Source organism: Jeotgalibacillus sp. ET6 (assembly GCF_029667115.1).
Classification (GTDB): domain Bacteria; phylum Bacillota; class Bacilli; order Bacillales; family Jeotgalibacillaceae; genus Jeotgalibacillus.
Genome location: NZ_JARUIU010000006.1, coordinates 1 through 57,671 on the forward strand (window position 1 = coordinate 1; position 57,671 = coordinate 57,671).

A 57,671-nucleotide genomic window follows, 5' to 3' on the forward strand; every position below is an offset into this window, starting at 1 on the left:
GTCGACACCTTCCGCTCCGCTCACCTACTATTTATTGATCAATATATCCTCATTTTTTTAACTTTTTTGAGTTTTGTCCCAGCCTCGTGAATATATTGTGGAAAGAGTGTTCATTGCTGCATAGGCTTATCTTTCATTCATTTTTTTAATCGCTTTATAGCCAATCATATTAACCGGGTCCTTTGGAGAGGAAAATGGAGGAGCATAGGCTATTTCAATATCCTGCAAGTCTGTTACTGTCAGGCCTCCGGCGATTGCAGCAGCGATCACATCTATTCGTTTATCCACTCCATCCTTTCCGACAGCCTGAGCTCCGTATATTGTTCCATCCTCAGGTGAAAAATGCACCTTCAGCTTTAAGGGAGCGGCGCCTGGAAAATAACCTGCGTGCTGCTTTGAATCCTGAGTCACTGTTTTAAATGATAATCCGCTTTCATTCAAATGCTCTTCATTCAATCCAAGAGAGGCGGCATGAAGGGTAAATACCTTGCAGATCGCTGTTCCAAGAGATCCTTTATAAGGAACGGGATTTCCTGTAATATGACGAGCTGCTAAATAGGCTTGTCTATGAGCAGGCCATGCGAGTGGGACTCTTTTAGGCTGTTTAGTAATAAAATCAAAGGTTTCAATAACATCTCCAACCGCATAAATAGAAGGGTCACTTGTCTGCATGAATTCGTTTACTTTCACGCCTCCCGTATTACCAATTTCAAGGCCGGCATGTTTTGCAAGCTGATTGTTAGGTTTAACCCCGACAGAAAGAATTAAAAAGTCAGCGGTAATGATTCGCCCGTCTGTTAAATGAAGGGTGCAGCCATCTTCTTCAATAGTTTGTATCGTTAAGTCCGTATATAGATCGATTCCCTGCTTGACTAATTCCGCTTCAATTAATTCGGACATATCCCTGTCTAAAACACTGAGCACATGTTCTGAACGTTGAATCAGATGCACGGTCATGCCCCGCTTTTTTAAGTTATCTGCCATTTCTAGTCCAATGAATCCGCCGCCAACGATGCATACACTTTTAAACTGCTTTGATTCAATCTGCTGTTCTATTTTAAGCATGTCCTCAAACGCACGCAGCGTATAGCAGTTGGCATGAGAAAGTCCTTCTATCTTGGGGATAACGGGAATGGCACCAGGCGACAAAACAAGAGAATCATAGGATTCGGAATACTCCGTATTGCCGATATGGTCAAGGATCGCCACTTCTTTTTTACTGGAGTCTATCCGGACAGCTTCATGTCTTACTCTTACTTCAATATTCCGCTCCTTTTTAAAGGACTCCGGCGTAGCAGCAATCAAGTGTTCCCGCTCCTGCACATAGCCTCCAAGATAATAAGGCATTCCGCAATTGGCAAATGACATGGTGCCGGACTTTTCGAGTACGATAATTTCCACATCTTCATCAAGCATACGAAGCTGGGAGGAAAATGTTGCTCCTCCTGCGACTCCGCCAATAACAATAATTTTTTTCATTGTATTCCTCCTTACTGTTTGGCAGGAGATTCCGGCAATTTATTTAAAAAGAAGATGGCAAGTGTTCCGGGTCCTGCATGTGCGCCGACAGCTGATCCGATTAATCCGGTATAAAAAGAGCTTGCACCAAACTCTTCTTCAATCATGGTCTTCATTTCATTCGCCAGTGCTTCATCATCCCCGTGACTGATTCCAATCACCTGCTGATCCAATCCTTCACCACGGTCTTTCATAACCTCTACAATCCGCTTCAGCAATTTTTTTCTTCCTCTTAATTTTTCAAGAGGCACGAGTTTTCCACCCTCTACATGAAGCAAAGGTTTAATATTAAGCAGCCCGCCTATAAATGCTGAGGCTTTTGTAACGCGTCCGCCTTTTGCAAGGTAATCAAGATCTTCCACTGTAAAAAGGTGCTCCATATGTTCACAATGAAATTCTGTATTTTTGACAATTTCATCTCTTTGAAGACCTTGAGCAGCAAGTTCAACTGCCCGCTGTACGCATAAACCATAGCCAAGAGAGGCAGACTTAGAGTCTATAATAACCAAATCGAGTGAGGGATATTCTTCTTTAATTTGGTCTCTTACCATCACGGCAGTCTGATATGTACCAGACAATTCAGAAGAAAAAGCAACGTAAAGCCCTTGATTTCCTGACTGAGCCAGTTCAGTAAAAACTTCTTCCATATACTTTGGGCTTGCCTGTGAGGTTTTAGGATGCTTGCCATTTCGTATTTCATCAAACACCTGTTTTGAATTAATCGTTACAAGATCATCGTACTCCTCGTCTCCAATGTGTACACGAAGTGGAAGAAGTGTTACATTATGTTCCTTGAAATATTCCATAGGAAGATCTGATGCACTATCAGCAAATAATTGTAAACTCATATTCATCATCCTTTTTATCTTTTATAGCTTTAGTTTATCGATACCGCCCTCATTTTACAATGATAGGTGTAGGATGATGTAAAATAGGCTATGAGTATAAAGGAATAAAAAAAGGAGGGAGCAGATTGGAGAATTCAAAAGAATCCTTTCAATTGTCAAAAGTACCAAATGAAACTCTTTGGCTAGAAATAAGAAAAATAATCGTTGTCATTATAGGTGCAGCCTTAAATGCTGCAGCTTTAAACCTCTTTCTTATACCAGCTAATGTTTTTGCAAGCGGCTTTACAGGACTGGCCCAGCTGATTTCCAATATACTAGCCGACTTTACACCTATTTTTATCTCAACAGGAATTTTACTTTTACTATTAAACATTCCGGCCATTATACTGGGGTGGCTCAGAGTCGGCAAAATGTTTACAATTTACAGTCTGGTTTCAGTTGGATTTACAACCATTTTTCTCGCGATCATACCGGTGGTGGAAGTTTCAACCGATATTTTATTAAATGCGGTATTTGGGGGAGTCATTGCAGGGATCGGCGTAGGCTTTACTCTTAAGTGGGGAGCTTCTACAGGGGGAATGGATATCATTGCTATGATTCTTTCCCGTTTAAATGATAAACCGGTCGGCATTTACTTTTTCACAATGAATGCAGTGATCATATTAGCCGCCAGTACAATATTCGGTTTGGAAGAAGGGCTTTACACACTGGTTACTCTTTACGTATCTACACGTATGATTGACGCCATTCATACAAGGCACGAAAAACTGACCGTTATGATTGTGACCAAGAAAACAAGTGAAGTGAAGCAGGCAATTCATGAAAATCTGGTGAGAGGAATCACCATATTACCTGCAAGAGGAGCATTTACGGATGAGCAAAAAGAAATGCTGATTATTGTCATCACCCGGTATGAACTTTTTGAACTGGAGCGTATTATTCATTCAGTGGATCCGCATGCTTTTACAAATGTTATGCAGACTACCGGGGTTTTTGGTTTTTTCAGAAAAGAAGAATAGGAAATAGAAGAAATGCTTATAGAAGAGCCTGGTGCAAAAGTGTCTCAAGCCCTACGACCGCTTCACTGCGCTTCAGGCGGACGCTTCCGCAGGTACGGCGCTGAGCCCTCCTCAAGGCTTTGCCTTGAGGGGTCTCAAGCAACCGACATATCCTGCAGGAGTCGCCACTTTCCGCTCCGTTCACCTATTACTATTAATAAATATATCCTCATTTTATAAACTTTTTTGAGTTTTGTCCCAGCTTCCTCTCTGTTCCTATATAGGGGGAACTTAAGCAGGGATGTGAACGTTTAGTGTTTCCTTCATATCAGTAAACAAGATTAGCTGAAGCTTGTAACCGGGCTGTTACAGCCACAAGTGGATAATCTTCATGCCAGCTTGAGTTTTTGTTCTAAAAATAACGCGATGCCGTCATCGTTATTCGAAGCGGTTACTTCGTTCGCAATGGTTTGAATAGAATGTATGCCATTTTCCATTGCTACTCCCGTACCTGCATATTCAAGCATTTCCAGATCATTATCTTCATCGCCAAACGCAATAATTCTGCTTCTTGGAATGTGCAGAGAGTCAGATACCTTCTTTATTCCGACCGCTTTATTTAACCCTTTTTTCACTATTTCAATTACATGCCATGGTGCTCCCCATCTGCGGTGGTCAATCACTTCAGCGTGTACGTCGCTCAAATGGCTGCGAATATCCTGGACATCCTTTTCTGCAGCATGGATGAGAAGGCTTGTAGGACTGGCGGGGAGATACGTTCTTAGATCGCCTGTTTGAATAGACGGGTTGCCGAAACCAAAGATATCGAGCAGTTTTTCATCATGATAATGGAGATAAACATCATCCAGAATTTCTGCAATAATATTATGAAAGGAAAAATCCTGACATGCTTCAATGATGTTTTTGACGACGTCTAAATCCATCGGATCATGGTGAAACCCCCATTTTTCATTTAATGGATGGTGAACAAAAGCGCCATTAAAGTTTACAATCGGAGAAGAGAGTTCAAGCTCTTTATAATAGGATTCGCTTGCTCTGTAAGGCCTGCCGGTGGCAATCATGATCTCATGGCCCTGTTCTTTCGCTTTAAACAACGTTCTTTTCGTTTTTTCAGAAATAATCTTGTCATCCGTAAGCAGTGTTCCGTCAAGGTCTAATACGATTAAATGTTTTTCCATCGCGGTTGAGCTCCTTTATCTAAAAAGTGGTAATTCTGAACATAGCTTGCCCAAAATAGTGTACCATGTATGGGCCGAATTTCGAATTATTCCATACGGTTGAGCAAAATACATGTCATATATTGGCTCTCATGGTAGGATAGCTGAAGAAGATTGAATTGCAGGAGGATTTTTATTTTATGATTACCATACAAAAGGATTGGGTGAATGATATTCCATTATTGCATGTTGCAAAGCAATCGGAATTCTCACAGCCGCTGCCTACTATATTTTTTATTCATGGTTTTACAAGTGCAAAAGAACATAATCTGCATTTTGCTTATTTACTAGCAGAAAAGGGTTACAGGGTCCTTCTGCCAGATGTTATGCTGCACGGCGAGCGTCACGAAGGACTCGATGAAATGGTGTTGAGCACCCGTTTTTGGCATATGGTGATTCACACAATAGAAGAGCTTCAGGACCTTAAAGATTATTACTCAACTAATGGATTGATAGCAGAAGGCAGGATTGGGCTGACCGGCTCATCAATGGGCGGGATTGTCACGCTTGGTGCTTTAACGCAATACAACTGGATCACGACAGCAGTCAGTCTTATGGGTTCACCAACCTATGTTGGTTTTGCAAATGCCCAGATTAATCAATTCAAAAGAAGAGGCTTGACGCTGCCGATGACGGATGAAGAAATAGAAGAACAGTTAAATGTACTGACACGCTATGATTTAAGTCTTCATCCTGACAAAGTGAATAATCGTCCGTTAATGTTTTGGCATGGAAAGCAGGATACGGTAGTCCCTTATGAACCTACCTTTACGTTCTTTAAAACCATCTATCCAGCCTATAAAGACAACCCTGACGATCTTCGATTTATATCGGAAGAAGAGGCAGGACATAAAGTCTCGAGAAAAGCACTTCTTGAAACAACAAAATGGTTTCAGCGCCACCTTTAAACGAAATATTTTTACTGTGTGCAAGAGTCTGCTATGATAAGAGTAGATTATATGGTATGAGGAGTGAGAGAAATGGATCAGGATCTTAAAGACAGCATTATGGGAGCCTTGGAAGAAGTCATTGACCCGGAGCTTGGTATTGATATTGTCAACCTTGGCTTAGTATACGATGTATCACAGGAAGAAGAGGGGAAAACAGAGGTTAAAATGACACTAACCTCAATGGGATGCCCTTTGGCTCCAGTGATTGTGGATCAGGTGAAAGCTGCACTGGCAGACATTCCGGAAGTAGGAGAAGTAGATGTTAATATCGTCTGGAGTCCTGCTTGGAGCAAAGACAATATGTCACGCTATGCGAAAATCGCATTAGGTATTACGTGAGGATATCATAATAAAAGGAGGGTGCGCAAAATAATGCGCATCCTCCTTTTTTATTGCAAATAAAGGACAAGAAAAATAATTGGTCCTACGACGATACAGTAAACGGCAAAATAAATGAGATTTCCTTTGGCCATAATATTCATAAACCATTTTAACGAGAAATAAGAAGCGACAAGGGAGCCTGCAAATGCCAATGAATAAGGGATCCAAAGGTCAGCAAAAGCATCATTGCTAACTAAATCGGAAACACTTAAAATCATACCGCCGAGACTTACAGGGATAAAAAGCAAGAAGGAATAGCGTAATGCCGTTTCCTGATGAATGCCTCTTGCCATTGCCGCCACAATTGTCGCGCCGCTCCGGCTGATGCCTGGTATTAAAGCCACTGCCTGGGCAAGACCGATAATAATCGCATCCTTGATCGTCATGCCGCCTTCTCCCCGGTTCCCTCTAAGGTTGCGGATCATAAAGAGGGCAATACCTGTTATCATCAGTGTTCCCGCAACAATTGCGACACTTGCTTCTGCGATATAATCTCCGAGCAGAACGCCGATAACACCCGCTGGAATTGTTCCGATCAGCAGATAGATGATAAAATCAAACTCTTTTTTATCTTCAGGATTTTTAGTTTTTATGTAGCCGAGGCCTCTCACTGCCAAACGCATGATATCTTCTTTATAGATCAGGAGAACTGCAATTAAAGAAGCGGAGTTAACAAGCAGTTCAAATGTAAATGCGCCGCCTTCTCCTCCCTCTAATTCGACCCCTAAAAAATGCTGAGCAAGCAGTAAGTGTCCGCTTGAAGATATAGGAATGGGTTCAGTGAAACCTTGAAACAACCCTAAGAATAAATATTTTAATAGTAAATAAACCTGTTCTAATTCCATAGTGACCTCCATTTATGTTCGTTCCTACAAAACACTCTTGTTCATTTAACCATCTAAACAATTCCATGTAAAGGCAATTTTCTTTACAATTTAATGAATAGAATGATACGATTGAGTAAAAGGTCAAATAAGGTCAAAGGGGTGGGAAGATGAAGAGTGGAAAATTAACTTTTAAAGTTCAGGATGCTCTTGTTCAAGCGAAGGAAAAGGCTGTAGATTTCCGCCATTCCACTATAGAGCCTGAACACATACTCGAAGCAATGCTTAGAGATCCAGAAGGCGTGGCAGTGCACATTCTATCAAAAGCAGGAGCAGCAGTAGAGGTCATTATGAAAAGTATGGAGAGAAAACTGCATACTTTTCCAACTTTGCAGGGCGATCCGAATCAATTGGGAAGCCATTTGTCTAAAGAAGTCACCCTCTGGTTCGATTTAGCTGAAAAAGAACAGACTGCTTATCAGGATGACTTTTTAGCGGTTGAGCACCTTATCTTGTCTTTTATGAAACTTAGCTCGAATTTAACCGTAAACTTGTTAGTATCTCAAAATATCACGTATGATCAGATAAAACGAGCAGTAGATGCCATTAGAGGAGGACGAAGAGTGACGTCACAAAACCCTGAAACAACTTACGATGCTCTTAAAAAATACGGTAGAGATCTTGTCGAAGAAGTCCGCAAAGGGACAATGGATCCAGTGATAGGCAGGGATGCTGAAATCCGCCATGTAATCAGGATTTTATCCCGTAAAACAAAAAACAATCCTGTGCTTATAGGGGAGCCTGGTGTAGGGAAAACAGCCATTGTGGAAGGCCTTGCCCAAAGAATTGTGCGAAAAGATGTGCCTGAAGGGCTGAAAGACAAAACCGTATTCGAACTTGATATGAGCGCACTTGTAGCGGGAGCCAAATTCAGAGGGGAATTCGAAGAGAGATTAAAAGCGGTTTTGGCTGAAGTGAAGAAAAGTGAAGGAAGAATCCTTCTATTTATAGATGAGCTTCATACCATTGTTGGAGCCGGAAAAACAGAAGGAGCTATGGATGCAGGCAATATTTTAAAGCCAATGTTAGCAAGAGGAGAAATCCACTGTATAGGGGCAACGACTTTGAATGAACATCGTCTCTATATAGAAAAAGATCCTGCTCTTGAACGGCGTTTTCAGCAAGTGCTCGTTCAGGAACCGAATGAAGAAGATACCATCTCTATTTTGCGTGGATTAAAGGAAAGATTTGAGATACACCACGGAGTGAATATTCATGACCGGGCTCTTGTGTCAGCAGTCAACTTGTCAAACAGGTATATCACTGACCGTTTTCTGCCTGATAAAGCCATCGACTTGATGGATGAAGCGTGCGCCATGATTCGCACAGAAATAGATTCAATGCCCTCAGAGCTGGACGAAGCAACGAGGCGTGTTATGCAGCTTGAAATTGAAGAAGCGGCTTTGTCAAAAGAAAACGACAGAGTGAGCAATGAAAGACTTGAGATCCTGAGGGAAGAGCTTGCAAATTTAAAAGAGCAAAGTGACACCATGCGCTCTAAATGGGAGACTGAAAAACAATCCTTGCTCACCATCCAGCTTAAGCGTGAAGAACTGGATAAGCTGCGCAGAGAACTTGATGAGGCGGAAGGCGAATACAACCTCTCACTTGCAGCTGAGCTGAAGCACGGAAAAATTCCTATGGTGGAAAAAGAGCTTTTAGATTTAGAGCAGGAAGTGTCCAGTCATGAAGAAGAGGACAGACTGTTAAGAGAAGAAGTAACAGAAGAAGAAATTGCTGATATTGTTGCCAGATGGACTGGTATTCCAGTAGACCGCTTAATGGAAGGGGAAAGACAGAAACTTCTTAGGCTTGAAGAGATTTTAAGTGAGCGGGTGGTCGGTCAAAATGAGGCTGTTTTAGCTGTGAGTGAAGCAGTGCTTCGGGCAAGAGCAGGGATAAAGGACCCAAACAGACCAATTGGATCATTTATCTTTATGGGTCCAACAGGAGTCGGAAAAACGGAGCTTGCTAAAACGCTGGCACAAACCTTGTTTGACAGTGAAAACCAAATGATTCGAATCGATATGTCTGAGTACATGGAAAAACATGCCGTAGCCCGTTTGATCGGCGCACCTCCAGGATATGTGGGATATGAAGAAGGCGGTCAGCTGACTGAAGCTGTAAGAAGAAAACCATACTCGGTCATTTTACTGGATGAAATTGAAAAAGCGCATCCTGAAGTTTTTAATATTTTACTTCAAATGCTTGATGATGGACGAATCACAGATTCAAAGGGAAGAACGGTTGATTTTAGAAACACGATCATCATTATGACTTCTAATATAGGCTCATCTCACATGATCAATAAATCACCTAATGAAGATGAAGAAGTAAAAAATAAAGTCCTGACTGAACTAAGAAAGCATTTCCGGCCGGAGCTGCTGAATCGGATTGACGATATTGTCCTGTTTAATCCATTAGGTCAAAGTCAGATGATCAGCATCGTTAAAAAGCTGGTGCAGGAAGTAAGCAGCCGTCTCTCCCAGCAGCATATCGACCTTGCTGTTTCAGAAAATGTAGCATCATTTATTGCGGATACCGCTTATGATCCTTCATTTGGAGCCCGTCCGTTAAAAAGGTATATCCAAAAAGAAATCGAAACCTTGCTTGCTAAAGAGTTGATAAAGGGAACGATCAAGCCGCATCAAAAAGTCAGGCTTGAGCTTGAAGGCAACAGGATAATTATAGAGTAAAAAGACCGGGAGTCTCCAGTAGCCGTCATCTCCTGCTGGAGTCGGCCCCCTCCGTTTTGCCAGCCTAAACAAATGCGGGTTATTTTGACACTATTTTGAGTTTGTTATACCAACCTCAAAATAAATTAAAAAAAGATCCCTCAATAGGGATCTTTTTTTAATGCTGCTCAGTATGAGGCTTCGGAATAATCGTTCCAATCACAAAAAGTGCAGCTGTTGTAACAACAGCCAGAATAGTCGCCGTCATAAATTCATACTCGGCGCCATTCATTGAACTTACTACATACGTTGCCATGTGGATTAAAAGAAATGTCCAGATAAAGGTCCATAGATATGACATAAACGTCACCTCATTTCGTCAATATGTATCGCTTTCATTTAAATATAAGCTTTCTCTTAATAGTACCATAATACACAGTGAAATAAATGACAATCTGGTGAAAAAGCAGGTTATAAATGCTTAGATGGAAAAATCCTTCATTTTGCGATAAAATAAATCTGGAACGAGTAAGAGTATGGATTATAATGATCATGAAGGAGTGGAGAACATGTCGAATGATAAAACGATGGAATTTATGCAGATTGCAATGAAGTATCTTCCTGAAGCAAAAGAAAGAATGGAACAGGCAGGAATCGAAGTGTCTGTTGAATCTTTGCAGCCTTTCATGGGATTATTCGCAAAAGCAATGAATGATGCTTATGAACTTGGAAAAAACGAAGCTAAACAGAATAAATAAATGAAAAGCCAGCTGCAACTTGAAGTCCTGTTAGATCGGTAATGGACAACTTCATTTGCAGCTGGCTTTTTTAATTTAAGCAAACAAGATTAAACTTCATTTAAATCTAATTGGAGATGCAGGGTTCTTGAAAAAATTCAGAAAGTGATATATTATTAGGACCAAGTCATAATAATAGATAATATACATGAAATTAATGAGCGAATCCAATAGAAAGAAGGAATGAAAATGCGTGCAGGTGCTTGGGGAGTAGGCAGATACGTACCAGATCGTGTAGTGACCAATTTTGATTTAGAAAAAAAGATGGATACATCAGATGAATGGATACGTACAAGAACCGGAATTGAGGAAAGAAGATTTGCAGATGATGACGTAGATACATCTCATATGGCATACTTGGCATCGGTTAAAGCATTGGAAAATGCAAATGTTAAGGGTGAGGACCTGGATATGATTTTAGTCGCGACGGTAACACCTGATCAGCCATTTCCATCAGTAGCATGCATGCTTCAGGAACAGCTCGGAGCAAAAAAAGCGGCGGCTATGGATCTTTCAGCTGCTTGCGCCGGCTTTATGTATGGGATGGTTACCGCCAAGCAATTCATTGAAAACGGCGGGTATAAGCATGTCCTGGTCGTGGGAGTTGAAAAGTTAACCAAAATCACGAACTGGGATGATCGCAACACAGCTGTTTTGTTTGGAGATGGCGCCGGTGCTATGGTACTGGGTCCAGTAGATCCGGACAAGGGAATTCTCTCCTTTGAGCTCGGAGCAGACGGTTCAGGTGGAGATCACCTTTACCAGGGTGCGGACGGTCTTGTCATGAACGGCCGGGAAGTATTTAAATTCGCTGTTCGTCAAATGGGAGAATCCTCTATAAATGTGTTGGATAAAGCAGGCCTTTCTAAGGAAGACGTAGATTATTTAATTCCTCATCAGGCGAATATACGTATTATGGAAGCTGCCAGACAGCGTTTGGAGCTGCCTGTTGAAAAAATGTCTAAAACAGTTAATAAGTATGGAAATACATCAGCAGCATCCATTCCAATCTCTCTTGTTGAAGATCTTGAAAACGGAAAGATCAAAGATAACGATCTTCTTGTCATGGTAGGATTCGGAGGCGGTCTGACTTGGGGAGCAATTGCGATCCGCTGGGGAAAATAATACAATTAGAATATAAAAAAACATAAAAGATTGATTGAGGAGTTGACAATATATGTCTAAGCGTCGAGTGGTAGTCACTGGATTGGGAATGGTTTCTCCTGTTGGAAACAACGTTGAAACATCATGGAATAATATTAAAAATGGTCAATCAGGCATAGGAGAACTAACAAGATTAAACAAAGACGATTTTCCTGCTACAGCTGTTGGAGAATTAAAAGACTTTAATATTGAAGACTACATGGAGAAAAAAGAAGCCCGTAAAATGGATCGATTTACTCATTACGCGGTCGTGTCTTCGCAGATGGCCGTAAAGGATGCTAATCTGGAGATTAATGATTCAAATGCAAACCGTATTGGTGTATGGATCGGATCCGGAATAGGCGGAATGGAAACATTTGAAAAACAATTCGAAACATTTTTAAACAGAGGGTATAGAAGAGTAAGTCCGTTTTTTGTTCCTATGATGATTCCTGATATGGCAGCGGGGCAGGTGTCCATTGCACTTGGAGCAAAAGGGATGAACTCGTGTACAGTTACTGCCTGTGCAAGCGGAACGAACTCCATTGGGGATGCTTTTAAAGTAATCCAGCGTGGTGATGCAGATGCAATGATTACGGGAGGAGCAGAAGCACCGATATCCCAGATGGCGATGGCCGGTTTTGTCGCTAATACAGCGCTGACGCTGAACAAAGACGTAACGAAAGCCAGCCGCCCATTTGATAAAGAACGGGACGGATTTGTAATGGGTGAAGGCGCCGGTATTTTAGTGCTTGAAGAATTAGAGCATGCACTTGCCCGCAACGCACCTATTTATGCTGAAATTGTCGGCTACGGCTCCACGGGGGATGCATATCATATTACAGCACCATCACCAGGAGGAGAAGGCGGCGTCCGGGCAATGCAGCAGGCGCTGGATGATGCAGGGCTTAAACCGGGTGAAATCGGTTATATTAATGCTCATGGTACAAGCACTCCGTACAACGACAAATATGAAACCATGGCCATTAAAGAAGTGTTTTCAGATCATGCGAAAAAACTTGCCGTCAGCTCAACTAAATCCATGACAGGCCATTTACTGGGAGCAGCTGGAGGAGTGGAAGCCATTTTTACCGTTCTAGCGCTTAAAGACAAAATACTTCCTCCTACCATAAATTTAGAAAATCCTGATCCGGAATGCGATCTGGATTATGTAGCAAATGCCTCCCGAAAAGCAGATGTTAAGGCAGCTATCAGTAATTCACTGGGCTTTGGCGGACATAATGCCACAATCGTTTTTAAATCGTACGAGCAAGTTTAAGTTGGTGTAACTAAGAAAATATTTTGATCATGCTCGTTTATACAGAAGACAAAGAGAAGGCTGCCAAGCCGCAATGGGTCTCGGATTACAAAACAGCACCGTGCGCCTTTCTCAATTCAGGAATCTTTAAAACAAAAATCTATATTATGCATAAGTAACAGGTAATAATAGTCTGTCAACAAAATTTTGAAAATGACTATTTATTAATCAATAGTATGATGACGGTTTGAGTATTTTCAGGGTAAGAACCTGGAAATGTCTAGTCCACACTGCGTAAAGCATCTGCTTAAACGCAGTTCTCAGTTGAAATAGGCTGAGACGTAATTGAATAAATTTAAGAAATGACCAAGTATCTACTGTGAAGTAAGAGGTGAGAGGAGCGGAAGGTGGCGACTCCTGCAGGATATGACGGCAAGCTGAGAAGGGATCAGCGCCGTTCCTGCGGAAAGCGTCCGCCTGAAGCGCAGCGAACCGGTCAAAGAGGCTGAGACACTTTTTTGTCCCAGCCTCTTTTTTCTTTTGGAGATTTATTGTTTTCCCACAATTATGCATTTAAGTAAAAGACATCGTCAAAATCACTCATCGCAATGGTTCTTTCAATCATTATTTTGATATTTCCCAAGTTGTTGTTGTATATTAATTCACTTTATCGTAATATAATACAATCCTATTAATATATGCTTGATTAAATAGTAATATACCTTACTAAAACTTAACGATTAGAAGATTAATATTTTTTTTATAAATTTTCGACACGTGTAAAACCAGGTATATCAAGGGAATTTGGGAAAATTAGAAATTAATTTTTAGAAAATTTGAAAAAATAAGTTGAAAATGTAATCTATTTGTAATAGTATTTTATACAAATAATATAAATTGATTGAAAATAAGAAATATTAGAGGTGTTCAGATGGCTAGACAATTATCAGGACAAAAGGAAACACCACTTCTTGAAGTAAAGGACCTTCAAACAGGGTTTAAAATCGGCAAAGATTATTACAATGCTGTTGAAAAGGTTTCTTTCAAAGTCGACAGAAGTAAAATTGTCGGAATAGTCGGTGAGTCAGGCTGTGGTAAAAGTGTCATGTCCTTGTCCATAATGCAGCTTTTGCCGCAGGGAATTGGAAAAGTCCGTGGCGGCGAAATAACATTTGAAGGCAGAAATATTGAAAAGCTTTCAGAACGGGAAATGAATAAAATTCGGGGAAAAGATATATCAATGATCTTCCAGGAACCGATGACTGCTTTAAATCCGGTTTTCACAATTGGATATCAACTAAACGAAGTCCTGTTAAATCACGAAAACATAAATAAAAAAGAAGCCAGACAAAAAAGTATTGCCCTACTGAAAAGTGTCGGGATTCCACGTCCCGAAAAAATAGTTGATGAGTATCCACACCAGTTGTCCGGCGGAATGCGGCAAAGAGTCATGATATCCATGGCGATAGCCTGCCAGCCAAAACTATTGATAGCTGATGAGCCTACAACCGCACTCGATGTAACCGTTCAGGCTCAAATACTGGAACTCTTGAAAGACATACAAAAAGTAAATGATATGTCCATCATCATGATTACGCATGATTTGGGAGTCGTTTCAGAGATTTGCGACGAAGTAATCGTTATGTATGCAGGAAAAATCGTAGAACGTACAGATGTCGTTAAACTATTTGAAGAGCCGAAGCATCCATATACCCAGCTATTAATGGGAGCCATTCCTAAAATGGACGAAAAGAAAGATGTGCTGGACACAATCGAAGGTCTGGTGCCATCTATAAAAGACATGCCTCAGGTAGGCTGCCGGTTTGCTAATCGGTGCCCAAAAGCCATGCCGGAATGCATTACTGTAACGCCGCAGCTTCTCGAAGACGATGTTGATCATGAAGTAGCCTGCTTGCTTTATGAAAACAGCAAGCCTTTGGAAAGGGTAGGTGGAAGATGAACAAGGTAGAGACAAAAAAGGGGTCAGTTCAGGAAAAGGGATTAGAGAAAGAAACCTTGCTTGATATACAAAACCTGAAAACCTATTATCCGGTTAAAGGCGGGTTTTTAAAACGGACGGTCGCTCATGTAAAGGCTGTAGATGATTTATCCTTTCAGATAAAAAAGGGAGAAACACTCGGTTTAGTTGGAGAGTCCGGCTGCGGAAAATCCACTACAGGAAGAACCATCCTTCGTCTATTAAAGCCTACTGAAGGAAAAATTTTATTTGAAGGCAAAGATATTACGAATATAAGTGGCTCTCAGCTGCGAAAAGCGCGAAAGGATTTTCAAATGGTCTTCCAGGATCCTTATGCTTCCCTGAATCCCACACAAAGTGTCGGTGACATCGTTTCTGAGCCCCTGAAAAATTTTAAAAAAATGAGTAAAAATGAATTAAAAGAAGAAGTGCTCGATCTTCTTTCCAGAGTGGGTCTTCCACCAGAGGCCTATCATAAATACGGTCACGAATTCTCTGGCGGTCAAAGACAGCGGATCGGCATTGCAAGGGCACTTGCATTAAAACCAAAGCTGATTATCGCAGATGAACCGGTTTCTGCACTAGATGTGTCGGTACAGTCTCAAGTTTTAAATCTCTTAAAAGAATTGCAGGGAGAATTTGACCTTACTTACTTATTTATTGCCCATGATTTAAGTGTTGTTAAACATATGAGTGACAGAATAGGCGTCATGTATCTGGGAAATCTGGTTGAAATTGCGACGAACGAAAGTCTATATGCAGAACCTTTGCATCCATATACTCAAGCGCTAATTTCTGCTATTCCTGAAACAGATCCAAGCAAAAGAAAGAATCGAATTGTTCTTCAAGGGGATGTACCGAGTCCCCAAAACCCGCCAAGCGGCTGTCCTTTTCATACCAGGTGTCCTATGGCGAAAGAAGAGTGCTCGAAAATCAAGCCTGCTTTAAAGGAGGTGAAACCTGGTCACCACGTAGCGTGTATTCTCTATTAAACTTGAAAACAATTTGGGGGGAACAGAATGAAAAAGAAGTCATTACAATTATTGATGATTATGCTATTGATCCTATCTGCTTTTCTGGCAGCGTGCAGCTCTGACAGCTCATCGGAAAACGAAAATGAAACAGGCGGAGAAACATCAGACGGGGAAGAGGGATCTGAAGAAGGTGCTTCTGGCGGTACGTTAACATACGGTTTTGAATCAGCTCCGGAGGGATTATTCAATCCTGCGTTTTACGGAATTGTAACAGATGCAGATGTTATCGATCTTTTCGATGAAGCTCTATTCACATACGATGAAAATCTTCAGCCTGAGCCGGGGATTGCTTCATGGGAAACGGAAGATAACAAAGTATTCACGTTTACATTTGAGCAGGGAGTAATGTGGCACGATGGTGTTGAACTAACAGTAGAAGACTGGGTGTTCGCACTTGAAACGATTGCTCACCCTGACTACGATGGATCACGCTATGCCAACGTACAGACAATTGAAGGAGCACCTGCATTCCGCGAAGGCGAAGCAGACAGCATTTCAGGTCTTAATGTTGTAGATGAATATACGCTTGAAATCACATTTGACGAAGCGCGTGTTAATAACCTTGTAAACGTATGGTCTTATCCAATGTCACGTGCTCAGTTCGAAGGAATTGAAGTAGCGGATATGTCAGCTTCAGAGCAAGTGCGTCAAAATCCGGTAGGACTTGGTGCTTTCAAGGTTGATAACATTGTACCAGGTGAATCAATTGAACTTGTAAAATTTGAAGATTACTGGAGAGGCGAGCCTAAGCTTGACGGCATTAACATCCGCGTCCTTGACAGTTCAACTGTTGTTGGTGCTCTAGGTCAGGGAGACATCGATATGATTTCACTTGCACCGGTTAATGGTGAAGAAGTGGAAGCATTGGATAATGTAGAAGTTATTACATATCCTGGTCTTTCTTATTACTATGTTGGATTCAAACTAGGAACATTTAATTCTGAAACAAATGAAATTACGGAAGACAAAGAGAAATATGCTGATTTAAATCTTCGTAAAGCAATGGCACATGCTATTAACCGTCAGGAATGGATTGATGCATTCTTCTTCGGTTATGGATCACCTGTAGATGGACCAGTGCCATCAAGTCACTGGATCGCTGCTGATTCAGCAGATCTTTCTACTTATGAATATGATCCTGAAAAAGCAAAAGAGCTTCTTGCTGAAGCAGGTTATGAAGATGTTAATGGAGACGGTTTTGTAGAGGATCCAAATGGTGATGAGTTTATTGCGAAGTTCTCTCACTATCAAACAACAAACCCGACTTTCGAAACGCGTGCACAGGCTATCGTTCAGTACTGGCAGGAAGTTGGTATCCAGGCAGAAGTTGAAATGACAGAAGTTAACCTTTATTACGATATGGTAGAAAAAGATGATCCTGCAATTGAAACATTCTTTGGCGGATGGTCTACTGGTGCTGATCCGGATCCAACAGGACTTTGGGGATCTGACCAGATCTGGAACTACCCTCGTTACAAAAATGAAGAATCAGACAAGCTACTTGCAGATGCTCTAAATATTGAGGTTGTAGGTGATGATGAAGAAGCTCGTGCGGAGATCTATAAAGAGTGGCAGCAGCTTATCTCTGAAGATGTTCCAATGATTTTTATTGCTGAACTTCAGGAAATTGCAGCACTAAGCAGCCGCGTAGACAATGTAACGTATGATGTATCAGGACCAAACCTTCCTTACGAATGGTCTGTAACGGAATAATAAAGCAGTATATGTTAGATAAGGAGAATATTTATGCTAAAGTATACAATTCGCCGTATCATCGGTATGATTCCAATGCTTCTCCTTATCTCCATTGTAGTGTTTCTCCTGGCGAAAGCGATGCCGGGAGATTCTCTCTCTGGAGAAATTGATCCAAACAATACAAATCCAGAGTACATAGCAGAAATGCGAGAAAGATTAGGGTATAATGATCCGCTTCCTGTTCAGTACTTTGATTGGATCAAGGGGTTTGTACAAGGTGATTTTGGGAAATCAACACGATATAAAATGCCAGTATCTGATTTGATTATGGAAAGAATACCTAATACCGTATTCTTAGGGGTTTCTTCTCTGTTAATAACGTATATCTTAGCTTTTTCAATGGGGATTTTTGCTGGTCGAAAGCCTTATACAATTGGAGATCATGTAATTGGAGGTTTAAACTATCTCGGATTAGCTATTCCCTCCTTTATTGCTGGTGTATTTGCAATCTATATTTTCTCTTTTAATTTAGGGTGGACTCCTTATGCAGGCTCTGTAGAAGTTGGGCTTCAGGAGGGTACCTTAGAATATTGGATCAGCAGAATTCATCATGTGATTATGCCTGCATTTGTTCTTGGGGCGCTGGCTACTGCAAGCTATACGCAATTTTTGCGTAATGATATTATAGAAAACAGCCGAAAAGACTTTGTACGGACTGCGCGTGCGAAAGGTACTGCAACGACTAAAATCTATAACGTTCATATATTGCGTAACTCGATCATTCCATTAATCACATTTCTTGGCTTTGATATAGCAACCATCATTAGTGGAGCAATTATTACAGAAACCATTTTTACCTATCCTGGTATAGGGCAGCTGTTCTTAAACTCTGTAACGACTAATGATTATCCTACTATGATGGCGATCACGATGCTGTTATCTTTATTGACATTAGTCGGAAATTTAATTGCCGATATTTTATATGGTGTTGTTGATCCAAGAATTCGTCTAGATTAATGAAGGAGGAGTACCAATGGTGAACGTAACCACAAATGCAGTAAAGCAACAGGAAAAGCCCATTAATATGTCTCCTTTTGCGATTGCCAGACGAAAGTTTCTTCGCAATAAACTGGCAATGGTGAGTAGTTTCTTCCTCTTGGCAGTTGTTATCGTATCCGTTCTTGCACCATATATTACAACACAGGATATAACGAAGGTTAATATAGGATCGATGTCATTAGAACCAGGCGGAGAACATGTTTTAGGAACTGACAAGTCAGGAAGGGATGTTTTTACACGATTATTGTACGGTGGCAGAATATCGCTTCTCGTAGGGGTAACGTGCACATTTTTAGTTATTCTTTTTGGTACCGTCGTCGGCTCTATCGCAGGCTTCTACGGAGGTTTTGTGGACGGGTTATTAATGAGATTCACTGACTTTGTTTTGAATTTTCCTTTTTTGGTTTTTGTTATTGTACTAAACACAATTTTATTCGGGCTCGTAAATGGTCTGTGGGTATTAATAGGTGTCATCAGCCTGCTTAGCTGGGGTGGTGTCGCCAGGATTGTTAGAAGTAAGATTCTGGCCGAAAAAGAAAATGAGTATATACTGGCTGCAATTTCAATTGGCTGTAAGCCTTCAAAAGTAATTGTTAAGCATTTGCTGCCCAATGTACTTTCAACAATTATTGTGCAAGCTACTGTAACATTTGCCACCTTAATTGTTGCAGAATCTGCACTTGGATTCTTAGGCTTTGGTGTACCGCAGTCGATCCCGAGCTGGGGTAATATGTTGTCAGCATCCCAGGAAGCGGATGTCTTAAGAGATAAGCCATGGATCTGGATGCCGCCTGCTATTATATTGACGATTACGATCTTATCAATTAATTTCATCGGTGAAGGATTAAAAGATGCATTTAATCCAAAGTCGAATCGTTAAAAAAATCACTGTCCAAAAGGACAGTGATTTTTAAAGTTAATTATTTACAAAATATTGAAAAAAATTTCATATTGAAATCTGAAAATAGTTTTTGAAACCTCATCCTTGCATAACTGCGACGCTTTAACGGGATAAAATGTAAGTAATTGTAAACATATAAATTATGACTTATTCATGAAACTTAAACAAGTTTACTATTTAAAGATAATAAAATAATAATCCTATTCCCATGCTTCCAATCAAAATTAAACCACTTTGTAATATAGGTGCCGCGGGAACGATCGAAATAGCATCCGAAAGGCTTCTCATTTCTTCTGCTTCCTCTTTTGACATTGGTTTTGAAAAAGAAAAAATTCTTCGAAAGCTGTTAGATACAATATCAAACAGCCCAGAGCTTAGTACATAGACACTTAAGGAAACAAATAAATACATCCCGCCTACAAAAAATGTTGCATTTATGAAGGTTTCCAGATTTAATTCTCTATAATATAGCAGGATAATCAACAGGCTGATCGCGTAGCCGATTAACAGGTACACAGGTATTATTTTCTTCAATTGCCAACACTCCTTTAACGTCTTGCTCCTGTTTATTCTAATCGCTATGAACGGAGTATACAAATAAAATTAATAACTGAATCTTCACCAATATCTAATTAAACATTAAAATCTTTACAAAACGATTAATACACCCTATTAATATAGTAAAACAGTATTAAAATTAAAAAATTCTTAACTTTTTTTACAAAACGTATGTACAAATATAAAAAAAAAAGTATAATTAACCTTGTAACTATTTTCTGATAATTTAAGGGAGGTCACGAAAGAATGAAAAAGTATTCACTGCTTTTAGTACTTATGCTTGCACTCAGCGTGTTCTTGACAGCATGTTATGGGGGAGATAACGCTGACGAGGGCTCTGACGACGCTGCTGGCGACGACAATGCTGCAGAAGAAACTGAATCAGATGCACCACAGGAGCTTCGAGTTATTGAAACATCTGCGATTCCTGCAATGGACACGATGCTTGCATCAGATACGATCAGTTTCACAACGATGAACAATGTTATGGAAGGTCTTTTCCGCTTAAATGCAGATCAGGAAGCTGTTCCTGCACTTGCTGATGGAGAGCCTGAAGTAAGCGAAGATGGTACTGTTTATACTTTTACTATTAAAGAAGATGCAGTCTGGTCAAATGGAGAGCCTGTAACAGCAGATGATTTCGTATTTGCATGGCAGCGCGCACTTGATCCGGATGGCGGGTCAAGCTATGGTCCTTACTTAATGGAAGGCAAAATTTCAGGAGCTTCTGCAGTATTCAACGACGGTGCTGATCCAAGTGAGCTTGGAGCGGTTGCGGTAGATGAAAAAACATTGGAAGTAACACTTGAAAAGCCAATTTCATATTTTACGTCACTAATGGCATTCCCTACATTCTACCCTCAAAATCAAGCATTCGTTGAAGAGCAGGGTGAAGATTTCGCTACAAATGCAGCGACACTTCTTTACAACGGTCCTTTCGTTCTAGATAACTGGGATGGAAGCACAGACGGAGAATGGACATACGCGAAAAACGAAGAGTACTGGGATGCTGAAAATGTATCTCTAGAAAAAGTTACATTTAATGAAGTAAAAGATCCTCAGACAGCTGTAAACTCTTATGAGTCAGGTGAAGTTGATATTACAAGTAAACTTTCATCCGCTCTAGTTCCACAATATGAAGGAGATCCTAATCTTGTAACATGGTTAGAGCCTACAATCTTCTGGGTGAAAATGAACCAGACGAATGAAGCACTTCAAAATGTAAACATCCGTAAAGCACTTGCAATGTCAATAGACAAGCAGGCTTTAACAGATAATATCTTAAATAACGGATCAATCCCGGCTAATTATGCTGTACCTAAAGAATTCGTTACAAACCCTGATACAGATGCAGACTTCCGTGAAGCCAATGGAGATATGCTTGAGTATGATGTTGAAGCTGCGAAGGAATTCTGGGCTACTGGTCTAGAAGAGCTTGGTACGGACACTGTAGAACTTCGCTACCTTGGTGGAGACACTGATACAGCGAAACTTACAGATGAGTATATTGCAGAACAGCTTGAATCAAATCTTGAAGGATTAACGATCAACCTTGAAAGTGTACCTTTCAGCGTCCGTCTTGAGCGTGACGAAAGCCTTGATTATGACCTTCAGTTTGCAGGCTGGGGACCAGATTATCTTGACCCGATTTCTTTCTCAGATCTATGGATTACAGATGGTGGAAATAATAATATGGCATTCTCAAGCGAAGAATATGACAAACTTCTAAAAGATGCTGAGTCAACTTTCGCTAATGAGCCAGCCAAGCGTTTTGAAGCATTGCAGCAAGCGGAAAAAGTACTTCTTGAAGAAGAAGCTGCGATTATCCCAATCTATCAGCGTCAAGCTAACATTCTTGTTAACGAAAAAGTAAGTGATTTCACTTATCACTTCGTTGGACCAGAGTACAGCTTTTTCCCAATCTCAATTAGTGAATAATAGAACTGAATAGTTTTAGATTTGCTAACTTTAAAGAGTTAAAAGAGAGTATATTTTATATACTCTCTTTTACTCTGTACAAGAGATGTCAGAAGATGTCGAATTGTTTAAATTCTTAAATGGAGGTGTCCCTAGTGGGGAAATATCTTTTACAGCGTATCTTGTTTATGCTGCTTACTCTGTTCATTATTATTTCACTGACTTTTTTCTTAATGAAGCTGATTCCAGGATCGCCGTTTGCAGCGGCTGCTAAGCTTACAGAATCGCAGCGGGCAATCATGGAAGCGAAGTACGGTCTGGATCAGCCTTTGCCTGTTCAGTATTTCAGGTATATGGCAAATGTTATTCAAGGTGATTTAGGTGTTTCGTTTCAATTCAGCAATACACCTGTAACGGATTTAATCGCCGGAAGAATCGGTCCATCAGCAGTATTAGGACTGCAGGCTATGATTTTTGGAACCATTTTCGGTATATTCCTTGGAGTAATTGGAGCTCTAAGACAAAATACTTGGATAGACACTGGATCTACACTTGTTGCAGTTGTGGGTAAATCTATACCCTCGTTCGTTTTTGCAGCTCTATTACAATATTTTATCGCTGTAAAACTTGGATGGCTGCCTGTAGCATTCTGGAGAGGCTGGGAATATTCAATATTACCAACTATTGCCCTCTCGATCTTTCCAATTTCCATTGCTGCGAGGTTTATGAGAACAGAAATGATCGAAGTATTAAGTTCTGATTATATTGTTCTTGCAAGAGCCAAGGGGGCTAATTCATTTGAGGTAGCATTTAAACATGCATTAAGAAATGCGCTGATACCAGTCGTCACAGTACTTGGACCTTTAGCAGTAAGTTTAATGACAGGATCGCTGGTTGTTGAGAAGATATTTGCAGTGCCGGGTCTTGGTGAGCAATTTGTTACTTCAATTAACGTGCTGGATTATCCTGTCATTATGGGTACGACTATATTATTTGCAGCATTATTTATCTTTGTCGTTTTAGTTGTAGACGTTCTTTACAGTATAATTGATCCTCGTATCCGACTATCAGGAGGTGAAAACTGATGGCGAACCAATCAAACAAAAAGTTTCCGAAAGAAATGTTTGAAAAAGCACATTATGATGAATCATTGTCCGAGAAAATTGAAAAACCAAGCCTCAGTTTTTGGCAGGATGCCTGGCTTCGGGTTAAAAAGAATAAAGCTGCAATTGTAAGTATGGTTATATTGACATTGCTGCTCATTATGGCGCTTATTGGTCCATACTTAAGCGGACACCCAACCGGTCAAAATGTTAGTCACGCAAATTTACCGCCAAAAATTGAAGCCGTTTCAGATATTAGCTGGCTTCCATTTGATGGTACATTGACAAACCGGAATGGTGAGACACTTACTCCTTATGAGGATCGTCAGATTGAAGAATCCTATTGGTTTGGAACTGACAGTTTAGGACGCGATCTTTTTACCCGCCTTTGGGAGGGTGTACGGATTTCCTTATTAATTGCTTTTCTTGCAACTGCGATTGATATGGTAATCGGTGTATCGTATGGTGCGATTTCCGGCTACTTCGGAGGACGCGTAGATAACATCATGCAGCGTATTATTGAAATTCTGTCAGGTATACCAAACCTGGTTATCGTAATTTTATTAATCTTGATTTTAGAACCCGGAATATTATCCATTACACTTGCATTAGCTATAACCGGGTGGGTGACCATGGCGAGGGTTGTCAGAGGTCAGGTTTTGAAATTAAAGAATCAGGAGTTTGCTCTTGCATCGAAAACGCTTGGAGCAACTGACTTTAGGATTATCTACAAACATCTTATGCCTAACCTTGTAGGAGTTATAATCATTAATACAATGTTTACAATTCCAAGTGCGATTTTCTTTGAAGCATTTTTAAGCTTTATTGGTCTGGGGCTTCAGCCGCCTGATGCATCCCTGGGTACATTAATTGAAGAAGGATTTAAAGTGATTTTGCTTTATCCATATATGCTAATTGTTCCTGCAGTGGTAATAAGTTTATTAATGATTACATTTAATCTGCTCGCAGATGGATTACGAGATGCATTTGATCCAAAAATGAGAGACTAAAAGGCTGGTGAAAACGATGGAAAGTATTTTACAAGTTAAAAACCTGAATATTTCATTTAACACGTATGCTGGTGAAGTAAAAGCAATACGGGGAGTTGATTTTGACTTAAAAAAAGGGGAAACACTTGCGATCGTCGGCGAGTCCGGTTCTGGTAAATCAGTTACTACAAAGTCGATCATGCAGCTTCTTCCAAAGTCTAACTCCGAGATAAAGCAGGGCAGCGAAATCCTGTTTGATGGAAAGAATTTAGTAGACCTGTCAGATAAAGAAATGGAAAAAGTCAGAGGAAAAGATATATCGATGATCTTTCAGGATCCGATGACCTCTTTGAATCCAACGATGAAAATTGGGAAGCAGATTGCAGAGCCGCTAATAAAGCATCAGAAGTTTTCAAAGAAGCAGGCAATGGACCGTGCACTTGAGCTTTTGAAGCTTGTAGGTCTACCGCAGCCAGAGACGAGAATTCACCAATACCCCCACCAGTTTTCAGGTGGACAAAGACAGCGGATCGTTATTGCAGTGGCATTAGCATGCAACCCAAAGGTGCTGATTGCTGATGAGCCTACTACAGCACTAGACGTTACCATTCAGGCTCAGATTCTTGACTTGATGAAAAATCTGCAGAAAAAAATTGATACATCTATTATTTTTATTACGCATGATCTGGGAGTAGTAGCAAATGTTGCGGATCGCGTAGCAGTTATGTACGGGGGGAAAATAGTTGAAGTGGGTACAGTGGATGAAATTTTCTACAATCCCCAGCACCCGTACACATGGGGGTTAATCAGCTCAATGCCGAGTATAGATGCAGATGACGATGAGTTATTTGTAATCCCGGGGTCACCGCCGGATTTGCTGAATCCTCCAAAAGGCGACGCGTTTGCATTGCGTAACCGTTATGCAATGGCAATTGACCTCGAAGAAGAACCGCCAATGTTTAAGGTTTCTGATACCCATTATGCAGCAACTTGGCTGCTGCATCCCGATGCGCCAAAGGTTGAACCGCCGGAAGCTGTAAAAAGACGGCAGCATAAATTCACTGGGGGCAACCATACGGAAGGGGAAGTGTTCCAATGAGTGAAAAGTTACTGGAAATAAAAAACTTAAAATTGTTTTTTAATAAAGGAAAGAAAAACGAGGTTCGTGCAGTAAACGATATCAGCTTTGATATTTTTAAAGGAGAAACTCTTGGTTTAGTGGGAGAATCAGGGTGCGGGAAATCGACAACTGGACGGACGATCATCCGACTATACAATGCTACAGATGGTGAAGTGCTTTATAAAGGCGAAAATGTACATGACTCAAAAAGTAAATCAAAAACGCTGGAATTTAACAGAACGATGCAGATGATCTTCCAGGATCCATATGCATCTCTTAACCCTCGAATGAAAGTCAATGATATCATTGCTGAAGGAATAGATCTTCACGGTTTGGCTAAAACAAAGGAAGAGCGTTCTAAAATGGTATTTGATCTTTTAGAAACAGTAGGGTTGAATAGAGACCATGCAGGACGATATCCTCACGAATTTTCAGGTGGTCAGCGTCAGCGGATTGGAATTGCCCGTGCACTGGCTGTAGACCCTGAATTCATTATCGCGGATGAACCTATTTCTGCTCTGGATGTATCCATTCAGGCACAAGTAGTAAATTTACTGAAAAAGCTTCAGCGTGAAAAAGGATTAACATTCCTATTTATTGCACATGACCTTTCTATGGTAAAATATATCAGCGACCGGATTGGCGTAATGTATTATGGAAAACTGGTAGAACTTACAACCAGTGATGAGCTTTACCGAAACCCTCTTCATCCATATACAAAATCATTGCTTTCCTCGATTCCGTTTCCAGACCCTGAGCATGAACGGAATCGTGTAAGAATTTCATACGATCCTGCTGACCACAATTATGGAGAAAATGATGAGGTCAAGATGAGAGAAGTAACACCTGGACATTATGTTTTATGTTCTGAAAAAGAATTTAAAGAAATGGCTGACCATTCTTCAACTATAAAGAATGTTTGATTTAACAAAAAGAGGCTGGGACATAACTCATAAAAGTTTATAAAAAGAGATATATTTTTTTACTAGTAGTAGGTGAGCGGAGCGTAAGGCGGCGACTCCCTGCAGGATATGACGGCAAGCTGAGTCTTTACAGGACAAGGCCCTGAAAAGGCTCAGCGCCGTCCCTCCGGAAAGCGTCCGCCTGAAGCGAAGTGAACCGGTCGTAGAGCTTGAGACACTTTTGTCCCAAGCTCTTTTTTATGGGTTAATTTTTTAAAAAGATACATACAGTAGAAATAGGGAGAGCAGAGGTGATGAGATGATCAGGTTTTCTGTATACATTATAGGTTTATTTCTATTATGTATAGGGACCATTCATGGAGCCGTCTATCTTAATTTGATACCTTCCGGGTTTACTGTAAAAGAATATATTTTATTTATGCTTCAACATACTGAAACATATGGAATTCCGCTTGGTGCATTGTTAATACAATTGTCAGCCACACACAAAAAACTGACCGATTAACGGCCAGTTTTTTTTAGGTAGAGCAGTTTTAATCATTGAAAGGTAAACGGCTTTAACGTTTTATTTTTTTCTGCCCAGCCCCATTGCTTTTTCCATTTTGTACACCATTTTTCCAGCAGCCAGATTTGCTTTGGCCGCTCCTTCATCCAATAGTAAATCTAACTCTTTTGAGTCCATTAATTCATAGTATTTTTCCTGAATCGGCTTAATATGATTTACCACAACATCCGCAAGATCACTTTTAAAATCTCCGTACCCTCTGCCTGTGTAGATCGTTTCGATTTCTTCTACTGTTTTTCCTGATAAAATGGAATAAATAGAAAGAAGGTTAGAAACGCCTGGCTTGTTTTCCTTGTCATAACGGACAATTCCCTCAGAGTCTGTGACTGCACTTTTAATTTTCTTTGTGATTTGTCCGGGTTCATCCAGCATCGAAATATATGATTTTTGATTAGGGTCTGATTTACTCATCTTTTTTAGAGGGTCCTGAAGGGACATAATACGTGCACCAGTTTTTGGGATTCTTACCTCAGGAATCGTAAATATATCATTGAAACGTTTATTAAATCTTTCAGCAAGATCACGAGTCAGCTCCAAGTGCTGCTTTTGGTCTTCTCCCACAGGAACGAGGTCCGTTTTGTAAAGAAGAATATCCGCTGCCATTAATGGGGGATAAGTAAGCAAACCGGCTGAAACTCCGTCCTTTCCGGCAGATTTATCCTTGAACTGAGTCATTCTTTCCAGTTCACCGATATAAGAGACACATTGGAGCATCCAGCCTGCTTGAGCGTGCGCTGGGACTTCGGATTGAATAAATAGAGTTGAATGAGCAGGGTCTATACCGACTGCTGCGTACATTGCTGCAAGACTCTTGGTGTTTTTGCGAAGAGCCAGACGGTCCTGTGGCGAAGTAATAGCATGCTGATCCACTATGCAAAAATAACACGTATATTCATGCTGCAGTTCGACAAATTGCATCATAGCTCCAATATAATTACCCAAAGTAATAGTGCCGCTTGGCTGAATGCCTGAAAATATTGTCTTCATGAAACTCCTCCTATAATTACTAAAAATAAACACAAAAAAACCATTCATTCCTATTTATGAAGGGACGAATGGGACGTTTCCGCGGTGCCACCCTTAATTGCCGTCTGTAATGATACAAACCGGCCGCTTTATGGTTTTGTTAAACCGCTCTTTAACGCAGAGCGTACGCCATAAGCTACTTATTATGTTCACCGAGGAGCTCAGAAGTCCATTCAAAGCGTTATGTGCACCTGCTCCCACCACTGCCAGGCTCTCTAAGCCACGATGCGCTTTTACTACTCTTCTTCATTGCCAGATGTTCAGTTATTCATAATTATATAGCATGATTTCATCAAGAAGCAAGATTAATTTAAAGAGATGACATCTGCTAATTGGCTGAAATGTGTCTTTTGACAAGAATTTTAAATAAATAGTTCATTCTGCATTTCAATTGATTCCATAACTTGTTAGAATAAAGTAGTACATATACTGTACGGAAATAAGGTAGTGGGAGAGATACATAGTGACACTGAAACATGCAGCAGCATCAGTTGGTATAGCAGTTTTATTGACTCCGGCATTTATAAACTCAGTTCAGGCAGAGGAAACAGCTAAAAGCTCCGAGCATCATCATCGGGAATTAGTGCAGACAGTGAAAGAATTTCCTGATTCCATGCCGAGATTTGTTTATGATTCCGGCTTAACATTTGAGTATCCGGACGCGGTGAGGGGCATTTATGTGACCGGTCATTCTGCAGGAGGAGAACGATTTAATTCACTTGTAGAGCTTATGAATACGACAGATTTAAATGCCATGGTAATCGATGTTAAAGATGATTTTGGAAATTTAACGTACAAACCGGAAGAAGGTTCGACATTTTCAGATATTGGAAATACGTACATTGATGATCCTCGTGCAATGCTGGAAGTACTTGAAGAAAATGCAATTTACCCGATTGCTAGAGTCGTAGTTTTCAAAGATACTGTCCTGGCTGAAAAAAGACCGGAACTTTCCTTTAAAGAAAACGGCCAGGTTTGGAAAAATGGCAGAGGAGAATCCTTTGTGAACCCATTTCTGAAAGAAGTATGGGATTATAATGTTCAAATTGCGATCGAAGCAGCCAAGATGGGATTTAAAGAAATTCAATTTGATTATGTTCGTTTTCCAGAGGGATTTGAAACACGTGATGATTCTTTAGAGTATGACTTAGGAGAATATGCTAAAAATTCTGATGATGGAATCAATTATCGTGTAGATGCTGTAACTGATTTTGTTGAGTATGCTTCAGAGCAGCTTAAAGACTATGATGTAGATGTTTCAGTCGATATCTTTGGGTATTCAGCAACATTGGAAGAGGCACCGGGAATTGGTCAGAATTTTAATCGTATTTCTGAGCATGTGGATGTTATTTCCTCTATGATTTATCCGAGTCACTGGACGGCATACTTTGGTATTGATAAGCCGGATCTAGAGCCTTATAATCTTGTAAATGAATATTCAAAAGTAGAAAATGAAAAATTAGCTGAATTGGATGAGCGCCCTATTTCAAGACCATGGCTCCAGGATTTCACTGCGTCATATCTCGGCTCAGGTAATTACATGGAATATGGTGCAGCTGAAGTACAGGCTCAAATACAAGCTCTCTATGACAACGACATCAACGAATTTCTTCTATGGAATGCAGGGAATACCTACACTGAAGGTGTAGATTATTTACCTGAATAAGACTGCCTGATAAACTGAGAAACAATGTTGGGACATAACTCAAAAATTGTTCTAAAATGAGGCGAAATAAATTAAATAGTATGAGGTGAGCGTAGCGGAAGGCGGCGACTCCCTGCAGGACATAAAGGCAAGGTGGGACATTAACGGGCAAGGCCCTGAAAATGCTCAGCGCCGTCCCTGCTGAAAGAATCCGCCTGAAGCGCAGTGAACCGGTCGGTGAGCTTGAGACACTTGGTCTCAGGCTTTTTTTTATAAACATAGTTTATCGATGGTTAACAGACCAGGGAGATCTAATAAAACGGATAGGAAAAGCTTTGTCCGTTTATTCTAGTTTACATATTTCGATTTAGGGTAAATAACAAAAGATGTGAAAATACATCTACATAATCCCCTGAAAAACCTCACACACTATACCATCTGAACTGCCGCAAAAAATAAAGTAAAAGGAGAATGATTATGCATTGGTATGAAAAATTAAATGAATATTTTCCGGTTCAGGAAATGAAATCGAAAGAACATATGGAAGCACTCCTAAAAGAGCGGAGTGACATCTATAAAAAAGATGAAGGTCCCAAACATGTTTTAATGTATGTGGAAACGGATTCTTTTACGTTTATAGATTACTTATTTGTTTCCAAAGATGCCAGAGGGGAAGGGCTTGGGCATAAGCTGATCCAAAAATTAAAAGCGAAAAACAAACCGATTATTCTTGAAGTGGAACCTGTTGACTATGAGGACACTGACACAGAAAAAAGACTTCGCTTTTATAAAAGAGAAGGCTTTGATCATGCAACCTCAATAGGATATAAAAGAAGATCCCTCGCAACGAAGGAAATCAACCCGATGGAAATTTTATTTTGGTCTCCGGGAAATGAAAGTGAAGAAGTTATTTTTAATGCCATGAAAAAAACGTACGAAATGATCCATACCTACAAAGATAATACTTTTTATGGCGACACTTATGAACCGGTTGACAATGTGCTGAAACGGGATGAAAAAAACGATCGTAATGTTTTGGAAGGGCTGTAATATTTTCAATCAGCATTTCTAAATGAGAATCAATCTGAAGAAATTTTAGAAATCTGGTTTATCCTTGACAAAACAGGGAATAGTAAAATTAGGACAAGAAGTTATGATTAAAGACATTCAATCTTAAGAATATGACAATTTCGTTAAAACTCTATTCATTTGAATAGGAATACTGTATAATAAATTTATAATATCTTTTTAAAACAATTTTAATTTAGCTGTTTTAAATAAAGATGTTACTTAAACAATCTTTTACTATATAAGGGAGTGTGAATGGTTCATGGTAACTTTGTTCACGTCACCTAGCTGCACATCTTGTAGAAAAGCCAAGGCTTGGTTAGAAGAGCATGATATTCCATATACGGAAAGAAATATTTTTTCTGAGCCTCTAAGCATAGAAGAAATTAAAGAAGTTCTTCGAATGACTGAAGACGGCACGGATGAAATCATTTCAACCAGATCTAAGATTTTTCAAAAACTCGATGTGGATCTAGATTCTTTACCTCTTCAAGATTTATTTGAGTTAATTCAGGAAAATCCGGGTTTATTAAGACGACCAATTATTATGGATGAGAAAAGACTTCAGGTCGGCTATAATGAAGACGAAATTCGACGTTTTTTACCACGGAAAGTGCGAACGTATCAGCTTCTTGAAGCGCAAAAAATGGTTAATTAATAATAACGACCATAAGACTTGTCCTTTGATTTTACAGGGATAAGTCTTTTTTTACGTCATTTTTTATGAAGAGAAATAAATTCCAGTATGCGAATAGAGCTTACTTTAATCCAGTGGACGGCATAAGTGTCAGGAAGTAAAGTTACATAATCGCTTTGCTTGAATTTAGTCACTGAATAGTCTACACTCTAGGAACAATAGGTTCTTACATCATGTTTAAATAAATGGACTGAATATGATTTCCCTTTACGGTCTATTTATCATACAATAATATAGAAAGATCACCCTATCGTTAAAAAAGTTGCGAATCAGACCTAGAATTAAGGGGGGATTCCCTTCATCCAACATACAGGAAGGGAGAGTTAAATGATGGAAATAGAACGCATTAACGACCACACCGTAAAGTTTTACATTTCTTATGGCGATATTGAAGATAGAGGATTTGACCGCGAAGAAATCTGGTACAATCGAGATAAAAGTGAAGAACTCTTCTGGGAAATGATGGATGAAGTGCATCAAGAGGAAGATTTTGCAATCGAAGGTCCTTTGTGGATACAGGTTCAGGCGCTAGAAAAAGGTTTGGAGATTCTTGTCACAAAAGCGCAGGTAACAAAAGATGGACAACGTTTTGAATTGCCAATTCCAGAAGATAAACAAAAAGATGGTTCTGTAAGTGATCAGATTGAAGAATATTTAGAAGAGCATTTCGACATGGATGATAATGAAGAAGATGATATTTTGGATTTTACAATGAAATTCAAAGATTTTGAAGATCTTATATCACTATCAAAACGCTTTGACCATGAGCAGTTAATAACAAAATTATATTCGTTTGAAAATGTATATTATTTATTCGTTGAATTTGAAGAAGATCTTTTTGAAGAAAACGATATTGAAAATATACTCAGTCTTCTGCTTGAGTACGGAGTAGAAACACAAATAACTGTTCATCGTCTTGAAGAGTATGGCAAAGCTGTAATGAATGAAAAAGTCTTTTCAAATGTTCGAAAATATTTTCTATAGGCGGCAGCCCTTTAAGACAATGTCTTAAAGGGTTTTTTTCTTATTTTTTTAGTATAATGGTGACAATCAATCTGGAGGTGATCTTATTTTAGTTGCTAAAATCCAAACAGGGCTTTTCATATTTTTAGACGGCAGTAAAACGAGAGACGAATTGAGGGAATTGCAAAATAATATGTATTTTTGCCCCCAATGCTCAGATAATGTCATACTTAAAGTGGGAGATCTTAAAATTCCACATTTTTCTCACAAAGCTTCCAATACTTGCAAGGGATTTAGTGAACCGGAGTCTCCAGAGCACTTGGAAGCGAAATTACAGCTTTATAAATGGTTAAAAAATTCCGCTGAACAGGCAGAAGTAGAAAAGATATATCCCGACTTTAATCAACGGGCAGATATTGGCGTTCGCCTAAGGGGCAAGGATTACGCTATTGAATTTCAGCGTTCCAGAATAGCACCACGGGACTTTATAAAAAGAACAGAGGAATATACTTCAAATAACGTGGTGCCGGTGTGGCTGCTATCACATGATGTACTAAAAAAACCTCTGAAAAATAAAATTTCGTTGTCATCATTTCATCAGCAATTTATTCGATACTCCCCTTCCCTTAAACAATTCTTCCTGGTTTCCTATGACCATGTGCATCAATCTTTTAGCACCCTTCATTACCTGATCCCACTATCAAGCTCTGCGTTTCTTTCTTCAAACTCCTCATTCCCTTTAACGCATGTTGAATTTCCTCATTTTTCTTTGCAACCATTGTTTTACTCAGAAAAAGAATTGAACATACTCAAAGAGCAAAGAAAGAGATGGCTGAAAAGTCGATTGGTCTACGGTAAAGGCTGCGTTGACGGCCTGTTAAGTCTGTTGTACCAGCAAGGGACAAACTTGCAGGTGCTTCCGCCGTGGGTAGGAGTGCCAGTGAGGCATTCACTTTTTATTAAAGAACCTGATGCTGAATGGCAGTGTTACCTTTATTTACTGTTGATGGAATCGGAAGAAAAGTCATTAACATTGAATGATATGGTAAAAAAGATGAATGACTATATAGATCTGGGTTATTTATCTTTGCGTCAAATCCAGTTTCGGACACCTGGCAGGCTTTTAATGGCAGTCACAGAGTATTTAAATATATTGCAAAAAATAGGGATAGTTGAGAGACAGCAAAAAGGATACACACTATGCTGGGAGCATCCTTACGTAAGTATCGATCAAGTATTGGATATCAAACGTACGGAAGAACAATTTTGGATGCAGTATCAGAATTTACTTTTAGAGACACTAAATAAATAGTCAGCAATAGTTGCAAGAACAGGATAAAAAAGAGAAAATAGGAAAGAAAGAATGATTAGAGGAGGAAGTATACAATGACGAACAGTTCTTCAGTGAAGAAGTTGCAGGATCGAACTCAGGTGAAAGAAGAAATGACCTGGAGATTGGAAGATATCTTTGCCTCAGATCAGGAATGGGATCAGGAATACAAATCACTGCAGGAAGAGAGCAAGCAGGCGAAAGAAGTACAAGGGACACTTGGTGAAAGTGCGGATCATCTTTATAATGCCCTTCAGCTGCAGGATAAGATCATGGAGAGGCTTGGCAGGCTTTATACATATTCACATATGCGATACGACCAGGATACAACCAACTCCTTTTACCAGGGACTTGACGACAGAGCGAAGAACCTCGTTTCGCAGATCAGCAGCCTATTTTCATTCATGCTTCCTGAAATTCTTTCAATTGAAGAGGAAAAGATTATATTTTTCTTAGAAGAAAAAAAGGAATTGCAAGTATATAAACACGCACTTGAAGAAATCAATGCGCAGCGGCCGCATGTCCTTTCTGAAGGTCAGGAAGAGATTCTTGCCCAGGCATCAGAGGTTTTAGGAAATGCAAGCAATACTTTCAGCATGCTGAACAATGCTGATCTTGAATTTCCGGTGATAAAGGATGAGAATGGGGAAGAAGTTCAGGTAACGCACGGCAGATACATCAATTTCCTTGAAAGTGAAGATCCCCGTGTTAGAAGAGATGCTTTTAAAGCGGTCTACAGCACATATGGGAAATTCCGCAATACATTTTCCACTACGCTGAGCGGTCAAATTAAGAAAGATAATTTTTCTGCACGGGTGCGGCATTATGATTCGGCAAGACACGCTGCACTATCAACGAACAGCATACCTGAAGAAGTATATGAAAACCTTGTCAATACGGTAAATAAATATCTTCCGCTTCTTCACCGCTACGTCAAGCTGCGTAAAAAAGTATTAGGTCTTGACGAGCTTCATATGTATGATCTTTTCACACCTTTGGTTAAAGATGTGAAAATGAAAGTATCCTACGAGGAAGCAAAAGATTTAATGATTAAAGGGCTTGCTCCTCTTGGAGAGGAATACCGTAAAGTTGTGGAAGAAGGATTTGAGAATCGCTGGGTGGATGTGGAAGAAAATAAAGGAAAGCGCAGCGGAGCTTATTCTTCTGGCGCATATGGCACCAACCCTTATATACTCATGAACTGGCAGGATAATGTAAATAATCTATTTACCCTTGCTCATGAATTCGGTCATAGCGTTCACAGCTATTATTCACGTGAAAATCAGCCATATCCATATAGCGGGTACTCAATTTTTGTAGCTGAGGTAGCTTCCACCTGCAATGAAGCACTGCTCAATGATTACTTGATGAATACAATCGAAGATAATAAGAAACGGTTGTACATTCTTAATCATTTCCTTGAAGGATTCAGGGGAACGGTTTTCCGTCAAACTATGTTTGCTGAGTTTGAGCATCTGATTCATCAGAAGGCGCAAAATGGTGAAGCACTTACAGCAGACAGCCTGACAGAAGAATACTATGCCCTGAATAAAAAATATTTTGGTGATGAGATTATAGTGGATGAGGAAATTGGGCTGGAGTGGGCCAGAATCCCTCATTTCTATTATAATTATTATGTTTATCAGTATGCGACCGGCTACAGCGCAGCGACTGCTTTAAGCAAGCTTATATTGGAAAAAGGCCAGCCTGCAGTTGATGAATACATCAATAAATTTCTAAAAGCAGGAAGCTCTGATTACCCAATTGAGGTATTGAAAAAAGCGGGAGTGGATATGACGACTTCAGCTCCTATTGAAGAAGCATGCAAAGTGTTTGAAGAAAAATTGAACGAAATGGAAGAGCTTTTGGCACAACTGTAATATAGAAAAAGAAGTGGAGTTTTAATTAAGGGTTTCCACTGACTCATTTGAAGAGGAAAGAGGCTGGGACAAAACCCAAAAAAGTTTTAAAAAAGAGGATATATTTATTACTAGTAGTAGGTGAGCGGAGCGGAAGGTGGCGACTCCTGCAGGATATGACGGCAAGCTGAGACTTTACAGGGCAAGGCCCTGAAAAGGCTCAGCGCCGTCCCTGCGGAAAGCGTCCGCCTGAAGCGCAGCCGAACCGGTCAAAGAGCTTGAGACACTATTGTCCCAAGCTCTTTATTCTCTGCGCTTCACAGGTAGACTTTCCGCATGAAGGGGCATAAGCTTTCTAGGCATTTAGAGTCTCAGCTTGCCATCTTATTTGAATAATAAATGCTTCATGCTTCTGTGGCACTCGTAATTGATGTGATCGTTAGTGGTAAAGCGGACGGAGTATCTACCGGCCGCGTTTTGGAAAAGTTTTTGAGGATGAAAAGCCGCGAAAACGATTTTTTGATGTTGCCCAGATGATCGTTAAAAAGAGGACAATAAACAAAATAATCGAAGATAGAAAGAGGGGAAAGATCTCAAGCATTGCAAATAAATGAAGCATAAAGGCCCCAATTATTAATATTACTAACAACAGACCCGTCCATTTTCTCATCCATTTCCCCCCTTTATATTGCTATATTCATGACTAATGAATAGTAGAACATCATTTTACTTGTCATACTTGTAAATACATGATAAACTAATCGTGTGAAGTTGATCACAAGCAAACATATACCCCTTTGTTTGACCGTGAAAAATTTCTCCCATCCCCTTTGTTCGTAAGAAAAGCCCTCATCATATGATGAGGGCTTTTCGTTTGATCTTTTTCAAGAGAGTATTCTCCAAAATGTTCCGTTTTTCATTGTAATCTGCTCAACTTTTTGCTGCAGCATTCTTTTTTTAAGTTCTTTTTCTGCCTGATGAATACTCATATTATAAATAAGAGCTAACTCAGGAGAAGCAATAATTTTAAATTGCTCGATAAATTCATCAATTGTTGGCAGCTGGTCTTTTATAGGGTCACCAACCATTTCTTCGATAATCTGTTCATAAACTTCGTAAGGGTAAACCCCTTCGATTTTGATGCCTTCGTCTTCAATATTTTCATTGAAAAAGACGAGAGTAGGCGTACTTTCGACCTCCATCTCGGAGGAAATTTTCAAATCGCATTGAAAAGCCTTTGAGGCCGAAGTGGAGTGGATATCCTGACAAAATTCATCGAGATCAAGCTTTGCTTCATCTGCACAGATTTGAAGAACTTCATACTCCGATATATCCTGCTCTTTAAGAAACAATCTTTCCTGCAAAGTGCGAAGAAAACGGCTTCCTGCCTTTTTCCCCTGCAATTCAGCAGCTTTAATAGCAATTGAAGCAATAAAGGGAGAAGTGATTGGGCTGTTTTTCCACGGTGCGTTCTCTCTATCCAATGCTTTTGAGTCTGTCTGTGAAGTTAATGAAGATGAATGTAAACACACTTTTTTATTCAGGCCGGATAGGCCTCCCTTTAAAACGTACTTAATTCGTATATACGTCCCATACTCCATAATCATTTTCTTTATTATGGGTTCCAGCGCCCAGCAGTCCGGACAAATGGGATCAACAAACATATAAATTTCCAGCGGTTTTTTTTCTAGCTCTTGCCAGTTGGCATCAGACCAATGTTTTGCAGTCAATCTGTATCACCCTCTGCTTTTTCGGGAGTATTTATCATATGATGGGCAGTTAGTGTAAGCCGGTGGAAAAGACCGTCTCTGATTTCCTCGTTTAATTCAACCTCGTCCATTGCTGCTTCCATGCAAGCAAGCCATGCCTGTGCTCTGCCCGGCGTAATGGGATGCGGAATGTGACGGGCTCTTAACATGGGGTGGCCATGTTCTTCAGTGTAAAGTGAAGGGCCGCCCAGATACTGAGTCAAAAATTGCTGCTGCTTACGAATTGTTTCAGTAAAGTCTTCAGGAAATATACTTTTTAATTCAGGATGACGGGCAACCTGATGATAGAACGCATGAACAAGTTCAGATAATTTTTCTTCACCGATTACTTCATAAGGTGTAAGAATTCGATCCACCATAAAAAATAACTCCTTTATCCTTTATTTTTCCCATTTGAATTTTTAATGTAATTTTATTGTAGCAACGCCTTCCTCTTTTCTCAAATATATCGCCTTGAACCATTTTCCTAAACCAAAAAGCGGCTGAGACAAATTTGTCTCAGCCGTCTGCGTATCTATTTTAAATCAAAGGGGATAAATCTTTTGATTCCTGCTAAACCGACGGGCCGTCAGCTGAACAAGCTGGAAATTGATAGAAGAATGAATACGATGCACTATGCGTTGTATGTCTTCATTACTTTTTGAACATATTGGGTTGTTTCTTTAAATGGCGGGATTCCATTATACTTATCGACATTGCCTGGTCCTGCATTGTAGGCAGCGAGCGCAAGCGTTGGATTTTGATTATAGCGGTCAAGCATATCACGTAAATAGCGTGCTCCCGCTTCCACATTTTCCTTAGGATCAAATATATTTTTTACCCCAAGCCATTTAGCTGTACCCGGCATGAGCTGCATAAGTCCTGAAGCGCCTGCGTGACTGACTGCTTTAGGGTTAAAATTTGATTCATGCTGTATGACAGATCTGATCAGTTTTTCCGGAACATTATACTTTGCAGAGGCGTCTGATATGATTCCATCTAGAGAAGAAGAAACAGCCTCTCTTGCCGGCGGTTTAGTTTCAGAAGCTTGATAGTTCTGAATTTCATTCATAAAAGGTTTGCTCAATGCAGGTGTTGGATTATTCTGTAAAAAATTTGAAACAGAACCAAGCTGGTTGGAAGATATGGACGCAATTGATTCCTGAATCATTTGGGTGAAAAGCGAGTGCGTCTGACCGGCTTCTGCTTTTTTGTCAGAATTGAAAGTTCCTAACGTATTAAGTGCCTGAGCATCGATCATCATTTTTACCGCATTGATATTCAAATGAAAGCCTCCTAACTATTAAAAAAGATAAAATTTAATTTCGGTTATCCCTAAGCAGCTTTAGATGAATCAGAGGAGTGAACGGCGTATTTTTTCTTTATAAAAGCGCTCAATTTTATTATCGGTTTTTTTTGCAGAAATTTTACAGGTCGAAAGTAACTCTTTGAATATGGCCTGACCCTCATCGTAAGAAGCGGCTTCATACTCCAGTTCAAAATCCTCTTTATTTAGATAGGTACTGTGGTCTAAAACCAGTAAGCCGTTTTTATACGGAAACTCTATACGCTCTGTAGCAAGAGTCCCGAAATATATAATCTGCTGTACGGGTATTTTTAGTTCTTCAAGCAGTCCTGCTATCTCCCCTTGAACCAACCCGCCTTGTTCGAGCATCTGGCTGGCCTCCTGTGAATCAATCCACTGGTGATTTTCTAAAATTCCTTTTTCAACAGGCTTTTTTAGCGTTAATTGATAGCCTTCAGATTTTTCGCGAATACGCAAAGCGGAGTGGATTTTTTTTAATTGGAAATCAGGTGTATCAAAATAATGATTTTTTTGGCGTATACTTTCTTGGCTGGATACCTGAAAATGTCCGCATAAAAGATGAAATTCTTCTTTCGTGAGTAAGTTTTTAAACTCAATTTCTAATTCCTGAGACAAGATGATTCGCTCCTTTACCTCGTGTGTCCTTTATTATCCTTTCTTTGGGCTGGATCTGCAATGGCAATATGCAAGATTTAACCTGAATATGATAAGATGTAGATAGAAAATCAGCAGGAAGGGGAAATAAAGTTGAGCAGAAAGAAAGTATGGCTGAATCAAGCGGCTGAAATAAACAGTGAATTGATTTTAAAGGGAGAACAAACAGATGAGATCGGCAAACTCGAACCAGCTGGTCAGGTTATTGTTGATTCTGAAGAGCTCGCTTTTGTTTATTTAGCAGAAGAAAAAAGTGAATATACATATTTGTATCTGCCCGATTTTTTATGGCCTGAAATCATAGAAGCGATAAATAAAAAACAGGTCATTAAAGTTCATATCGGCGAAAATGAAATGGAATTAAAGCAGCTTGAAGACGAGTTAAATGATCTGGTGATGAATATTGAAGGAAACAGCAATTATGGAGATGCTTTTGTTGAAAAAGTGGAATCCGTTTTTATAAAAAAATAAGGTTCGATTAATCAAATGCCGGATGTTATGAAAGCATGGGGTGATGTGGATGAATCATTGGGAGTCTTTTTTAGAACCATATAAACAAGCAGTGGATGAATTGAAAATTAAACTAAAAGGTATGAGAAACCAATTTCAATTACAGCATACTCACTCGCCCATTGAATTTGTTACCGGCAGGGTCAAACCGATAGCAAGTATTTTGGATAAGGCAAGTGAAAAGTCTGTCCCGCTTGAAAAGCTGGCCTCCGACATGCAGGATATTGCCGGCTTGCGGATGATGTGCCAGTTTGTGGATGATATTGAAAAGGTAGTGGAATTACTAAGACAGCGTAAAGACTTTATAATCGTAGAAGAAAAGGATTATATTTCACATAAAAAACAGAGCGGCTACCGGTCGTATCACGTGATCATCGAATATCCGGTTGAAACGATTAACGGAGAAAAGAGAATTCTTGCAGAAATACAAATCAGAACCCTTGCTATGAACTTCTGGGCAACAGTGGAACACTCCTTAAACTATAAATATCAGGGGCAGTTTCCAAAGGAAATTCAAAATCGTCTCCAGCGGGCAGCTGAAGCAGCTTTCAGGCTTGATGAGGAAATGTCTGAAATCCGGGAAGAAATCCAGGAGGCACAGGCTTTCTTTCAAGAAAAAAAAGAAGACCAAATGAAGGATAAAAGAAAAGAGCGGTCAAGCCGAAGAAAAAATTTTGGTGATAGTCATTGACAGGGAGGCGAGCTGAGTGAAATTTGCAATAACCTCAAAAGGCGATGCGAAATCAAATGCATTAATGCACAAGATGAAATCATATTTAAAAGATTTTAATATGGAATGGGATGAGGAAGAACCGGAAATCGTAATATCGGTAGGCGGCGACGGGACACTCCTTTATGCGTTTCACCGCTACAGTTCACGTTTATCAAAAACAGCATTTGTGGGAGTACATACGGGTCATTTAGGTTTTTATGCCGACTGGGTGCCGGATGAAATTGAAAAACTGGTCATTGCAATCGCAAAAACACCTTATCAGATTATTGAATATCCATTAATTGAAGCCATAATCCGTTATAAAAGCGGCGGAAGGGAAACAAGGTATCTGGCTTTAAATGAGTCGACGGTTAAAAGTGTGGACGGCACACTCGTAATGGATGTTGAAATCCGCGGACAGCATTTTGAGATTTTCAGGGGAGATGGTCTCTGTTTGTCCACTCCATCAGGAAGTACCGCTTATAACAAGGCATTAGGAGGCGCCATTATTCATCCATCACTTCCATCCATTCAGCTGGCGGAGATGGCTTCAATTAATAATCGTGTTTTCCGTACAGTAGGCTCTCCTTTGATTATGCCTGCGCATCACACCTGTATGCTTAAACCGGTTAATCGATCTGATTTCCTTATAACGATTGACCATCTTACGCTGGTTCACAAGGATGTGAAATCCATCCAGTATCGCGTGGCGGATGAAAAAATACGATTTGCACGTTTCAGACCGTTTCCTTTTTGGAAAAGAGTGCATGATTCATTCATAGATGGGTAAGAACAGGAGCTAAAATGGATAAACGGGTTAGATTAAAGTGGATTGTCAATGAAGAGTCAATCCTGCTTAGAGATTTTCTTAAAAACAATGAAATATCCAAAAGATCATTAACACATATAAAATATGAAGGCGGAGAGATCAAGGTAAACGGTCTAGAGACTACCGTGCGAAATTATATTCATCGAGGAGACAGAGTAGAGGTTGCATTTCCTCTTGAAAACAGGAGCCCTGCACTTTTGCCTGAAATGATTGAGCTCGAGGTCCTGTACGAAGATGATGATGTCCTTGTTATCAATAAACCGCCTTATATGAACAGCATCCCTTCAAGAGGGCACACATCGGGGAGTATTGCCAATGCAATTGCGGGCTTGTACGACCGAAGAGAGTATCATGGAGCTGTTCACATCGCCACACGACTTGACCGCGATACCTCAGGTCTTATGCTGATTGCAAAGCATGCTCATGCCCATCATTTAATCGGAAAGCTTCAAAAACAGCACAAAGTGAAAAGGTCCTATTTGGCTGTTATTCATGGTGAAATCTGTCCATCTTGGGGGACTGTATCTGCTCCAATCGGCAGGAAAAGTACGAGCATTATTGAAAGAGAAGTGAGAGAGGACGGACAGCACGCTGTAACGAACTACCAGCTGCTCGGCCAAAATAGTCTTTACAGTTCAGTAGAATTATCTTTGGAGACGGGCAGAACCCATCAGATTCGGGTGCATATGAATTACCTTGGCCACCCGATAGTAGGTGACGATCTTTATGGCGGAAAAAGAGATGTTATTCAACGACAGGCCTTACATTCCAGAGAACTGACTTTTCTTCATCCCTTCACACAAAAAGAACTGCGTTTTGAAGCAGAACCCCCTGAAGATATCCTTTCTCTTATGAAAGGCTGGAATAGCTAACCATCCGTTATAGAGCAGATGTGTGGAAAAGAAGTTTGAAATACTTTTATTCGTAAGAGGTTATTAGAGTGGAAGGTGGCGGCTTTGCAGGAGAGAACAGCAAGCTGAGATTTTTGCAGAGTAAGCTTCTGTAATGGCTAAACAAAGCGTTAGCTGAAAGCGCAGCGAACCGGTCAAAGAGGCTGAGACACCTTGTCTCAGCCTCTTCTTTTTAATGCATATAGTTAAAAAAGCTGTCATTCAGAACTATAAGCAGTCTGTGCTAGGTACATTGAACAGTTCAGATCAGGTGTTAAAGGAAATCCTGATCTCTGAACTTTTCTTTATTATAAGGCATGGATGAAGGAACGGAAACCACTTCCATTTCAGGATAGCGAAGAGCTGTAAGACAGTTGCCAAAAACTGCTCCTGTATCGATATTGACCGTATTGTTTTTAAATCTTGCTTCATGGACCGGTGTGTGTCCATAAACAATTAGTGCATTTCCTTCATATTCCTTTGCCCAATCCCTCCGTACAGGAAGTCCCTTTTCAGTTGTTTCACCCGTTACATCTCCATAAAAAACGAACGATTCAATCCGTTTGTTTATTTTGCCAATGTCATCATGCCTAATTCCTGCATGAGCGATTACCAGTCTGCCGTGATCAAGTACATGATAAAGAGGGGAGCTTTCATACAGTTCTTTAAACTGTGCAGCTATCAACCGTTTTTCTTGTGGCGGCAAAGCATTTAGTTCAGCCACTGTTGTCTCAAGACCGTGTATGATCTTTACGTTGTTTCCTTTTAAATAGCGGTAGAGTTTATTACAATGATTGCCGGGAACATAATAAGCTTTATCTTCTTTAACAAGAGAATAGATGTCCTTAATCACACCTGCTGAGTCCTTCCCGCGATCGGTTAAATCTCCTACCAATCCGATTTTCCTCCCGTCAGGATGTATAGGTATACCGGATTTCCAGCTGTAGCCAAGTTTTTTTGTCAGCTTTATCCATTCCGTGCGGCAGCCATGTATATCGCCAATAATATCTATATTCATGCTGGACCTCCTGTTTGTTTTTGTCATATGCTTGTAAGGCTGAATAGAGACAGATAGTAAAGAATCTGCTAGTATAATGATGATTTAATTATCCGGAAAGGGAGTGTGAGCGCAATGGCTGAAAATCTCCAGGAAAAAGATCAGGCTAAATATGATGAAGAGCTGCTCGTTCGAACTCTCATCAACCACGAGCTTGAACTGTTCAGAGAAGAATATTTTAAGCTGCACCCATATGATCAAGCCAGATTTTATCTTCGTCTGAATGTGGAGCTTCGCGAACGGATATATGAATGTTTATCGCCGGAGGAAATGGCCGATATTTTTGAGAACCTCGATGCTGATGATGAAGACTATGAGCCTATTTTATCAGAAATGGTTCCTCAGTATGCTGCAGACATGCTGGCGAATATGTATACCGATGATGCAGTGGATGTGCTGAATGAATTAAACAAAGAGCAAGTAGCAAGTTATCTGACCATAATGAACAATGAGTCCGCTCAGGAAATTAAGGATTTATTGCACTATGAAGAATATACTGCAGGGTCTATTATGACCACTGAATTTGTTTCTATACCTGAACATTCCACTGTGCGTTCTGCAATGGCTATTCTAAGAACCAAGGCGCCAAGTGCGGAAACCATTTATTATACGTTCGTAATTAATGAAGAAAAACAGTTATCCGGAGTTGTATCGCTTAGAGATCTTATTACTGCCGATGAAGATACATTAATTAAAGAGATCATGTCTGACAGAGTTGTTTCTGTTTCGGTAGGGGAAGACCAGGAAACGGCAGCAAGAATGATGAAGGATTATGATTTTCTTGCTCTGCCCGTTGTGGACTTTCAAAACCATCTTCTTGGAATTATCACCGTGGATGACATTATTGATGTTCTTGATGAAGAAGCTTCAGATGATTATTCAAAACTGGCAGGGGTATCCGATATGGATTCAAGAGACCGTACGCCGTTCCGTGCAGCTAAAAAGAGACTCCCCTGGTTGATCGCTTTGTTATTCCTTGGAATGCTGACTGCCAATTTAATTGGCCGGTTTGAAGCGACCCTTGATCAGGTGGCCATTTTAGCTGTGTTTATACCACTTATTGCCGGAATGGCTGGCAACACCGGAACTCAGGCCCTTGCCGTTGCGATAAGAAGCATTGCAACTGGTGATATCCATGATGAGAGTAAATGGAAACTGATCCTCAGGGAAGCAGGAACGGGTTTGATTACAGGCACAACCTGTGGGATATTAGTCATTGGAATTGTCTATGTATGGCAGGGTGAAATCTATTTAGGACTTCTTGTAGGTATTTCAATATTTGCCTCGCTTATTGTAGCGACACTCGCGGGCTCACTCGTCCCGTTGATTATGGACAAATTTAATATTGACCCTGCAGTAGCTTCAGGTCCTTTTATTACGACAATTAACGATATTTTCTCTATCCTTATTTACTTTGGCATTGCTACAGCCTTTATGGGTTACTTAATTTAAGGAAAAGCCGACTGTTTCTTTATGTAACAGTGCCGGCTTTTTTTGCATTGCTTGTTGAAGACAAACATGATAAATTAGTATCAGGTACTAATACTTGTTCTAAAATTGGAGGAATCTTATATGTCGCTTTCTTTAAAAGGAAAAACATTCGTAGTAATGGGCGTAGCAAACAAGCGCAGCATTGCGTGGGGAATTGCCCGTTCACTGGATTTAGCTGGAGCACAAATCATTTTTACATATGCCGGAGAACGCTTTGAAAAAACAGTAAGAGATCTGGCCGAATCATTAGAAGGCGAGCACCCGCATATTCTTCCGTGTGATGTGACAAATGATGAAGAGATTAAGAACTGCTTTGAGACGATTCAGCAAAAAGCAGGAACGATTCATGGAGTCGCGCACTGCATCGCATTTGCGGAAAAAGAAGATCTGCAAGGGGAATATTTATCTACAACCAGAGATAACTTTCTGCTTGCACACAATATCAGTTCTTATTCTTTAACCGCAGTAGCAAAGGAAGCGCGTAAGCTTATGACAGAGGGAGGCAGCATTGTAACCCTCACCTACCTTGGCGGAGAACGCATTCTGCAAAATTACAACGTAATGGGTGTAGCAAAAGCTTCATTAGAAGCAAGTGTAAGATATCTTGCAGGGGACCTTGGAAAAGACGGCATCCGAGTCAACTCAATTTCAGCTGGCCCTATTCGTACGCTGTCAGCTAAGGGAATAGGAGATTTTAATTCCATTTTAAAAGAAATTGAAGAAAAAGCACCTCTTCGCAGAAACACAACACCAGAGGAAGTTGGAGACACGGCTGCCTTTTTGTTTAGTGATTATTCAAGAGGAATCACAGGCGAAAATCTTCATGTGGACTCTGGTTACCACATCGTAGGTTAAACCAAATTTCAGAATTAAAAAATTGAGACATAACTGTAAAAATTTATAAAATGATGCAGTATATATTATTAGCGTGATGGGATTGGAGTGGAGGGCTGCTAGAGCTTTTCCGGAGAGCACCCTGAAAAGGCTCAAGCAACCGTCCCTGTGGAAAACGTCCCGCCGGATGCGCAGTGAACGAGTCGAAAAAAGTTTAAAAAATGAGGATATTTTTATTAATAGAAGTAGGTGAACGGAGCGGAAGGTGGCGACTCCTGCAGGACATGACGGCAAGCTGAGACCCCGCAAGGCAAAGCCTGAGGAGGCTCAGGCGCCGTCCCTGCGGAAAGCGTCCGCCTGAAGCGAAGTGAACCGGTCGTAGAGCTTGAGACATTTTTGTCCCAAGCTCTTTTTTTTATTTAAAAATCATGAATGCCTTACTTTCCCATATAATGAATGAGACTAAGTTTAAGAAAGGGGATTTCTATGAGTAATAAAGAAGAAAAAAAAGCACACAACCCCTTACTATACATTGATCAGCCATCGTTTGAATGCTCAAAGCCTGTCATGCAGCAAGTGTATCAAACCAGCCGGACAAAAGAGAAGGATGATAAAAAAGCTTTAGGGCAAGAGTCCACCCCAAAAAAGAAAGTTAAGGCAAAACCGCTTGGATATGTATATGAAGATGAAAAAAGTGAAAAATTATCATTGAAGAATCAAATAGAAATCGAAGAAGAACAAGAAAAAGAGGCGCCTGCACGACATTCAGTGATAGAACGCTTTAAGCCATTAAAACCATTTAAGGAAATGGATGTGTCAGAGAGGCTTGATTATCTGAAGCCGTTTATAGGAAAAAGAGCACCATTCATTTGTTTATTTGAGTTTGAGGATAAGACCCGTGTAAAAGGCGTGTTGAATGAATGCGGAGAAGAAGAAGTAACCATTGCAGCTAAAGACGGTGAACTCGTTAAAAGGAAGAAAGAAGAGCTGAAAAATATTTATATTAATTAAGATGTATTACAAGTAAAGACTAATGCCCCGTGAAACGGGCGATATTGTTCAAAAAAAAAAGCCGCTCTGCGATTTAGCAGAGCGGTTGTGTTATTTCTTTAGGAGAAAGATCTAAGGACGATTAACATTTTAGGCAGAATCACCATGTCACTTCTTTAGAAGCTAGCTGCTAAACTGCATGTATGCTTTGTTCATTCCCTACAGTCATAAGCTGGTTGATCAGGGGGACCACTTCATCCTTAGTCGCAAATTCCAAGAAATACATCTTTAATACATTGAACAGCACAGAAGCAGTTCAGGTCTACTGTAATACAGCTATCCGTTGATTCAAAGTCGTACACTTTGCAAAGCTTTTTAAGATTAATTTTTGATCCGCAATCTGATAGCAGATCCACTTCGTCGCCTTCCTTGTCTTTTGGCTCAAGGACACGAAGTGTGGCACAGCAATTATCAAAGATGCTTTCAACACGGAAGTAAATTGAAATACAGTCGTGATCAAATCTGTCTCCATCACGGTAAAAAGCGTGGAACGGAGAACCGTCCTTCGTTTTTAGAATAAATACCCGCGTATCTGCAGGTCTTCTGCGTGACGGACTTGTTAGATCCCCAAGCGGCTCAAGGAAGCAGCTTGTTAGACACGGCTGACATTCTTCTTCAACAGCATTGTCCTGAATATCCTTTATTGCGCGTACCACCTCGCATACGCAGCCTTCAAACCCACTCACATTATCTTTCTTTCCACAACAGCTCATTATTTCTCCTCCTTTACATTGGATTCTCTATAAGGTATTCAAACCTTCTCTTTGTGGCTTAGTCATTCGCCTGTTTTATGAAAAAAGGCATGAAAAATTAAAACTGTTACAAACTATAGCAGAAGATATATATCTAAAAATAAATGAGGGATCGCATAATGAAAAAATGGATCTGCACATTCCCACTGATGATGCTGTTAGGCGGCTGTGCGATGTTTGAACAAGTAGGGCCAAGTGAATTGATTATTCATGACACCCACGAAGAAAAAGTGCACATTATAAATGAAAAGCTTCAAAAGTCAGAAGAACTGTACGATACCATTATCATTGCAGGAGAAGATAAAATTCTAGTCAGTTACAAAGTTCACCATATGAACCGTTTTCATATGAAAGCAATTGAGAAAAAAATTAAAAAGTGGACAGAAGAAGAATTTCCAAATCAGGAAGTTGACGTTTCAAGTGATTATAAAATATTTCTGGAATCGTATAATCTTTTTCAATCATGGGAAGAGGGTTCTCTTTCTATAGAAGAAGCTCAAAAAAAATTAGATGAAATTATTAAGTTGAAAAATGAATTAACGTAAAAAGGCGGGGTATATATGGCAAAACAAACAGCTAGTGAAAAATCCTATCAAAGCTTAGTTGAAGCGCATGATCGCAAGCGTCCTGTGCTCATCAATTGCATAAAGGCTTTTTTAGTCGGAGGATTCATTTGTATAGTTGGACAAGCGGTCACGGTTTTCTTTATAACATTCTTCTCCTTTACTGAACAAACAGCCGGCAATCCCTCCGTTGCGACGATGATCTTTTTTGCAATGTTTTTGACAGGTTTTGGTGTTTATGACCGTCTCGGCCAGTTTGCAGGTGCGGGAAGTGCAGTTCCGGTAACAGGATTTGGAAATGCTGTGATTAGTGCTGCAATTGAGCATAAGACAGAGGGCTTCGTTTTAGGTGTCGGGGGCAATATGTTTAAGCTTGCCGGGTCTGTTATTATTTTCGGAGTGTTTGCAGCCTTTTTACTTGCTACTATAAAAACGCTTCTCATTTATTTTGGGGTGGTAAATTGATGGATACTAAAACATGGATCTTTAAAAATAGACCTGCCATTATGTGTTCCGGGGTAGTTGGCGGACCTTTTGAAAAGAAAAGCCCCTACACCTCTGAGTTTGATTATTGTATGGATAGTTTATGGATGGAGCAGGAAAGTTTTGAAAAAGCAAACCGCCTTTTAATTGAAGAAGCAATTGAAGTTCTTATGAAAAAATCGGAAATTGAGCCTTCTGAGATCGATGCGCTTTTAATGGGGGATTTAATTAATCAACTTACACCAACCAGTCTTGCCGCAAGAACTCTATCTGTACCTTACCTTGGACTATTTAGTGCATGTGCTACGTCAATGGAGGGGCTGGCCCTTTCAGCTGTTCTTGTTGATGGCGGCTACAGCGGCAAGATTGTAACGGGGGCCTCAAGTCATAATGCAGCTGTTGAAAAGCAATTTCGCTATCCGACAGAATATGGGGGACAAAAACCGCCAACCGCTCAATGGACAGTCACAGGAGCAGGAGTTGCCCTAGTTGAAAAGTACACAACCCAATCTTCACCCTTTGCTTTCATTGAAAAAGCGACAATCGGTAAAGTCGTGGATGAAGGAATTAAAGATCCTTTTAATATGGGTGCTGCGATGGCTCCGGCTGCAGCTGATGTAATCCACCGCCACCTGACACAGACCAATCAAACGCCTGATGACTTTGATCTTATAGTAACCGGAGACCTGGCATGGATTGGCCATTCCATAGCGGAAGATTTACTAAAAGAAAAAGGGTGGACGTTCAAAGAGGGACAATTCTTAGATTGTGGAAAACTTTTTTATGTGGAAAATCCGGGAATTCAAGCGGGAGCAAGCGGTCCAGCTTGTTCAGCAATGCTTCTTTACAGCCATTTTCTAAATGAACTTCAAAAAGGATCGATTAAAAAAATGCTGGCTGTAGCAACAGGCGCTCTTCTATCACCGCTTACATTTCAACAGGGAGAGTCCATTCCATGTATCGCTCATGCGGTAGAGTTAAGCAGTCCAAGTACTTATACGTTAACTAAAGGAGAGGAAATATAATGTGGCCGTTCTTTTTTTGGGCTTTTGTTGTTGGCGGTTCGATCTGTGTCATTGGACAGCTGCTAATGGATGTCGGAAAACTTACACCAGCGCATACATTAAGTGCACTGGTGGTTAGCGGTGCTGTTTTGGATGCTTTTGGATTATATGAGCCATTAATCGATTTTGCCGGGGCGGGTGCAACGATTCCGATCACATCATTTGGAAATGCACTAATGCATGGTGCGATGCAGGAAGCAGAGAAGCATGGAATTGTTGGGGTTTTAACGGGGATGTTTCAGGTAACTTCCGCCGGGATATCCGCTGCTATTATATTTGGATTTATCGGCGCATTGTTATTTAAACCGAAAGGATAACCGTGTGCCCACTCCCTGAAGGATTTTTTTTCATAGTATATGAAAGAAGGAAAAGGGGAGGTGAAGTTCATGTTTGGTTACGGCGGTTATGGCGGTGGCTACGGTGGCTGTGGTTATGGTCATGGAGGCGGCTACTCTACATTCGTTTTAATTGTAGTCCTCTTCATCCTGTTAATTATTGTTGGTGCAAGTTTCTGCTAAATGATAAATTTATTTATCATTAAGAATTGATTAAAAGAGCTGTCAGATTATCAGGTTCAACCTGATTTCTTTCAGTTCTTTTTTTTGTTTCTCTGGTTTCAAAAGACACGAACCATTTTGGTTCACTTTACATATGATGTTAAAGATGATAGAGGAGGGGAATACATTGAACGATGCATTTTTTAAACGTATCGAACAAAAGACAGGTGTCAGTATGGATAACGTCTTTTCATTGGCCCAATCTTTTCAAAGTGCAGATTTTAAAGATGAAAAAACTGTTCGAAACTTAATTAAGCAGGTGTCTGCAGTAGCCAATAAACCCATTACAAAAGACCTTGAGGACAAAATTGTGGAAACCATTACTGCTAAAGGGAAGTCCATTGATTTTAATACAATTTCAGACATGATGAATAAAAAGGATGGAAAATAAAAAATGATTTGGAGAGAGTACTGCAGCGTTTATCATTTTAAAAATATGGGTAAAAAGTAAAAATGATAAATTTCTGAAGGGGGAAAAACGCTATGGGTTATATAGCACCTGTAAACAACTACCAGTACCAGCAATACGCTGAACGAGATGTTATAAAAGACTATGACCCATTTTATTTAACCCCTGTACAGAGGGTCAGTCCTTACCGGTCATCAGGCGAAGAATCAGAAAACCTTCAATCGAAAGATAAGGAACTGCACGCAAACAGGACTTTACATGAAGCTGATAGCGGGACATCCAAAGTGCCAGATGAAAAGTTCTTATCCATGCATGTGATTCCGAAATATACAGGAAAAGGCAGACTGTTTAATGCCTCTGTTTAAGCATAAAACAAACCTGACAGGGATGTCAGGTTTGTTTTATGTTTTTTTCCATTGATTTGTGAGGAATTCCTGCATCTAAAAATTCATCAGAGGTTATATGGTAGCCGAGCTTTTCATAAAATAACAACGCATGGCTTTGTGCATTCAATTTTAGCCTGCCTATTCCTTTTTTCTCAGCGAATTCTTCTATTCCTTGCATTATTAAGACTCCTGCACCACTCCCGCGATGACTGGAAAGGACACAAATTCTTTCAACCTTACCTGTTTCTTCAATCATTCTGAATCTTCCGGCACCTATAGGGTGATTTTGGTCATATAATACAAAATGATCGCTTGAAGGGTCGTATTGATCGATTTCCTCTTCAACAGGAACCTGCTGTTCAGCTACAAAGACCTGTTTTCTAACAGACATTGCATCTTCCTTTTGTTGTTCAGTTGTCACATGGACGATTTGAAGCATATTATTTTTCACTCCCAAGGCGAAACGTTTCATACACCGTCCAGGAGCCATTTTCAAGCTGATATAAAAGATGGAAGCGGTCAACTGTTTCTTCAAAATTTATTCCTGCCATACGCAGTGAACCGTAAACATCAGAATGCTCATCATCCGACAGCTTTTGTGCAACTGTGATATGAGGCACGAATGAAAGTTCGGGAGCTCCTCCAAGGTCCTCTGTGTGAAGAGCTTCATGGAGTGCAAGAAGTTCAGGTGTGCTGTCCACTTTCATGTAAATGACATTATTGACGGGCTGGAAAGAACTGATTTTATATGCGCGAAGGGTAAACGGCTTTGTATTTTGCCCGACCTCAATCAGCTTTGTTGATATAGCTGCGATTTCTTCATCCGTTGCTTCGAATGCATTTTTGATTGTAATATGCGGTGGAATTAATGAATAGTGCGGATCATACCTTTTTCGATACGAATTCGCTAAATCCTGCAGTTTTTTGGATGGGAAAATTGCGATACCAAATTTCGTCATCACTCATGCCTCCTCTGATCTATTCTGCTGATACGTGTATACAACTTAATTATATCAAAAAGATGTGAAAGAAGCCCAAAAATTAATAAGCAGTCTTTTTAAACATCTTTGTCAGAACTCTGTTTAAGTCAGGCTGCCAAAATTTCCACGTGTGGCCTCCATCAAATTCATCGTAGAAAACCGTAAATCCCTGTTTTTCCATTTCCGAATGAAGCTCTCTGTTCGGAGTTAAAAAATCTTCTTCTGACCCGCGAGTTGTTTTTACAATGGTCTCTTCCTTGCCAATAGTATGATAAACATTTAGTAAATGCACATCTTTAAAAGACTGAGCAGCTTCAATCACCTGGTGATTAACAAGAGGCGACTGCATGATAACCCGTCCAAAGGTATGAGGGTACTGCAAAGCGGCCTTAAATGAAACAGTTCCAGCGAGAGAATCACCAATAAGAGCTCTCCCCATTCCCATTTGGTAGGTTGGGAATTCACGGTCCAGATACGGCACAAGCTCTCTGGCTAAAAAGCGAATATAAGCCTCATGCTGTTCTCCGCTCGGGTGGTACTTTCTTGATCGGTCCTGTACATCTTTGTATGGCACACCTACGATTATGAGGTTTTCAATTTCCTCCTGCTCTAATAATGTATCTGTTAGTCTGGGGAGTCTCCCGAGCTGAAAATAATCCTTGCCATCTTGTGCAATTAATACCGTATACTTATAAAGGGGAGAATAGTTTGAAGGTAAATAAACGAGCAGTGTCATCTCTTCTTTGAGAGCTTCACTGTAAAGCGTGTGTTCATGTATGGATCCCATGTTTGTTCCTCCGTTTCAAGATCAGTAAGTTTTGAAGCGTTTGCAGATAAATTGTATCATAACATTTTGTGATTTTAATTGTGAAATACTTTAACCTGGTTTGATAAAAGGTAAGGAGGAAGACCAATGTCAGTCGAAAGAGTTCATTCCCATGTGGTAACAGAAGCTGCAAAAAACTGCTTGACAGAGCGCGGCGTCACAATTTCTGATATTGCTGAAATTGTCATGCAAATGCAGGGACCATATAATAGCAAATTAACAATTGAGGAATGTGTGGACAGTGTAGAAAAAGTCCTCTTAAAAAGAGAAATCCAGCACGCATTACTGGTTGGGGTGGAATTAGATAAGCTCGCTGAACAGAAAAAATTGTCAGAGCCTCTTCAATCCATAGTAGAAGCAGATGAAGGGTTATTTGGAGTGGATGAAACAATTGCCCTGGGCGCTTCATTAGGGTATGGGAGCATTGCGGTCACTACGTTTGGCCATTTAGACAAAAATAAAATCGGCATCATTGCCAAACTGGATACAAAAGTGGGAGGCGGTGTGCACACATTTCTAGACGATATGATTGCCAGCATAGCAGCGAATGCATCTTCACGTCTCGCTCATCGATTAAGGGATATGGAAGAAAACCTTCCACCAGAGGAGCGGAGAATAATTGAAGATGAATAAAAGCAGACGGTCATGCACATTCTATGCAGACCTCTGCTGCAGCTTAATCCCCATTCATGTATTGTTAATTATGTTACGCTCACCCTTCATGTAGAAAAAAGGTTGATATAGTTGCGTTTAAAGGGTGATCCATAGGAGCGCCCTTTAATCAATTTGACAAGAATGTAACATTTCGTGATAAAATAGTATACGTATTAATGGAATTTTATAAGGGGGGCGACATTTTGAAAAAAAGTAAATATTATTTGTTTATGGTCATGCTGCTTGCTGTATCCATGATTTTGGCTGCTTGCGGCGGAGATGACAGCGGCGACGGCGGAGGAGAAAGTGAAGAACCCGATATTCTTGGACTGGCTACCGGCGGAACGGGCGGTACATATTATCCGCTTGGCGGAACGTTTGCAAACTTAATTAGCGATGAAACAGGAATTGATACGGATGCTGTAACATCCAATGCGTCTGCTGAGAACATGGCGATGATTGACAATAATCAAGCCGAGATTGCTTTTGTACAGACCGATATTGCTTCCTACGCGGTTGAGGGAACGCAGATGTTTGATGCTCCAATTGAGAAAATCAGAGGACTAGCCACACTATATCCTGAAACAATTCAGATTGTTACAACTGCTGATTCAGGAATTGAATCCGTAGAAGATCTTGCCGGCATGACAGTGTCAGTTGGTGAATCAGGTTCTGGAACACGACTAAATGCAGAACAAATTCTTGAAATCCACGATATGACCTTTGAGGATATGGATATTCAAAACCTTTCATTTGATGATTCCACTACCGGGATTCAAGATGGCTCAATTGATGCAGCATTTATTACAGGCGGAACGCCGACTGGTGCAGTTGAAGGCCTGGCTGCTCAAGTAGATGTAGTCATTGTACCGATTGAGCAGGAGAAAGCACAGGAATTAATGGAAGCTTATTCTTTTTATTCCGAAGATGAAGTGCCAGTAGATACGTATGGTCTGACTTCAGCGGTTCCTACAGTCGCTGTGCAGGCAATGCTTGCGATTTCTGCTGACCTTTCTGATGATCTTGTTTACGATATAACAAAAAGCATCTTTGAAAACACGGATGAGATTACGCATCCAAAGGGAGAATTTATTACTGCCGATACTGCACTTCAGGGAATTGGCATAGAGGTTCACCCTGGAGCTCAGCGTTACTTTGATGAGCAGGGTGTAGAAGCAGAATAACCGTACGGAAGATCAAACAGGTCCAATTTGGGCCTGTTTGTTAATTGTTATGGAGATGGTTTAAGATGATTGCAGAAAAAAAGAATGCAAAACAAAAAATAATATGGCGTATCCTCTGTTTAGCACTTATACTGTTTTTATTAATCGCCATTGCTTTCCCTGCAAAAAAAGCCATAACCTTTCAGGATCTTCGTTCAGAAGAGATTCTTGCCTATCTCCCGGTACAAGATCATCAAGCATTTCAACTCGAATATACCCATTCCATCCATAAATCCACTGTTATTGACACCTACTTCGTTTTACCTGATGATCAAATTCAGCAGACGGAACTTCAATTTGAAGATACGGCGATAGGAATGCCTTCAAATGCCATGTATGAAGGGGAGATATTCTCAGAGAAAGATGGTTACTATTTGATTGAAAATATGAACCGGATTTTTCCGTCTATCACGTTAAGGACAAGCCAGGTCGTCATCAGCCACAAAATCAACACCAATGGAAAAAGTTATGAAATGCATGAATTTATTAAACCGGGATCCTTAATTAAAATTGAAATTAAAAACTTAACCTTGTACCAGCTGCTGAGAGGAGTGAATATGAATGGATAATAAGAAAGATCAGTCTGCAGAGCAAAATAAACAGCTTACCGAAAAAGAACAAAAAGAGCTTTTAGCGAAATATGATCCTGAAGCAAGAACGAGGCAATATAAAGGCATCATGAACTGGATCGTCTTTATTGGCCTGGTTGCTTTTTCTGTATTTCAGATTTATGCAGCGATTACTCAATCGATTCCTAGACAAACGTTATTATCGATTCACCTTGGTTTTGCCCTTACTTTAGTTTTCCTATTGTTTCCTGCGATAAAAAATCCTAAGAAAAAGAAAAACAATTTGCCATGGTATGATGCACTATTAGCACTAATGTCGATTTGGGTGGGAAGCTACTATCCATTAAATGAGGAACGGATTGTAAATACGATTGGCACGATTACACCGATGGAATTCTGGACTGGACTTATTGCAATTCTTCTTGTGCTTGAAGCGACAAGAAGAGCAGTAGGGCTGCCAATCACTGTCATCGCTTCCCTGTTTTTGGCGTATGCCTATTTTGGCAGGTCCATGCCTGGTTTTCTTCGACATAGAGGTTTGGACCTTGAAAACATGGTTAATACAATGTTTATTTCATCGGAAGGAATTTTCGGCACCCCGCTCTATGTGTCAGCAACCTTTATCTTTTTATTCCTGCTGTTTGGGGCTTTCTTAGTGAAAACCGGGATAGGTCAGTATTTTAATGACCTCGCTGTTGCTTTTGCCGGTAAACGTGTTGGCGGACCAGCAAAGGTAGCAATCTTTTCGAGTGCTATGCAAGGAACGATAAGCGGAAGCTCTGTAGCAAACGTTGTAACATCAGGTTCGTTTACGATTCCTATGATGAAGCGTCTTGGCTACCGGAAGGAATTCGCAGGAGGAGTGGAAGCAGCTGCTTCTACCGGCGGTCAGCTTATGCCTCCAATCATGGGGGCGGCGGCGTTTCTGATGGTGGAATTCATCGGCGGCGTCACGTACTGGGAAATTGCCAAAGCGGCAACCATTCCTGCTCTGCTATATTTTGCAGGGATTTGGATTATCACACACTTTGAAGCTAAAAGAATTGGTCTGACCGGGCTGCCGGATAAAGATATACCAAAAAAATCTGTGGTACTTAAAAAGATTTATTTGTTAACACCCATTTTTGCGGTAGTATTCTTGCTGCTTGACGGAAACTCTATTATCCGGGCAGCTTTATATTCTATTGTAATTACAATTTTAGTCAGCTTAATTAGAAAAGATACGAGAATTAATATTAAAAAGTTCATTGAGGGACTTGCTGATGGTGCAAGAACAGCCTTGTCTGTTGCTGTGGCAACCGCCTGTGCCGGTCTGATCGTAGGAGTTGTTACGAGAACTGGTCTTGGTCTTAAACTGGCAAACGGTTTGGTGGACTTATCCGGTGGAATCCTGCTGCTCACGCTCTTCTTTACCATGATCGCAGCGATTATTCTTGGAATGGGCTCACCGACGACAGCCAACTATGTCATTACAGCAACCATCGCAGCACCTGCGTTGATTCTGCTGGATGTACCGCCGCTGGCTGCACATCTATTTGTTTTCTACTTCGGCATCGTAGCCGACATTACACCGCCAGTGGCACTGGCTGCCTTCGCAGCGGCAGGGGTCTCAGGAGGAGAGCCGATACGAACCGGGGTAAATGCGGCGAAGCTAGCCATTGGCGCCTTTATTATTCCGTATATGTTCGTTCTTTCTCCACAGCTTTTATTGATCGATACAAATGCTGTTGAAATTTCAATTTCAGTCATCACAGCATTAGCAGGTATGACGGCAATAGGAGCTGCCGTTATTGGCTACTGGTACCGCCCCGTCCATCCTGTGGAGCGTCTGCTGGCAGCTGCCGCCGGACTAATGCTGGTTTACCCTGAAGGCATTACCGATATTTTAGGCGCAGTTTTGTTTATTGCCTTGCTTGTTCTGCAATTTGTATGGAAACGGAAGGATCCTGCGAAAATGCAGACAGCTCAAGCGTAAGTATGAGTTTATAGACGAGATGAATAAACAAAACTCAAAAAAGTTTAAAAAATGAGAACATATTTTTTTATGGATGAGGTTAACGGAGTGAAAGGTGCCGGCTCCTGCAGGATGTAGCGGCAAGCTGAGCCTTTACAGGGCAAGGTCCTAAAAAGGCTCAGCGCCGTCCCTGCGGAAAGGGTACGCCTGAAGCGTAGCCGAACCGTTCAAAGAGCTTGAGACACGCTTTTGGTCCCAGGCTCTTTCTTTTTATTATGAGATTTATTATTGACGTAATGAAAAATCTATCATAAAATAGTATTTGTCATCACCATGTGCAAACAGATAAAAAGTAATTGTTTGCCTGCTAAATAGCAAGATCTGATAGTTCAGCGGGAGAATACGTCCTTGACAGGGACGGGGTCGGGGGTTCGAATCCCTCTCAGATCATTCCCAAAGTGCATCCCTTAAAAAGGGATGCACTTTTTTGTTTATATTGTATTTTTAAACTGTACTTTTTTTGGGTGGAAAAACTGAATAAGAAAAAAGTCCCTATTTTAATTGGTAATTAAAGCTATATATGTTAAATAAGGACTTTGTAATCAGAGTATTAAAATGACTTCCGGGTAAACACTGATTAAGACAAAATATTATTCAAATGGAGGTTTTACTATGAAAGGTGTTACTTTTCAGGGAATCAAAGACATGAAAGTGAAAGAAATTCCTGATGCAAAACTTCAAAAGAATGATGATATTATCGTAAAAATAACTTCTACAGCTATATGTGGTTCAGATCTACATATATATCAAGGTGCACTTCCTACCCATAAGGATTACGTTGTGGGCCACGAACCAATGGGAATCGTAGAAGAAGTGGGACCGGAAGTGACGAAAGTAAAAAAAGGCGATCGTGTTGTCATCCCTTTTAATATTTCTTGCGGCCAGTGTTTTTATTGCCAGCATGATTTAGAAAGTCAATGCGATAATTCAAATCCTAATCCGGAAATAGATACGGGCGGCTATTTCGGG

At 40.3% G+C, this 57,671-nt stretch carries 60 protein-coding genes, 1 tRNA gene and 1 other annotated feature (1 of these 62 running past the window's edge); of the genes, 44 read left to right on the forward strand and 17 right to left on the reverse strand.

The features are described from left to right. Positions 1-126: 126 nt before the first annotated feature. Complete coding sequence (locus P6709_RS14535) at positions 127-1,479, reverse strand: CoA-disulfide reductase (protein WP_278241662.1); 1,353 nt, start codon at positions 1,477-1,479, stop codon at positions 127-129. An 11-nt stretch (positions 1,480-1,490) separates the two neighbouring features. Continuing rightward, positions 1,491-2,366, reverse strand: a complete 876-nt coding sequence (locus P6709_RS14540) for a DegV family protein (RefSeq protein ID WP_278241663.1) — start codon at positions 2,364-2,366, stop codon at positions 1,491-1,493. A gap of 125 nt (positions 2,367-2,491) precedes the next feature. On the opposite strand from P6709_RS14540, the gene P6709_RS14545 reads away from it, so the two are divergent. Beyond that, positions 2,492-3,385: a YitT family protein gene (locus P6709_RS14545; RefSeq protein WP_278241664.1), complete on the forward strand. Its 894-nt coding sequence runs from the start codon at positions 2,492-2,494 to the stop codon at positions 3,383-3,385. A gap of 368 nt (positions 3,386-3,753) precedes the next feature. Here the strand turns inward: P6709_RS14545 and P6709_RS14550 are convergent, their stop codons facing one another. Continuing rightward, positions 3,754-4,563 (reverse strand): Cof-type HAD-IIB family hydrolase, encoded by an 810-nt coding sequence (locus P6709_RS14550; RefSeq protein WP_278241665.1) that lies wholly within the window; start codon positions 4,561-4,563, stop codon positions 3,754-3,756. Between the two features lie 179 nt (positions 4,564-4,742). Here P6709_RS14550 and P6709_RS14555 point away from each other — a divergent pair, with 179 nt between their 5' ends. Together P6709_RS14555 and P6709_RS14560 are read left to right on the forward strand one after the other, a co-directional pair. Beyond that, entirely contained in the window at positions 4,743-5,510 is a 768-nt protein-coding gene (locus P6709_RS14555) for an alpha/beta fold hydrolase (protein WP_278241666.1), read from the forward strand. Between the two features lie 72 nt (positions 5,511-5,582). Beyond that, positions 5,583-5,891 (forward strand): metal-sulfur cluster assembly factor, encoded by a 309-nt coding sequence (locus tag P6709_RS14560; RefSeq protein WP_278241667.1) that lies wholly within the window; start codon positions 5,583-5,585, stop codon positions 5,889-5,891. A 50-nt stretch (positions 5,892-5,941) separates the two neighbouring features. On the opposite strand, the gene P6709_RS14565 is transcribed toward P6709_RS14560, so the two are convergent. Next, positions 5,942-6,778, reverse strand: a complete 837-nt coding sequence (locus tag P6709_RS14565) for an undecaprenyl-diphosphate phosphatase (protein WP_278241668.1) — start codon at positions 6,776-6,778, stop codon at positions 5,942-5,944. Positions 6,779-6,927: 149 nt separating this feature from the next. Between P6709_RS14565 and clpB the strand changes: the two genes are divergently transcribed. After that, on the forward strand, positions 6,928-9,513 hold the full coding sequence (gene clpB, locus P6709_RS14570; RefSeq protein ID WP_278241669.1) for an ATP-dependent chaperone ClpB: 2,586 nt from the start codon (positions 6,928-6,930) through the stop codon (positions 9,511-9,513). Between the two features lie 157 nt (positions 9,514-9,670). Here clpB and P6709_RS14575 read toward each other — a convergent pair whose 3' ends face one another. Beyond that, a complete protein-coding gene (locus P6709_RS14575) occupies positions 9,671-9,853 on the reverse strand; it encodes a YjzD family protein (RefSeq protein WP_278241670.1) in 183 nt (60 codons plus the stop codon). Between the two features lie 208 nt (positions 9,854-10,061). Between P6709_RS14575 and P6709_RS14580 the strand changes: the two genes are divergently transcribed. The 8 genes from P6709_RS14580 (at position 10,062) to opp4C (ending at position 19,336) form a co-directional block, all read left to right on the forward strand. After that, complete coding sequence (locus P6709_RS14580; RefSeq protein WP_278241671.1) at positions 10,062-10,250, forward strand: ComZ family protein; 189 nt, start codon at positions 10,062-10,064, stop codon at positions 10,248-10,250. A 228-nt stretch (positions 10,251-10,478) separates the two neighbouring features. Continuing rightward, the gene (locus P6709_RS14585) at positions 10,479-11,414 is read left to right on the forward strand and encodes a beta-ketoacyl-ACP synthase III (RefSeq protein ID WP_278241672.1); all 936 of its coding nucleotides are present in this window, start codon (positions 10,479-10,481) and stop codon (positions 11,412-11,414) included. Positions 11,415-11,466: 52 nt separating this feature from the next. Next, entirely contained in the window at positions 11,467-12,711 is a 1,245-nt protein-coding gene (fabF, locus tag P6709_RS14590) for a beta-ketoacyl-ACP synthase II (RefSeq protein ID WP_278241673.1), read from the forward strand. A gap of 910 nt (positions 12,712-13,621) precedes the next feature. Beyond that, positions 13,622-14,650: an ABC transporter ATP-binding protein gene (locus P6709_RS14595; RefSeq protein WP_278241674.1), complete on the forward strand. Its 1,029-nt coding sequence runs from the start codon at positions 13,622-13,624 to the stop codon at positions 14,648-14,650. Further along, positions 14,647-15,660, forward strand: a complete 1,014-nt coding sequence (locus P6709_RS14600; protein ID WP_278241675.1) for an ABC transporter ATP-binding protein — start codon at positions 14,647-14,649, stop codon at positions 15,658-15,660. Before P6709_RS14595 ends, P6709_RS14600 begins: the two co-directional genes overlap by 4 nt. A gap of 27 nt (positions 15,661-15,687) precedes the next feature. Then, positions 15,688-17,415 (forward strand): oligopeptide ABC transporter substrate-binding protein, encoded by a 1,728-nt coding sequence (gene opp4A, locus P6709_RS14605; protein ID WP_278241676.1) that lies wholly within the window; start codon positions 15,688-15,690, stop codon positions 17,413-17,415. Between the two features lie 33 nt (positions 17,416-17,448). Continuing rightward, complete coding sequence (opp4B, locus tag P6709_RS14610; protein WP_278241677.1) at positions 17,449-18,414, forward strand: oligopeptide ABC transporter permease; 966 nt, start codon at positions 17,449-17,451, stop codon at positions 18,412-18,414. Positions 18,415-18,430: 16 nt separating this feature from the next. After that, a complete protein-coding gene (opp4C, locus tag P6709_RS14615; protein WP_278241678.1) occupies positions 18,431-19,336 on the forward strand; it encodes an oligopeptide ABC transporter permease in 906 nt (301 codons plus the stop codon). A 198-nt stretch (positions 19,337-19,534) separates the two neighbouring features. On the opposite strand, the gene P6709_RS14620 is transcribed toward opp4C, so the two are convergent. Beyond that, entirely contained in the window at positions 19,535-19,891 is a 357-nt protein-coding gene (locus tag P6709_RS14620; RefSeq protein ID WP_278241679.1) for a DUF3899 domain-containing protein, read from the reverse strand. Positions 19,892-20,161: 270 nt separating this feature from the next. On the opposite strand from P6709_RS14620, the gene P6709_RS14625 reads away from it, so the two are divergent. From P6709_RS14625 to P6709_RS14650, 6 genes are all read left to right on the forward strand, one after another. Continuing rightward, positions 20,162-21,853 carry a peptide ABC transporter substrate-binding protein gene (locus P6709_RS14625; RefSeq protein ID WP_278241680.1) on the forward strand — a complete coding sequence of 564 codons (1,692 nt, stop codon included), beginning with the start codon at positions 20,162-20,164 and terminating at the stop codon, positions 21,851-21,853. Positions 21,854-21,987: 134 nt separating this feature from the next. Then, on the forward strand, positions 21,988-22,917 hold the full coding sequence (opp3b, locus tag P6709_RS14630; RefSeq protein ID WP_278241681.1) for an oligopeptide ABC transporter permease: 930 nt from the start codon (positions 21,988-21,990) through the stop codon (positions 22,915-22,917). Beyond that, a complete protein-coding gene (gene opp3C / locus P6709_RS14635) occupies positions 22,917-23,945 on the forward strand; it encodes an oligopeptide ABC transporter permease (protein ID WP_278241682.1) in 1,029 nt (342 codons plus the stop codon). Before opp3b ends, opp3C begins: the two co-directional genes overlap by 1 nt. Positions 23,946-23,961: 16 nt before the next feature. Next, positions 23,962-25,023 carry an ABC transporter ATP-binding protein gene (locus P6709_RS14640; protein WP_278241683.1) on the forward strand — a complete coding sequence of 354 codons (1,062 nt, stop codon included), beginning with the start codon at positions 23,962-23,964 and terminating at the stop codon, positions 25,021-25,023. After that, positions 25,020-25,967: an ABC transporter ATP-binding protein gene (locus P6709_RS14645; protein WP_278241684.1), complete on the forward strand. Its 948-nt coding sequence runs from the start codon at positions 25,020-25,022 to the stop codon at positions 25,965-25,967. The genes P6709_RS14640 and P6709_RS14645 overlap by 4 nt, the downstream gene beginning before the upstream one ends. Before the next feature lie 298 nt (positions 25,968-26,265). Continuing rightward, complete coding sequence (locus P6709_RS14650) at positions 26,266-26,472, forward strand: hypothetical protein (RefSeq protein ID WP_278241685.1); 207 nt, start codon at positions 26,266-26,268, stop codon at positions 26,470-26,472. Between the two features lie 60 nt (positions 26,473-26,532). Here P6709_RS14650 and trpS read toward each other — a convergent pair whose 3' ends face one another. Further along, entirely contained in the window at positions 26,533-27,519 is a 987-nt protein-coding gene (gene trpS, locus P6709_RS14655) for a tryptophan--tRNA ligase (RefSeq protein ID WP_278241686.1), read from the reverse strand. A 57-nt stretch (positions 27,520-27,576) separates the two neighbouring features. Further along, positions 27,577-27,817 (reverse strand) — a binding site (T-box leader). Between the two features lie 204 nt (positions 27,818-28,021). Here trpS and P6709_RS14660 point away from each other — a divergent pair. From P6709_RS14660 to pepF, 6 genes are all read left to right on the forward strand, one after another. Next, the gene (locus tag P6709_RS14660; RefSeq protein ID WP_442905338.1) at positions 28,022-29,224 is read left to right on the forward strand and encodes a putative glycoside hydrolase; all 1,203 of its coding nucleotides are present in this window, start codon (positions 28,022-28,024) and stop codon (positions 29,222-29,224) included. A gap of 456 nt (positions 29,225-29,680) precedes the next feature. Beyond that, the gene (locus P6709_RS14665; protein ID WP_278241687.1) at positions 29,681-30,253 is read left to right on the forward strand and encodes a GNAT family N-acetyltransferase; all 573 of its coding nucleotides are present in this window, start codon (positions 29,681-29,683) and stop codon (positions 30,251-30,253) included. Positions 30,254-30,533: 280 nt separating this feature from the next. Then, positions 30,534-30,929 (forward strand): transcriptional regulator SpxA, encoded by a 396-nt coding sequence (spxA, locus tag P6709_RS14670; RefSeq protein WP_041056911.1) that lies wholly within the window; start codon positions 30,534-30,536, stop codon positions 30,927-30,929. Between the two features lie 369 nt (positions 30,930-31,298). Continuing rightward, positions 31,299-31,952: an adaptor protein MecA gene (mecA, locus tag P6709_RS14675; RefSeq protein WP_278241688.1), complete on the forward strand. Its 654-nt coding sequence runs from the start codon at positions 31,299-31,301 to the stop codon at positions 31,950-31,952. Positions 31,953-32,070: 118 nt separating this feature from the next. Further along, complete coding sequence (locus P6709_RS14680; RefSeq protein ID WP_442905345.1) at positions 32,071-33,243, forward strand: competence protein CoiA; 1,173 nt, start codon at positions 32,071-32,073, stop codon at positions 33,241-33,243. A gap of 74 nt (positions 33,244-33,317) precedes the next feature. Further along, complete coding sequence (pepF, locus tag P6709_RS14685) at positions 33,318-35,141, forward strand: oligoendopeptidase F (RefSeq protein ID WP_278241689.1); 1,824 nt, start codon at positions 33,318-33,320, stop codon at positions 35,139-35,141. 442 nt (positions 35,142-35,583) lie between these two features. Here the strand turns inward: pepF and P6709_RS14690 are convergent, their stop codons facing one another. The 5 genes from P6709_RS14690 to P6709_RS14710 form a co-directional block, all read right to left on the reverse strand. Continuing rightward, positions 35,584-35,790 carry a hypothetical protein gene (locus P6709_RS14690; protein WP_278241690.1) on the reverse strand — a complete coding sequence of 69 codons (207 nt, stop codon included), beginning with the start codon at positions 35,788-35,790 and terminating at the stop codon, positions 35,584-35,586. 214 nt (positions 35,791-36,004) lie between these two features. Further along, positions 36,005-36,850: a ClpXP adapter SpxH family protein gene (locus P6709_RS14695; RefSeq protein ID WP_278241691.1), complete on the reverse strand. Its 846-nt coding sequence runs from the start codon at positions 36,848-36,850 to the stop codon at positions 36,005-36,007. Continuing rightward, a complete protein-coding gene (locus P6709_RS14700) occupies positions 36,847-37,248 on the reverse strand; it encodes a globin domain-containing protein (RefSeq protein ID WP_278241692.1) in 402 nt (133 codons plus the stop codon). The genes P6709_RS14695 and P6709_RS14700 overlap by 4 nt, the downstream gene beginning before the upstream one ends. Before the next feature lie 254 nt (positions 37,249-37,502). Beyond that, positions 37,503-38,153, reverse strand: a complete 651-nt coding sequence (locus P6709_RS14705; RefSeq protein ID WP_278241693.1) for a lytic transglycosylase domain-containing protein — start codon at positions 38,151-38,153, stop codon at positions 37,503-37,505. 69 nt (positions 38,154-38,222) lie between these two features. Continuing rightward, on the reverse strand, positions 38,223-38,810 hold the full coding sequence (locus P6709_RS14710; protein WP_278241694.1) for a CYTH domain-containing protein: 588 nt from the start codon (positions 38,808-38,810) through the stop codon (positions 38,223-38,225). A 132-nt stretch (positions 38,811-38,942) separates the two neighbouring features. Here P6709_RS14710 and P6709_RS14715 point away from each other — a divergent pair, with 132 nt between their 5' ends. Genes P6709_RS14715 through P6709_RS14730 form a run of 4 tightly spaced genes read left to right on the forward strand, consistent with a single transcriptional unit; the run spans position 38,943 to position 41,772 of the window. Beyond that, on the forward strand, positions 38,943-39,320 hold the full coding sequence (locus tag P6709_RS14715; protein WP_278241695.1) for a hypothetical protein: 378 nt from the start codon (positions 38,943-38,945) through the stop codon (positions 39,318-39,320). A gap of 49 nt (positions 39,321-39,369) precedes the next feature. Further along, positions 39,370-40,050 carry a GTP pyrophosphokinase gene (locus P6709_RS14720; protein ID WP_278241696.1) on the forward strand — a complete coding sequence of 227 codons (681 nt, stop codon included), beginning with the start codon at positions 39,370-39,372 and terminating at the stop codon, positions 40,048-40,050. Positions 40,051-40,066: 16 nt separating this feature from the next. Further along, a complete protein-coding gene (locus P6709_RS14725) occupies positions 40,067-40,861 on the forward strand; it encodes an NAD kinase (RefSeq protein WP_041056941.1) in 795 nt (264 codons plus the stop codon). Positions 40,862-40,875: 14 nt separating this feature from the next. Then, on the forward strand, positions 40,876-41,772 hold the full coding sequence (locus tag P6709_RS14730; RefSeq protein ID WP_278241697.1) for an RluA family pseudouridine synthase: 897 nt from the start codon (positions 40,876-40,878) through the stop codon (positions 41,770-41,772). 292 nt (positions 41,773-42,064) lie between these two features. Here P6709_RS14730 and prpE read toward each other — a convergent pair whose 3' ends face one another. Further along, positions 42,065-42,808 (reverse strand): bis(5'-nucleosyl)-tetraphosphatase PrpE, encoded by a 744-nt coding sequence (prpE, locus tag P6709_RS14735; protein ID WP_278241698.1) that lies wholly within the window; start codon positions 42,806-42,808, stop codon positions 42,065-42,067. Positions 42,809-42,922: 114 nt separating this feature from the next. Here prpE and mgtE point away from each other — a divergent pair, with 114 nt between their 5' ends. The 3 genes from mgtE (at position 42,923) to P6709_RS14750 (ending at position 46,183) form a co-directional block, all read left to right on the forward strand. Continuing rightward, a complete protein-coding gene (mgtE, locus tag P6709_RS14740) occupies positions 42,923-44,299 on the forward strand; it encodes a magnesium transporter (protein WP_278241699.1) in 1,377 nt (458 codons plus the stop codon). Positions 44,300-44,419: 120 nt separating this feature from the next. Then, positions 44,420-45,193, forward strand: a complete 774-nt coding sequence (gene fabI, locus P6709_RS14745; RefSeq protein WP_278241700.1) for an enoyl-ACP reductase FabI — start codon at positions 44,420-44,422, stop codon at positions 45,191-45,193. 465 nt (positions 45,194-45,658) lie between these two features. Beyond that, positions 45,659-46,183 (forward strand): CotO family spore coat protein, encoded by a 525-nt coding sequence (locus P6709_RS14750; protein ID WP_278241701.1) that lies wholly within the window; start codon positions 45,659-45,661, stop codon positions 46,181-46,183. A gap of 239 nt (positions 46,184-46,422) precedes the next feature. Here the strand turns inward: P6709_RS14750 and P6709_RS14755 are convergent, their stop codons facing one another. Beyond that, the gene (locus P6709_RS14755; RefSeq protein ID WP_278241702.1) at positions 46,423-46,935 is read right to left on the reverse strand and encodes a CotY/CotZ family spore coat protein; all 513 of its coding nucleotides are present in this window, start codon (positions 46,933-46,935) and stop codon (positions 46,423-46,425) included. A 158-nt stretch (positions 46,936-47,093) separates the two neighbouring features. Here P6709_RS14755 and P6709_RS14760 point away from each other — a divergent pair, with 158 nt between their 5' ends. From P6709_RS14760 to P6709_RS14790, 7 genes are all read left to right on the forward strand, one after another. Then, a complete protein-coding gene (locus P6709_RS14760) occupies positions 47,094-47,519 on the forward strand; it encodes a sporulation protein (RefSeq protein WP_278241703.1) in 426 nt (141 codons plus the stop codon). Positions 47,520-47,534: 15 nt separating this feature from the next. Then, on the forward strand, positions 47,535-48,002 hold the full coding sequence (gene spoVAC / locus P6709_RS14765; protein WP_278241704.1) for a stage V sporulation protein AC: 468 nt from the start codon (positions 47,535-47,537) through the stop codon (positions 48,000-48,002). Next, positions 48,002-49,045 carry a stage V sporulation protein AD gene (spoVAD, locus tag P6709_RS14770; RefSeq protein ID WP_278241705.1) on the forward strand — a complete coding sequence of 348 codons (1,044 nt, stop codon included), beginning with the start codon at positions 48,002-48,004 and terminating at the stop codon, positions 49,043-49,045. Before spoVAC ends, spoVAD begins: the two co-directional genes overlap by 1 nt. Further along, on the forward strand, positions 49,045-49,401 hold the full coding sequence (gene spoVAE, locus P6709_RS14775; protein ID WP_278241706.1) for a stage V sporulation protein AE: 357 nt from the start codon (positions 49,045-49,047) through the stop codon (positions 49,399-49,401). Before spoVAD ends, spoVAE begins: the two co-directional genes overlap by 1 nt. 69 nt (positions 49,402-49,470) lie before the next feature. Next, positions 49,471-49,602 (forward strand): YjcZ family sporulation protein, encoded by a 132-nt coding sequence (locus tag P6709_RS14780; protein WP_278241707.1) that lies wholly within the window; start codon positions 49,471-49,473, stop codon positions 49,600-49,602. Positions 49,603-49,768: 166 nt separating this feature from the next. After that, the gene (locus tag P6709_RS14785) at positions 49,769-50,032 is read left to right on the forward strand and encodes a stage VI sporulation protein F (RefSeq protein WP_278241708.1); all 264 of its coding nucleotides are present in this window, start codon (positions 49,769-49,771) and stop codon (positions 50,030-50,032) included. A gap of 92 nt (positions 50,033-50,124) precedes the next feature. After that, positions 50,125-50,415: a hypothetical protein gene (locus P6709_RS14790; RefSeq protein WP_278241709.1), complete on the forward strand. Its 291-nt coding sequence runs from the start codon at positions 50,125-50,127 to the stop codon at positions 50,413-50,415. 25 nt (positions 50,416-50,440) lie between these two features. Here the strand turns inward: P6709_RS14790 and P6709_RS14795 are convergent, their stop codons facing one another. From P6709_RS14795 to P6709_RS14805, 3 genes are all read right to left on the reverse strand, one after another. After that, a complete protein-coding gene (locus P6709_RS14795) occupies positions 50,441-50,875 on the reverse strand; it encodes a GNAT family N-acetyltransferase (RefSeq protein WP_278241710.1) in 435 nt (144 codons plus the stop codon). Position 50,876: 1 nt separating this feature from the next. Then, positions 50,877-51,395 (reverse strand): YjcG family protein, encoded by a 519-nt coding sequence (locus P6709_RS14800; protein WP_278241711.1) that lies wholly within the window; start codon positions 51,393-51,395, stop codon positions 50,877-50,879. 82 nt (positions 51,396-51,477) lie between these two features. Then, complete coding sequence (locus tag P6709_RS14805; RefSeq protein WP_278241712.1) at positions 51,478-52,203, reverse strand: alpha/beta hydrolase; 726 nt, start codon at positions 52,201-52,203, stop codon at positions 51,478-51,480. A 126-nt stretch (positions 52,204-52,329) separates the two neighbouring features. Between P6709_RS14805 and P6709_RS14810 the strand changes: the two genes are divergently transcribed. From P6709_RS14810 to P6709_RS14835, 6 genes are all read left to right on the forward strand, one after another. Next, positions 52,330-52,875 (forward strand): phosphatidylglycerophosphatase A family protein, encoded by a 546-nt coding sequence (locus P6709_RS14810; RefSeq protein ID WP_278241713.1) that lies wholly within the window; start codon positions 52,330-52,332, stop codon positions 52,873-52,875. Between the two features lie 224 nt (positions 52,876-53,099). After that, positions 53,100-54,080 carry a TAXI family TRAP transporter solute-binding subunit gene (locus P6709_RS14815; protein WP_442905341.1) on the forward strand — a complete coding sequence of 327 codons (981 nt, stop codon included), beginning with the start codon at positions 53,100-53,102 and terminating at the stop codon, positions 54,078-54,080. A 65-nt stretch (positions 54,081-54,145) separates the two neighbouring features. Beyond that, positions 54,146-54,688 (forward strand): DUF1850 domain-containing protein, encoded by a 543-nt coding sequence (locus P6709_RS14820; protein ID WP_278241714.1) that lies wholly within the window; start codon positions 54,146-54,148, stop codon positions 54,686-54,688. Continuing rightward, on the forward strand, positions 54,681-56,663 hold the full coding sequence (locus P6709_RS14825) for a TRAP transporter permease (protein ID WP_278241715.1): 1,983 nt from the start codon (positions 54,681-54,683) through the stop codon (positions 56,661-56,663). Before P6709_RS14820 ends, P6709_RS14825 begins: the two co-directional genes overlap by 8 nt. Before the next feature lie 357 nt (positions 56,664-57,020). Further along, positions 57,021-57,092: transfer RNA gene (locus P6709_RS14830), tRNA-Val, on the forward strand. 222 nt (positions 57,093-57,314) lie between these two features. Beyond that, positions 57,315-57,671 carry the 5' end (the start) of a zinc-dependent alcohol dehydrogenase gene (locus tag P6709_RS14835; protein WP_278241716.1) on the forward strand. It continues 783 nt past the right edge of the window, so only the first 357 of its 1,140 coding nucleotides appear in the window; it begins with the start codon at positions 57,315-57,317; its stop codon lies beyond the right edge, outside the window.

Excerpts from the sequence above, each read along its gene's own strand:
- P6709_RS14575 (WP_278241670.1), bottom strand. The coding sequence starts at position 9,853 with ATGTCATATCTATGGACCTTTATCTGGACATTTCTTTTAATCCACATG.
- mgtE (WP_278241699.1), top strand. The coding sequence starts at position 42,923 with ATGGCTGAAAATCTCCAGGAAAAAGATCAGGCTAAATATGATGAAGAG.
- P6709_RS14560 (WP_278241667.1), top strand. The coding sequence starts at position 5,583 with ATGGATCAGGATCTTAAAGACAGCATTATGGGAGCCTTGGAAGAAGTC.
- P6709_RS14540 (WP_278241663.1), bottom strand. The coding sequence starts at position 2,366 with ATGAGTTTACAATTATTTGCTGATAGTGCATCAGATCTTCCTATGGAA.
- spxA (WP_041056911.1), top strand. The coding sequence starts at position 30,534 with ATGGTAACTTTGTTCACGTCACCTAGCTGCACATCTTGTAGAAAAGCC.
- P6709_RS14690 (WP_278241690.1), bottom strand. The coding sequence starts at position 35,790 with ATGAGAAAATGGACGGGTCTGTTGTTAGTAATATTAATAATTGGGGCC.
- P6709_RS14755 (WP_278241702.1), bottom strand. The coding sequence starts at position 46,935 with ATGAGCTGTTGTGGAAAGAAAGATAATGTGAGTGGGTTTGAAGGCTGC.
- P6709_RS14730 (WP_278241697.1), top strand. The coding sequence starts at position 40,876 with ATGGATAAACGGGTTAGATTAAAGTGGATTGTCAATGAAGAGTCAATC.
- P6709_RS14700 (WP_278241692.1), bottom strand. The coding sequence starts at position 37,248 with ATGGTGGATCGAATTCTTACACCTTATGAAGTAATCGGTGAAGAAAAA.
- P6709_RS14820 (WP_278241714.1), top strand. The coding sequence starts at position 54,146 with ATGATTGCAGAAAAAAAGAATGCAAAACAAAAAATAATATGGCGTATC.
- fabF (WP_278241673.1), top strand. The coding sequence starts at position 11,467 with ATGTCTAAGCGTCGAGTGGTAGTCACTGGATTGGGAATGGTTTCTCCT.
- P6709_RS14665 (WP_278241687.1), top strand. The coding sequence starts at position 29,681 with ATGCATTGGTATGAAAAATTAAATGAATATTTTCCGGTTCAGGAAATG.
- prpE (WP_278241698.1), bottom strand. The coding sequence starts at position 42,808 with ATGAATATAGATATTATTGGCGATATACATGGCTGCCGCACGGAATGG.
- P6709_RS14805 (WP_278241712.1), bottom strand. The coding sequence starts at position 52,203 with ATGGGATCCATACATGAACACACGCTTTACAGTGAAGCTCTCAAAGAA.
- P6709_RS14580 (WP_278241671.1), top strand. The coding sequence starts at position 10,062 with ATGTCGAATGATAAAACGATGGAATTTATGCAGATTGCAATGAAGTAT.
- P6709_RS14535 (WP_278241662.1), bottom strand. The coding sequence starts at position 1,479 with ATGAAAAAAATTATTGTTATTGGCGGAGTCGCAGGAGGAGCAACATTT.
- P6709_RS14625 (WP_278241680.1), top strand. The coding sequence starts at position 20,162 with ATGAAAAAGTATTCACTGCTTTTAGTACTTATGCTTGCACTCAGCGTG.
- fabI (WP_278241700.1), top strand. The coding sequence starts at position 44,420 with ATGTCGCTTTCTTTAAAAGGAAAAACATTCGTAGTAATGGGCGTAGCA.
- P6709_RS14640 (WP_278241683.1), top strand. The coding sequence starts at position 23,962 with ATGGAAAGTATTTTACAAGTTAAAAACCTGAATATTTCATTTAACACG.
- P6709_RS14790 (WP_278241709.1), top strand. The coding sequence starts at position 50,125 with ATGGGTTATATAGCACCTGTAAACAACTACCAGTACCAGCAATACGCT.
- P6709_RS14810 (WP_278241713.1), top strand. The coding sequence starts at position 52,330 with ATGTCAGTCGAAAGAGTTCATTCCCATGTGGTAACAGAAGCTGCAAAA.
- P6709_RS14800 (WP_278241711.1), bottom strand. The coding sequence starts at position 51,395 with ATGACGAAATTTGGTATCGCAATTTTCCCATCCAAAAAACTGCAGGAT.
- P6709_RS14550 (WP_278241665.1), bottom strand. The coding sequence starts at position 4,563 with ATGGAAAAACATTTAATCGTATTAGACCTTGACGGAACACTGCTTACG.
- spoVAC (WP_278241704.1), top strand. The coding sequence starts at position 47,535 with ATGGCAAAACAAACAGCTAGTGAAAAATCCTATCAAAGCTTAGTTGAA.
- P6709_RS14780 (WP_278241707.1), top strand. The coding sequence starts at position 49,471 with ATGTTTGGTTACGGCGGTTATGGCGGTGGCTACGGTGGCTGTGGTTAT.
- P6709_RS14760 (WP_278241703.1), top strand. The coding sequence starts at position 47,094 with ATGAAAAAATGGATCTGCACATTCCCACTGATGATGCTGTTAGGCGGC.
- opp4A (WP_278241676.1), top strand. The coding sequence starts at position 15,688 with ATGAAAAAGAAGTCATTACAATTATTGATGATTATGCTATTGATCCTA.
- spoVAD (WP_278241705.1), top strand. The coding sequence starts at position 48,002 with ATGGATACTAAAACATGGATCTTTAAAAATAGACCTGCCATTATGTGT.
- P6709_RS14585 (WP_278241672.1), top strand. The coding sequence starts at position 10,479 with ATGCGTGCAGGTGCTTGGGGAGTAGGCAGATACGTACCAGATCGTGTA.
- opp3C (WP_278241682.1), top strand. The coding sequence starts at position 22,917 with ATGGCGAACCAATCAAACAAAAAGTTTCCGAAAGAAATGTTTGAAAAA.
- P6709_RS14750 (WP_278241701.1), top strand. The coding sequence starts at position 45,659 with ATGAGTAATAAAGAAGAAAAAAAAGCACACAACCCCTTACTATACATT.
- P6709_RS14720 (WP_278241696.1), top strand. The coding sequence starts at position 39,370 with ATGAATCATTGGGAGTCTTTTTTAGAACCATATAAACAAGCAGTGGAT.
- P6709_RS14595 (WP_278241674.1), top strand. The coding sequence starts at position 13,622 with ATGGCTAGACAATTATCAGGACAAAAGGAAACACCACTTCTTGAAGTA.
- opp4C (WP_278241678.1), top strand. The coding sequence starts at position 18,431 with ATGGTGAACGTAACCACAAATGCAGTAAAGCAACAGGAAAAGCCCATT.
- opp4B (WP_278241677.1), top strand. The coding sequence starts at position 17,449 with ATGCTAAAGTATACAATTCGCCGTATCATCGGTATGATTCCAATGCTT.
- clpB (WP_278241669.1), top strand. The coding sequence starts at position 6,928 with ATGAAGAGTGGAAAATTAACTTTTAAAGTTCAGGATGCTCTTGTTCAA.
- P6709_RS14565 (WP_278241668.1), bottom strand. The coding sequence starts at position 6,778 with ATGGAATTAGAACAGGTTTATTTACTATTAAAATATTTATTCTTAGGG.
- spoVAE (WP_278241706.1), top strand. The coding sequence starts at position 49,045 with ATGTGGCCGTTCTTTTTTTGGGCTTTTGTTGTTGGCGGTTCGATCTGT.
- mecA (WP_278241688.1), top strand. The coding sequence starts at position 31,299 with ATGGAAATAGAACGCATTAACGACCACACCGTAAAGTTTTACATTTCT.
- P6709_RS14825 (WP_278241715.1), top strand. The coding sequence starts at position 54,681 with ATGGATAATAAGAAAGATCAGTCTGCAGAGCAAAATAAACAGCTTACC.
- P6709_RS14555 (WP_278241666.1), top strand. The coding sequence starts at position 4,743 with ATGATTACCATACAAAAGGATTGGGTGAATGATATTCCATTATTGCAT.
- pepF (WP_278241689.1), top strand. The coding sequence starts at position 33,318 with ATGACGAACAGTTCTTCAGTGAAGAAGTTGCAGGATCGAACTCAGGTG.
- trpS (WP_278241686.1), bottom strand. The coding sequence starts at position 27,519 with ATGAAGACAATATTTTCAGGCATTCAGCCAAGCGGCACTATTACTTTG.
- P6709_RS14650 (WP_278241685.1), top strand. The coding sequence starts at position 26,266 with ATGATCAGGTTTTCTGTATACATTATAGGTTTATTTCTATTATGTATA.
- P6709_RS14600 (WP_278241675.1), top strand. The coding sequence starts at position 14,647 with ATGAACAAGGTAGAGACAAAAAAGGGGTCAGTTCAGGAAAAGGGATTA.
- P6709_RS14645 (WP_278241684.1), top strand. The coding sequence starts at position 25,020 with ATGAGTGAAAAGTTACTGGAAATAAAAAACTTAAAATTGTTTTTTAAT.
- P6709_RS14795 (WP_278241710.1), bottom strand. The coding sequence starts at position 50,875 with ATGCTTCAAATCGTCCATGTGACAACTGAACAACAAAAGGAAGATGCA.